The 57,671-nt window shown below is 54.9% G+C and carries 59 protein-coding genes and 1 pseudogene (1 of these 60 running past the window's edge); 11 read left to right on the forward strand and 49 right to left on the reverse strand.

The genetic code is table 11. The annotated features are described in order from the left end of the window. The coding region (locus FHS18_RS35470) for a helix-turn-helix domain-containing protein (protein WP_183603759.1) at positions 1–49 on the reverse strand (49 nt) is incomplete at its 3' end. A gap of 229 nt (positions 50–278) precedes the next feature. On the opposite strand from FHS18_RS35470, the gene FHS18_RS27765 reads away from it, so the two are divergent. From FHS18_RS27765 to FHS18_RS34085, 3 genes are all read left to right on the forward strand, one after another. Then, on the forward strand, positions 279–458 hold the full coding sequence (locus tag FHS18_RS27765) for a hypothetical protein (RefSeq protein WP_183603655.1): 180 nt from the start codon (positions 279–281) through the stop codon (positions 456–458). A 103-nt stretch (positions 459–561) separates the two neighbouring features. Beyond that, on the forward strand, positions 562–1,686 hold the full coding sequence (locus FHS18_RS27770; protein ID WP_343060706.1) for an AI-2E family transporter: 1,125 nt from the start codon (positions 562–564) through the stop codon (positions 1,684–1,686). 263 nt (positions 1,687–1,949) lie between these two features. After that, on the forward strand, positions 1,950–2,090 hold the full coding sequence (locus FHS18_RS34085) for a DUF6254 family protein (protein WP_221401496.1): 141 nt from the start codon (positions 1,950–1,952) through the stop codon (positions 2,088–2,090). An 82-nt stretch (positions 2,091–2,172) separates the two neighbouring features. On the opposite strand, the gene FHS18_RS27775 is transcribed toward FHS18_RS34085, so the two are convergent. Then, on the reverse strand, positions 2,173–3,276 hold the full coding sequence (locus FHS18_RS27775) for a GGDEF domain-containing protein (RefSeq protein WP_183603656.1): 1,104 nt from the start codon (positions 3,274–3,276) through the stop codon (positions 2,173–2,175). A 148-nt stretch (positions 3,277–3,424) separates the two neighbouring features. Continuing rightward, positions 3,425–4,504 carry a Gfo/Idh/MocA family protein gene (locus tag FHS18_RS27780; RefSeq protein WP_183603657.1) on the reverse strand — a complete coding sequence of 360 codons (1,080 nt, stop codon included), beginning with the start codon at positions 4,502–4,504 and terminating at the stop codon, positions 3,425–3,427. Positions 4,505–4,709: 205 nt separating this feature from the next. On the opposite strand from FHS18_RS27780, the gene FHS18_RS27785 reads away from it, so the two are divergent. Both FHS18_RS27785 and FHS18_RS27790 read left to right on the forward strand, forming a co-directional pair. Then, a complete protein-coding gene (locus tag FHS18_RS27785) occupies positions 4,710–5,540 on the forward strand; it encodes an AraC family transcriptional regulator (RefSeq protein ID WP_246427958.1) in 831 nt (276 codons plus the stop codon). 475 nt (positions 5,541–6,015) lie between these two features. Then, entirely contained in the window at positions 6,016–6,378 is a 363-nt protein-coding gene (locus FHS18_RS27790; RefSeq protein WP_183603659.1) for a DUF1304 domain-containing protein, read from the forward strand. 182 nt (positions 6,379–6,560) lie between these two features. On the opposite strand, the gene FHS18_RS27795 is transcribed toward FHS18_RS27790, so the two are convergent. The 4 genes from FHS18_RS27795 to FHS18_RS27810 form a co-directional block, all read right to left on the reverse strand. Then, complete coding sequence (locus tag FHS18_RS27795; RefSeq protein ID WP_183603660.1) at positions 6,561–7,277, reverse strand: response regulator transcription factor; 717 nt, start codon at positions 7,275–7,277, stop codon at positions 6,561–6,563. A gap of 123 nt (positions 7,278–7,400) precedes the next feature. Then, on the reverse strand, positions 7,401–9,206 hold the full coding sequence (gene pnpS / locus FHS18_RS27800; RefSeq protein ID WP_183603661.1) for a two-component system histidine kinase PnpS: 1,806 nt from the start codon (positions 9,204–9,206) through the stop codon (positions 7,401–7,403). A gap of 43 nt (positions 9,207–9,249) precedes the next feature. Further along, positions 9,250–10,062, reverse strand: coding sequence for a bile acid:sodium symporter family protein (locus FHS18_RS27805; protein WP_246427959.1), 813 nt, complete (start codon positions 10,060–10,062; stop codon positions 9,250–9,252). A 192-nt stretch (positions 10,063–10,254) separates the two neighbouring features. Next, positions 10,255–11,799, reverse strand: coding sequence for a fumarate hydratase (locus FHS18_RS27810; RefSeq protein ID WP_183603662.1), 1,545 nt, complete (start codon positions 11,797–11,799; stop codon positions 10,255–10,257). 116 nt (positions 11,800–11,915) lie between these two features. Between FHS18_RS27810 and yfbR the strand changes: the two genes are divergently transcribed. Then, positions 11,916–12,539: a 5'-deoxynucleotidase gene (gene yfbR, locus FHS18_RS27815; RefSeq protein ID WP_183603663.1), complete on the forward strand. Its 624-nt coding sequence runs from the start codon at positions 11,916–11,918 to the stop codon at positions 12,537–12,539. A 98-nt stretch (positions 12,540–12,637) separates the two neighbouring features. Here yfbR and FHS18_RS27820 read toward each other — a convergent pair whose 3' ends face one another. From FHS18_RS27820 to FHS18_RS27870, 11 genes are all read right to left on the reverse strand, one after another. Continuing rightward, entirely contained in the window at positions 12,638–13,249 is a 612-nt protein-coding gene (locus FHS18_RS27820; RefSeq protein ID WP_183603664.1) for a flavin reductase family protein, read from the reverse strand. Continuing rightward, positions 13,246–13,863, reverse strand: coding sequence for an alpha/beta hydrolase (locus FHS18_RS27825; RefSeq protein ID WP_183603665.1), 618 nt, complete (start codon positions 13,861–13,863; stop codon positions 13,246–13,248). The genes FHS18_RS27820 and FHS18_RS27825 overlap by 4 nt, the downstream gene beginning before the upstream one ends. Continuing rightward, complete coding sequence (locus tag FHS18_RS27830; protein WP_183603762.1) at positions 13,863–14,810, reverse strand: ring-cleaving dioxygenase; 948 nt, start codon at positions 14,808–14,810, stop codon at positions 13,863–13,865. The genes FHS18_RS27825 and FHS18_RS27830 overlap by 1 nt, the downstream gene beginning before the upstream one ends. Positions 14,811–14,873: 63 nt before the next feature. Continuing rightward, positions 14,874–15,497 carry a nitroreductase family protein gene (locus tag FHS18_RS27835; protein ID WP_183603666.1) on the reverse strand — a complete coding sequence of 208 codons (624 nt, stop codon included), beginning with the start codon at positions 15,495–15,497 and terminating at the stop codon, positions 14,874–14,876. Between the two features lie 115 nt (positions 15,498–15,612). After that, positions 15,613–16,062 carry a MarR family winged helix-turn-helix transcriptional regulator gene (locus tag FHS18_RS27840; RefSeq protein WP_183603667.1) on the reverse strand — a complete coding sequence of 150 codons (450 nt, stop codon included), beginning with the start codon at positions 16,060–16,062 and terminating at the stop codon, positions 15,613–15,615. 251 nt (positions 16,063–16,313) lie between these two features. Continuing rightward, positions 16,314–17,912, reverse strand: coding sequence for a glycoside hydrolase family 3 protein (locus tag FHS18_RS27845; RefSeq protein WP_183603668.1), 1,599 nt, complete (start codon positions 17,910–17,912; stop codon positions 16,314–16,316). 47 nt (positions 17,913–17,959) lie between these two features. Beyond that, complete coding sequence (locus FHS18_RS27850) at positions 17,960–19,600, reverse strand: response regulator (RefSeq protein WP_246427960.1); 1,641 nt, start codon at positions 19,598–19,600, stop codon at positions 17,960–17,962. Next, positions 19,597–21,417 (reverse strand): cache domain-containing sensor histidine kinase, encoded by a 1,821-nt coding sequence (locus FHS18_RS27855; protein WP_183603669.1) that lies wholly within the window; start codon positions 21,415–21,417, stop codon positions 19,597–19,599. Before FHS18_RS27855 ends, FHS18_RS27850 begins: the two co-directional genes overlap by 4 nt. Before the next feature lie 26 nt (positions 21,418–21,443). After that, a complete protein-coding gene (locus tag FHS18_RS27860; RefSeq protein ID WP_183603670.1) occupies positions 21,444–22,784 on the reverse strand; it encodes an ABC transporter substrate-binding protein in 1,341 nt (446 codons plus the stop codon). Between the two features lie 323 nt (positions 22,785–23,107). Next, positions 23,108–23,749: an FMN-dependent NADH-azoreductase gene (locus tag FHS18_RS27865; protein WP_183603671.1), complete on the reverse strand. Its 642-nt coding sequence runs from the start codon at positions 23,747–23,749 to the stop codon at positions 23,108–23,110. Positions 23,750–23,932: 183 nt separating this feature from the next. Further along, on the reverse strand, positions 23,933–24,910 hold the full coding sequence (locus tag FHS18_RS27870; protein ID WP_183603672.1) for an aldo/keto reductase: 978 nt from the start codon (positions 24,908–24,910) through the stop codon (positions 23,933–23,935). A gap of 249 nt (positions 24,911–25,159) precedes the next feature. On the opposite strand from FHS18_RS27870, the gene FHS18_RS35040 reads away from it, so the two are divergent. After that, complete coding sequence (locus FHS18_RS35040; protein ID WP_281378879.1) at positions 25,160–25,282, forward strand: hypothetical protein; 123 nt, start codon at positions 25,160–25,162, stop codon at positions 25,280–25,282. A gap of 105 nt (positions 25,283–25,387) precedes the next feature. Here the strand turns inward: FHS18_RS35040 and FHS18_RS27875 are convergent, their stop codons facing one another. From FHS18_RS27875 to FHS18_RS27895, 5 genes are all read right to left on the reverse strand, one after another. Beyond that, entirely contained in the window at positions 25,388–25,588 is a 201-nt protein-coding gene (locus FHS18_RS27875; RefSeq protein ID WP_183603673.1) for a hypothetical protein, read from the reverse strand. 41 nt (positions 25,589–25,629) lie between these two features. Then, on the reverse strand, positions 25,630–28,593 hold the full coding sequence (locus FHS18_RS27880; protein WP_183603674.1) for a DEAD/DEAH box helicase: 2,964 nt from the start codon (positions 28,591–28,593) through the stop codon (positions 25,630–25,632). After that, positions 28,590–30,182, reverse strand: coding sequence for an SWIM zinc finger family protein (locus FHS18_RS27885; RefSeq protein WP_183603675.1), 1,593 nt, complete (start codon positions 30,180–30,182; stop codon positions 28,590–28,592). Before FHS18_RS27885 ends, FHS18_RS27880 begins: the two co-directional genes overlap by 4 nt. Before the next feature lie 136 nt (positions 30,183–30,318). Continuing rightward, the gene (locus FHS18_RS27890) at positions 30,319–32,064 is read right to left on the reverse strand and encodes a sensor histidine kinase (RefSeq protein WP_183603676.1); all 1,746 of its coding nucleotides are present in this window, start codon (positions 32,062–32,064) and stop codon (positions 30,319–30,321) included. Positions 32,065–32,245: 181 nt separating this feature from the next. Further along, positions 32,246–32,920: a tetratricopeptide repeat protein gene (locus tag FHS18_RS27895; RefSeq protein ID WP_183603677.1), complete on the reverse strand. Its 675-nt coding sequence runs from the start codon at positions 32,918–32,920 to the stop codon at positions 32,246–32,248. A 165-nt stretch (positions 32,921–33,085) separates the two neighbouring features. On the opposite strand from FHS18_RS27895, the gene glsA reads away from it, so the two are divergent. Then, on the forward strand, positions 33,086–34,021 hold the full coding sequence (gene glsA, locus FHS18_RS27900) for a glutaminase A (protein WP_183603678.1): 936 nt from the start codon (positions 33,086–33,088) through the stop codon (positions 34,019–34,021). Positions 34,022–34,105: 84 nt separating this feature from the next. Here glsA and FHS18_RS34665 read toward each other — a convergent pair. The 13 genes and pseudogenes from FHS18_RS34665 to FHS18_RS27960 form a co-directional block, all read right to left on the reverse strand. Then, positions 34,106–34,204: pseudogene (locus tag FHS18_RS34665) on the reverse strand (helix-turn-helix domain-containing protein); the annotation flags it as partial. Positions 34,205–34,213: 9 nt separating this feature from the next. After that, a complete protein-coding gene (locus tag FHS18_RS27905) occupies positions 34,214–35,794 on the reverse strand; it encodes a recombinase family protein (RefSeq protein ID WP_183603679.1) in 1,581 nt (526 codons plus the stop codon). Continuing rightward, a complete protein-coding gene (locus FHS18_RS27910) occupies positions 35,791–35,985 on the reverse strand; it encodes a hypothetical protein (RefSeq protein ID WP_183603680.1) in 195 nt (64 codons plus the stop codon). The genes FHS18_RS27905 and FHS18_RS27910 overlap by 4 nt, the downstream gene beginning before the upstream one ends. A 101-nt stretch (positions 35,986–36,086) precedes the next feature. Beyond that, complete coding sequence (locus tag FHS18_RS27915) at positions 36,087–37,286, reverse strand: site-specific DNA-methyltransferase (protein ID WP_183603681.1); 1,200 nt, start codon at positions 37,284–37,286, stop codon at positions 36,087–36,089. Between the two features lie 18 nt (positions 37,287–37,304). Next, positions 37,305–37,532: a helix-turn-helix domain-containing protein gene (locus FHS18_RS27920; RefSeq protein WP_409348591.1), complete on the reverse strand. Its 228-nt coding sequence runs from the start codon at positions 37,530–37,532 to the stop codon at positions 37,305–37,307. Positions 37,533–37,743: 211 nt separating this feature from the next. After that, positions 37,744–37,950 (reverse strand): helix-turn-helix domain-containing protein, encoded by a 207-nt coding sequence (locus tag FHS18_RS27925; protein WP_183603682.1) that lies wholly within the window; start codon positions 37,948–37,950, stop codon positions 37,744–37,746. 121 nt (positions 37,951–38,071) lie between these two features. Then, positions 38,072–38,449, reverse strand: coding sequence for a hypothetical protein (locus FHS18_RS27930; protein ID WP_183603683.1), 378 nt, complete (start codon positions 38,447–38,449; stop codon positions 38,072–38,074). A 15-nt stretch (positions 38,450–38,464) separates the two neighbouring features. Beyond that, a complete protein-coding gene (locus tag FHS18_RS27935; protein ID WP_183603684.1) occupies positions 38,465–38,584 on the reverse strand; it encodes a cyclic lactone autoinducer peptide in 120 nt (39 codons plus the stop codon). After that, positions 38,581–39,123, reverse strand: a complete 543-nt coding sequence (locus FHS18_RS27940; protein WP_183603685.1) for an accessory gene regulator ArgB-like protein — start codon at positions 39,121–39,123, stop codon at positions 38,581–38,583. Before FHS18_RS27940 ends, FHS18_RS27935 begins: the two co-directional genes overlap by 4 nt. Before the next feature lies 1 nt (position 39,124). Beyond that, positions 39,125–39,751 carry a hypothetical protein gene (locus FHS18_RS27945; protein ID WP_183603686.1) on the reverse strand — a complete coding sequence of 209 codons (627 nt, stop codon included), beginning with the start codon at positions 39,749–39,751 and terminating at the stop codon, positions 39,125–39,127. 34 nt (positions 39,752–39,785) lie between these two features. Further along, positions 39,786–39,974: a helix-turn-helix domain-containing protein gene (locus FHS18_RS27950; RefSeq protein ID WP_183603687.1), complete on the reverse strand. Its 189-nt coding sequence runs from the start codon at positions 39,972–39,974 to the stop codon at positions 39,786–39,788. A 78-nt stretch (positions 39,975–40,052) separates the two neighbouring features. After that, positions 40,053–41,180: a site-specific integrase gene (locus FHS18_RS27955; RefSeq protein ID WP_183603688.1), complete on the reverse strand. Its 1,128-nt coding sequence runs from the start codon at positions 41,178–41,180 to the stop codon at positions 40,053–40,055. Positions 41,181–41,566: 386 nt separating this feature from the next. Next, complete coding sequence (locus FHS18_RS27960; RefSeq protein WP_183603689.1) at positions 41,567–42,682, reverse strand: YhcN/YlaJ family sporulation lipoprotein; 1,116 nt, start codon at positions 42,680–42,682, stop codon at positions 41,567–41,569. Positions 42,683–42,908: 226 nt separating this feature from the next. On the opposite strand from FHS18_RS27960, the gene FHS18_RS27965 reads away from it, so the two are divergent. Next, positions 42,909–43,901: a ketoacyl-ACP synthase III gene (locus FHS18_RS27965; protein WP_281378880.1), complete on the forward strand. Its 993-nt coding sequence runs from the start codon at positions 42,909–42,911 to the stop codon at positions 43,899–43,901. An 89-nt stretch (positions 43,902–43,990) separates the two neighbouring features. Here FHS18_RS27965 and FHS18_RS27970 read toward each other — a convergent pair whose 3' ends face one another. Beyond that, positions 43,991–45,127 (reverse strand): iron-containing alcohol dehydrogenase, encoded by a 1,137-nt coding sequence (locus FHS18_RS27970; protein ID WP_183603690.1) that lies wholly within the window; start codon positions 45,125–45,127, stop codon positions 43,991–43,993. Between the two features lie 177 nt (positions 45,128–45,304). On the opposite strand from FHS18_RS27970, the gene FHS18_RS27975 reads away from it, so the two are divergent. After that, positions 45,305–46,387 (forward strand): glycosyltransferase family 4 protein, encoded by a 1,083-nt coding sequence (locus FHS18_RS27975; protein ID WP_183603691.1) that lies wholly within the window; start codon positions 45,305–45,307, stop codon positions 46,385–46,387. Positions 46,388–46,430: 43 nt separating this feature from the next. Further along, on the forward strand, positions 46,431–47,147 hold the full coding sequence (locus FHS18_RS27980; RefSeq protein WP_183603692.1) for a glycosyltransferase family 2 protein: 717 nt from the start codon (positions 46,431–46,433) through the stop codon (positions 47,145–47,147). A gap of 151 nt (positions 47,148–47,298) precedes the next feature. Here the strand turns inward: FHS18_RS27980 and FHS18_RS27985 are convergent, their stop codons facing one another. The 12 genes from FHS18_RS27985 to FHS18_RS28040 form a co-directional block, all read right to left on the reverse strand. Beyond that, positions 47,299–48,054 (reverse strand): glycosyltransferase family 2 protein, encoded by a 756-nt coding sequence (locus FHS18_RS27985; protein WP_183603693.1) that lies wholly within the window; start codon positions 48,052–48,054, stop codon positions 47,299–47,301. A 104-nt stretch (positions 48,055–48,158) separates the two neighbouring features. After that, positions 48,159–49,169 (reverse strand): NAD-dependent epimerase/dehydratase family protein, encoded by a 1,011-nt coding sequence (locus tag FHS18_RS27990; protein WP_183603694.1) that lies wholly within the window; start codon positions 49,167–49,169, stop codon positions 48,159–48,161. After that, complete coding sequence (locus tag FHS18_RS27995; RefSeq protein WP_183603695.1) at positions 49,166–49,996, reverse strand: dTDP-4-dehydrorhamnose reductase family protein; 831 nt, start codon at positions 49,994–49,996, stop codon at positions 49,166–49,168. Before FHS18_RS27995 ends, FHS18_RS27990 begins: the two co-directional genes overlap by 4 nt. Beyond that, on the reverse strand, positions 49,993–50,976 hold the full coding sequence (locus FHS18_RS28000; protein ID WP_183603696.1) for a polysaccharide biosynthesis protein: 984 nt from the start codon (positions 50,974–50,976) through the stop codon (positions 49,993–49,995). The genes FHS18_RS27995 and FHS18_RS28000 overlap by 4 nt, the downstream gene beginning before the upstream one ends. Beyond that, positions 50,966–52,063 (reverse strand): non-hydrolyzing UDP-N-acetylglucosamine 2-epimerase, encoded by a 1,098-nt coding sequence (gene wecB, locus FHS18_RS28005; RefSeq protein WP_183603697.1) that lies wholly within the window; start codon positions 52,061–52,063, stop codon positions 50,966–50,968. The genes FHS18_RS28000 and wecB overlap by 11 nt, the downstream gene beginning before the upstream one ends. Positions 52,064–52,105: 42 nt before the next feature. Then, on the reverse strand, positions 52,106–53,683 hold the full coding sequence (locus FHS18_RS28010; RefSeq protein ID WP_183603698.1) for a glycosyltransferase family 4 protein: 1,578 nt from the start codon (positions 53,681–53,683) through the stop codon (positions 52,106–52,108). A gap of 281 nt (positions 53,684–53,964) precedes the next feature. Then, entirely contained in the window at positions 53,965–55,095 is a 1,131-nt protein-coding gene (locus tag FHS18_RS28015; RefSeq protein WP_343060710.1) for a CgeB family protein, read from the reverse strand. A 31-nt stretch (positions 55,096–55,126) separates the two neighbouring features. Then, positions 55,127–56,233, reverse strand: a complete 1,107-nt coding sequence (locus tag FHS18_RS28020) for a CgeB family protein (RefSeq protein WP_183603700.1) — start codon at positions 56,231–56,233, stop codon at positions 55,127–55,129. Positions 56,234–56,584: 351 nt separating this feature from the next. After that, the gene (locus FHS18_RS28025) at positions 56,585–56,881 is read right to left on the reverse strand and encodes a hypothetical protein (RefSeq protein ID WP_183603701.1); all 297 of its coding nucleotides are present in this window, start codon (positions 56,879–56,881) and stop codon (positions 56,585–56,587) included. Then, on the reverse strand, positions 56,878–57,222 hold the full coding sequence (locus tag FHS18_RS28030) for a hypothetical protein (protein WP_183603702.1): 345 nt from the start codon (positions 57,220–57,222) through the stop codon (positions 56,878–56,880). Before FHS18_RS28030 ends, FHS18_RS28025 begins: the two co-directional genes overlap by 4 nt. Continuing rightward, on the reverse strand, positions 57,219–57,548 hold the full coding sequence (locus FHS18_RS28035; protein ID WP_183603703.1) for an alpha-helical endospore appendage domain-containing protein: 330 nt from the start codon (positions 57,546–57,548) through the stop codon (positions 57,219–57,221). Before FHS18_RS28035 ends, FHS18_RS28030 begins: the two co-directional genes overlap by 4 nt. A 31-nt stretch (positions 57,549–57,579) precedes the next feature. Then, on the reverse strand, positions 57,580–57,671 hold the 3' portion of the coding sequence (locus FHS18_RS28040) for a nucleoside-diphosphate sugar epimerase (protein ID WP_183603704.1). It continues 202 nt past the right edge of the window; 92 of the gene's 294 nt are visible here — the last part of the coding sequence; its start codon lies beyond the right edge, outside the window — the gene reads right to left on this strand; its stop codon occupies positions 57,580–57,582.

Raw genomic sequence — 57,671 nt, forward strand, 5'->3', positions numbered from 1 at the left:
GTTCATCGTTAGGGTAGATGCGATACTTGTACGCCTTTTTCACCAACATGCCTAAACCTCCTTGCTAAGGATGGATAGGAATATTATAGCACATATGTTCGCATTATGGACAAAAAAGAACGCGATTCATCCCCCGCTTAGCAAGTGCTTGAAGTGGGGGTATTCTCGCTAGGGCTAGATAAAAGGGGAAAGGGGAAGCGAAACTCTTACACTTTTTATCCCTTTTAATCTGTTGGCATAATGGAAGCAATCCATATGCGAATTTATTAGGAGGCAGCATGATGAATCTGGAAATATATATGATCGAACAACTGCAGCGATACGAAATGGCGGCATTGGAGCAGCTGGCACGCAATGGGCATATAGGCCAAAATGATGACACGAAGCTATTCCCGATGCGTAGAAGAACACATACATTCTTGATCCTGCTGCTGAAGGCCGTCAGGCTTGACCGTTAGACTGGTTTGACAAACCTGTGCCGCTTTGATAGCATGGGCTCGAGTTTGACGGCTGCCAGATTTGGGCAACCTGCATGATTAGGGGCTATTTACGAAGACCGGGGTGATCGTACTGCCAAAGTCAAAGTTTTTTCGAGTCGGATATGGCATTCTGCTCATTTTTCTGATCATATGGGTCGGAGTCCATATCAAGTTTGTGTTTCACCCGATCGTGGTAATGTGCCAGACCTTATTCATTCCACTGTTAATCTCGGGCGTTCTGTATTACCTGCTAAGGCCGCTCGTCCAATTCCTCGTTAGCCGCAAAATACCTAGGAGCGCCGCAATTCTCATTCTTTACTTGTTGGTCATCTGTCTGTTCACGCTGCTCATTATTTATGTGGCGCCGATGATTCAGCGGCAGTTCGTGGAACTAGGGAACAATTTGCCTAACTATGTGCGCAATGCTGTCGAGAAAGTGTACGAGTTGACGGACAATGAGTCGGTCAACCAGTTCCTGACCAGCTTCAGCCTGGATTTCAACACGTTGCAGACGAAAGCGACCGACTATGCCTACGTCGTCGTGAATTGGATCAGTACGAATATTACCGCTGTCGTCAGCTTCGTCGCTAACGTGGTGCTGCTCGCCGTTGTCGTGCCATTCGTTCTCTACTATTTCCTTAAGGATGGAGAAAAGATGAGCGCAGGGGTTATCAAAGTGATTCCGAAGAAGAATCAAACGCTGGCGCGCAAGCTGCTCACGGAGATGGATCAGACCATCAGCACCTATATCCGCGGTCAAATTACGGTCGCGGTCTGCGTGGGTGTCCTGCTGTTAATCGGTTATTTTATTATCGGTATCGAGTATGCGGTGCTGCTCGCGCTCGCTGCGATGCTCACGAACGTCATCCCGTACGTCGGAGCATTCATCTCCGCAGTGCCGGCTGTGCTCGTCGCGGCGGTTGATTCGCCGATGATGGTCGTGAAAGTGCTGATCGTTACGCTTGTCGCCCAACAGATCGAAGGTAATCTGATCTCGCCGCAAATCATGGGCAAACAGCTGGAGATCCATCCGCTGACGATTATTCTGCTCTTGTTGGTAGCCGGTACGCTCGTCGGGCCGCTCGGCCTCTTGCTCGCCGTCCCCTTCTATGCGATCGCGAAGATTATCGTCGTGCAGATCTACCGCTTCATCAAGCTGCGGACCGAACCCGATATCGTGCCGCCGGATCCGCCCCTTACCGAATAACATGCAAGCTGCTTGGCATTGGCCAGGCGGCTTGTTTGTTTTTAACTGCAGCCGTTATTCCGGCAACACGACTACATGGGAATTCGTATTCTCGGTCAAGAAGAAAGCTTAATACCTGACGCTTTTTGGTCGCCGTGCAGAGCGCATATCTCCAAGCCGGCCGTGTGACAATATAACCGGGCTCAAGCGGTAATGGTTTTGTGCCTGTCGCTTATTTGCCTCAAGCACTCATGATTCCTCAATCACGAAAGGAGCAATCATCTATGTCCACTTCTCAAGGCCGTCGTGAAAGCGCATGGAAAAGCCGCAAGCAGAACCAAAGGCCGCACGGTAAGGTCAAGAGCTTAGCTGAGCTGTCAGATGAAAGTTCCTCGGGTGAAGCCGGATTCCGCAATCATGAGTAGAACCTAGCAAGCGAAGAAAAGCTGCGTTCCTTCGGTCCGCCCTGCGATATGTCGCAGATGGATCGAAGGGTGCAGCTTTTCTTCAGATTATGACGGTTCGATTCTTCCCCGTTTTTTTTGCTTCATACAGCGCGGCATCGGCTTTGCGGAAGAACGCTTCTTTGTCTTCATTGGCCTGGAAATCATGAAGACCGACGCTGATCGTCACGCGGCCTTGATTTAATTCCTCGAAGATGACCTCTGCAACGGCCTTACGGATCGTCTCGACGACCATTAAAGATTGCTCCATCGTCTTGCTCGTTAGCAGGATAATAAATTCCTCTCCGCCGTACCGTGCGGCGAAATCGTCGGCTTCCATATGCGCTCGGATAATCTCGGCTACCCGCCGGAGCACGATATCCCCGACCCAATGGCCATACGTATCGTTCACCTTTTTGAAATTGTCGACATCCATCATCGCTACCTGCAGCGGGAACTCGCTTCTCTGCTGCTGCTCAATCAGACGTTCGATGTACTCGTGATACGTCTTGTGGTTGTATAGTTCCGTGAGCGCGTCGGTCTTGTTCGTCCGATCCATCATCGCATTCTTGACCAGCAACTCCTGCACCGACTTATGCGACTTGTCGATGTCATGGAACAGTTCCAGGCCGCGTGTAATAACGCCGCTGCCGGTCATGGCCGTTGCGACCAATACGAACGCGACGATAATCATTTCGCAGATGGAAGCGACGTTCTGACGTTCCGGTATCGCGATAAAGAGGAGAATCAAATAAAAGTAACTGACGCTTAGACAGATGTAGATATACGATTTCTTAAGCATAAGCATCGAGGATAACAGTGGCAGGATCAAGATAATGAGTGCGCCAGGGAGTCGCGGGCTAATGAAGAGCGTCATGCAAATGGCGAACAGCAAGCCAGTGACGAAGATAGCCCTCTCCCGGTACTCCGGGATCTTACGTGTTATGGCTTCAAGCCCGACTAAGATAACCGTGATGGCGATATCGGGAACAAGCATGTATTGCACGATATATGCTAGCGGCTCGAACTCGGCCGTCATCTGCTGGCCAACGAAAAAAATGACGACTTGTCCAAGCACGATGAGCCCCAGCGTCATCCAATACCAGTTCACAACCAGCCTGCTCCATCGATCCTTCGTCATGGTGATGGAGGGATGTACTTCTGCCATTGATTCATGATCCCCCATTTGTAGTAACCGCTTCATTCGACAAGATTCCCGAGGAACTGCCTCTTTATCCCTAGCCTATCAAAAGTAAAGGACATCCATCAAGGGGCTAAAAGTCCCCATGTTTGGATGTCCTTAAGGTCTAACCTACTTATTCAAAGTAAATGGCTTTGCCCGTACGCGACGATTCGTAGATTGCTTCGAGAATCTCCGATACGACCAGCGCCTGCTCCGGCAAGACGACCGGATCTTTGTCATTCAGCACGGCATCGATCCATGCGCGAGCTTCCAGCTCAGCCGGATCTTCGCTTGCGCCGTCGTAGAACGCCACGCCGCCGCTGTTCAGCTCAATGTCTTTGACGTAGAGGCGGCTGTTCTCTTCGCCATTGATCCGAAGGCCCTTCTTCATATCCGCGCCGGCTTTCGTGCCGCACAGCGTCACTTTCGCCTCATCGACTTCAAGCGAGTTAATCGCCCAGCTGGACTCGAGCACGATGGAAGCGCCGTTCTCCATCGTAATCATCGCGAATGCGGAATCCTCGACCGTGAATTGGGCAGGATCCCATGGTCCCCAAGCGTTCGCCGCATTCTCGGTCTGGGACAGCTTGTGGTATGCACGTCCAAGCACGACTTTCGGCTTGTAGTTATCCATCATCCACAGGACGAGGTCAAGCGCGTGGGTACCGATATCGATGAGCGGACCGCCGCCTTGTTTCTCCTCGTCGAGGAACACGCCCCAAGTTGGAACTGCGCGTCTGCGGATCGCGTGCGCTTTGGCAAAATAAATCTCGCCCAGCTCGTCTTGGCTGCAAACTTCCTTCAAATAACGGGAGTCCGCGCGGAAGCGGTTGTTGTAACCGATCGACAGCTTCTTGCCTGTGCGCTTCGCTGCTTCGAGCATCAGACGTGCATCTGCTGCTGTCTTCGCCATCGGCTTCTCGCACAGAACATGCTTGCCGGCTTCCAGTGCTGCTATAGAAATCTCCGCATGGGAGTCATTCGGCGTACAAACATGGATGACATCGATCGTCTCATCCTTGAGCAGCTCTTGGTAGTCGCTGTAGACTACGGACTCACTCGTGCCGTACTTCTCTTTCGCTTGCTCGGCACGCTCTAGAACGATGTCGCAGAACGCCACGATTTGGGCTTCCTTTACTTTTGCCAGGGAAGGCATATGTTTACCGTTCGCAATCCCGCCGCAGCCGATGATACCGATTCGAACATTCGCCATTGTTGTGAACCTCCGCGATCAATTTTAGTGATGTCGTCGTAATTTTGCGTTGTACCTTATAACCTAGATGAACTAGAATAAGTATAGTCCAATTCCGGTCTGTATAAAAAGCTTCGGAATTGGGTTCGTCTTATGTCATTTTGCTTTTTTGTGGGGTGATCATGTGGAGTTTTACAACGAGAAGGTTATTTATGAAAACCCTCTTTTGTCTCTCAAAATATTCCAGTCCGAGCGTACGCACGACTTCTTCATCAACTGGCACTATCATCGCGAGCTCGAGCTGCTGCTCGTCACCGACGGTGTGTTGGACGTCTATATTGACGACGACTGCATCCGTCTGGAAGCTGGCGATGTCGCGATTATCGGCGCCAAGCAGCTGCACCGTGACCGCAGCCTCGGCGTTCCGATGCATTATATTGTGCTGCAGTTCGATCTGGAGCAATTCTTCGATCATAGCTCGATGCCGTATATGCGTTTTTTTGCGGAGACGAAGAATCCGCTCAGCCAAGCGAACTACATATTCCGCGAGAACGCCAAGGCCAAAGAAGAAGCGGCCGACTGTATCCGAGCCATCCTGCACGAGGTGACAACCAAGCAGACCGGGTATGAGCTGGCTGTCAGCATGCTCATTAAGAAGCTGCTCCTGCTGCTCATCCGCAGCGACTCCAAGAAGGTGCTCGCGGAGAGCGAGGACTTCGATCGCGCGCGGCTGCGCTCCGTGCTCGATTATGTGGAGGCGCATCTGAACGACCGCATCCAGGTGGAGGAAGTATGTAAGCTGGCGAATATGAGCTACTACTACTTTGTGAAGTTTTTCAAGAAGGCGATCGGCTTGTCCTTCACCGAATATGTCAATTACCGCAAAATCAAATGGGCGGAGCGTATTCTGCTGACCAAGGACATGAGCGTATCGGAGGTCGGCGACCGGATCGGCATGCCGAATATGGCGCACTTCTATAAGATGTTCAAGAAGTATAATGATTGCTCACCCAAGCAGTTTCAGAAGAAGATGTTGGCGTGGAACGGGACGAAATAAGGGCGACTGCCCTTGGACCCGTTGGGATAAAAAAGGGGCTTCGCCCCTTGGAACCCCTTGGTTTATCCTCGCCCCTTCCTGCCAATTCACCTCGCCCCTTCCCCCTCCATTGGAGGGGAACCAGAGGGCTATCACCCTCTGGACACCGATAATTGGCCCGTCTCGTTACGCGGCCGTCTTCGAGAAATTGTTCGGCGTTGGCCCGCTCTTCTCCCTTGGAGAAAGCTCTGGTTGTTCGTTTCTTACATAACTTTGATGCCTCGACTCGTGCTCAGAGTATGGTTGGTTATTTTAACGATGCTTTCGCAAATGTACGCCGCTTTTGTCCTTTGGACAAAGCTTAGGGTTGAAGATTTTTAAAAGCCAGTAAGCTCCTTCAGGACTTACTGGCTTTTTGGCGTTGTGCAATTCTCTTTCCTATAGTAGACTTGGAAGATTATGATTACTGATGGAATGAATGGGAAGGTGAATAACGATGGTCGCCGTTTACATAGGGGCTGGTTTGATCGGATTGCTGCATGTGTATATTTTAGTCTTGGAGATGTTCCTCTGGACGACGCCGCGAGGGCTTAAGGCGTTCGGCCTGACGCAAGAATTCGCGAACGCTACTCGTTCGCTGGCTGGTAATCAAGGCTTGTATAACGGATTCCTGGCCGCAGGTTTTTTCTGGGGTCTGCTGTATCCCGACCAGACGGTCGGCAAGCATATCTTGATCTTCTTCCTGCTGTGCGTACTGGTAGCCGGTCTATACGGAAGCGTGACGGCCAAACGTTCGATTTTGTTCGTGCAGTCGGTTCCGGCGCTCGTGGTTCTGCTTCTTGTATGGTTCGTCATGTAGGGCAGCAACAGAATTAATCAAATTATGGCCCGCAGTCGGATAGCAGCTGCGGGCCATTGTTCGTTTAAAAACTAAAAAAAAGCATGGATATATGTTCCAAGCTTTTCAGTGGGTTGTGCACCTGCGTGGAGGCAAGCTCCCCAGGGCACAACGTAACGAATGAAGATGCTAACGGGTATCGACTACCGCGCAATCTTTTTCGGCATGACCAGTTTATAACCAACGCCGCGAATCGATTCGATTTGCACGGATTCCTGGCCCAGCTCCAGCTTCTTGCGCAACGAGCTGACGTGAACGTCAACCGTGCGTTGACCGCCGATATAGTCGAAGCCCCAGACGACGTTCATCAAGTCGTCGCGGGTAATGACCATGCCTGGCCGCTGAACGAGATAGAGCAGCACTTCGAATTCCTTCGGTCGAAGCGGTACCGTCTCGCCATTGAGAATGACTTCATACCGTTCCGGGAATATAGCCAGCTCCCCGACGGTGATGACTTTGTCCGTCGAATCGGGCACCTTGCCATCTTGCTCCGGCATCGTCCTGCGTAGGACAGCGGATACACGAGCGAGCAGTTCAGCGACGCCGAATGGCTTCGTAATGTAGTCGTCGGCCCCGCGTTTAAGACCTTGTACAACTTCTTCTTCTGCATTGCGCGCCGTCAGTACGATGACAGGTGTGCTATTCCCCGATTGGCGCAGCCTCGATAGAATTTCGAACCCATTCATACCAGGCAGCATAATATCCAGAATAATAAGATCAAACGACCGTTGCAACGCTGCCTGCAACCCTTCCGCTCCATGTTCAATGACAGTCGTGTCATAACCTTCTTGCGTCAGGTTGTAGGAGAGCAGTCTCGCAAGCGTCGGTTCGTCTTCGATAACCAGCACTTTTTGCGACATGAGGACCCCCAAGTTACGCATTTACTTACAATACGATTTACGATCGATTTACGATCTTTACATGCCAATCATATCATTCTATGAAGAGCGGGTAAACCTCTAAATGCCTACCCGCTCGATAGATTACTGCAAGACCGGCAATTCGATAATGAACGTCGATCCTGCGCCGACACGGCTGTCTACCCAGATGGATCCTTTATGCAGCTCGACGAGATGCTTTACGATGGACAAGCCGAGGCCGGTTCCGCCTGAACTGCGGGAACGCGCTTTGTCGACCCGGTAGAAGCGCTCGAAGATCCGAGGCAAGTCTTTCTTCGGAATGCCGATACCCGTATCCGCAATGCTGATCCGGATATGATCATAGTCCGCGTCTTCATCGGTCACGGGGACGCCATGCTGGATCGCTTCAACCTTCACCGATACCTTGCCGCCCTCAGGCGTATAGTTGATCCCGTTGGAGAGCAGATTCATGATAATCTGGCGCAGCCGATCCTCGTCCGCTTCCACGTAGAGTCCTTGTTCGGCTTGCAAGTTAAGCGTGATGTGCTTACGTGTTGCCTCCGACTTCATCAGATCGACGGTCTTGCCGACGAAACTCGTCAGTTCGACCGGCGAGAATTGGAGCGGCACACGGCGCGATTCGATCTTCGATAACTCCAGAATATCGCCGATCAGCCGATTCAGCCTTTCGCTTTCGTCAAAAATAATTTGCAGGAACGACCGGGATATCTCCGGATCATTCACCGCGCCGCCGAGCAGCGTCTCCGCGAAGCCTTTGACCGCCGCAATCGGCGTCTTGAGCTCATGCGAGACGTTGGCGACGAATTCGCTGCGCATCCGCTCCAGCCGCCGGATCGCGGATACGTCTTGCAGCACGAGCAGCACGCCATCGAACTCGTTGTCATCCTCCATAATCGGCACGAGATTCAGATCGAGGAGCCGCTCTTCCGGGAAGTAGAACGTAATTTCCTCGCGCACATGCTCGCGGGACTCCAGGCCGTCTTGAATGATTTGGGCAAGCTCATACTGCTGCTTCGCTTCCGTATAGTGACGACCGACCATCTCTCCAGCCGAGAAGCCGAGTACTTCTTCGGCGCGGCGGTTGATAAGCAACATGCGGCCTGTCCGGTCGATCATGACGATCCCGTTGATCATGTTATCCAGAACGCTCTGCAGCTGATTCTCGTTCTGATGGATGCGAGTCATCTGAACCTGCAAGCTCTCCGCCATGGCGTTAATGGCACTGCCGAGTTCGCCGATCTCGTCATTATTCTTCACCTTGACACGGGACTGATAGTCCATGTTTTTGATTCGTTTGGCAACCTTCGTAATCTGTTCCAGCGGACGCGTGAGACCGAGCGCGATGCGATAGCTCACGATCGCGGACACGACGAACAGAATCAATAATCCGATGATGAGTACGCTCCACAGATGCTTAATGCTGGCATCGATCGAGGCGAGACTTAATGCCAGACGGATAATATCGGAATTCGCTTCTCCAGGGTGCAGCTGCATGGCCACATAGAGCAAATTCTGGTCGATCGTGTCCGAGAACCGAATGGCTCGACCGATGCCGGTTTTCTGGGCTTCGACGATTTCGACGCGATCGCTGTGGTTATCCATCGTTTCGGGCGCATGGTCGGAATCGCCCAGCACGACGCCATCCGCGCGTATGAAGGTGACTCGCGCATCGGTAGCTACCTTAAGTTCCTTAGCCTCGGCCGTAAAATAATCGTAAAGCTCTTCCGGCTCGCCTTGGCGCCAGTCCATGCTTCCCAAGATGATCCGCATCTCCCGAACCATGCTTTCCTCGAGGGCACTAATATGGTTCTCCTTGTAAGTCTTCCCCATTAGAATCCCGGCCGCCAGCACCGAAATCCCGATCATGGCAACCATGATAAATGTTAAGCGAAATCGAAAACTGTTCATTGCCGCTCGTCCTCCACTTTTTCTTCGCCCCTAATCGTACCTGTCACGGACTTTGCGCGCCAGTCTTTCGATTGTAAAGTTTTTGTAAAACAAGGTGATGAACCGTTGCTAGCGGCTGCTGAATCAGAATCGACAGCACGACGGGGACCGCCGCGAGCGGGCTGAAATAACCGAGCGCCAGCACGATTCCGAGCGAAATATTCCGCATGCCCGAAGCGTAGGACACGGTCGTCACCGTCGCACGGTTGCGATAAGGCAGCGCGCCGAAGAATCCAATCGCGTAACAGAGGCCAACCATGAGCACCGCAAGCGGCACGAGCGTCAGCAGGTCGTCCTTGAGCGCCGCGGCTGACGGCGCGATCGCTGCGGCATTCAGCATCACGACAAGGACGAAGCAGATTTTGGACAGCGGCGCTGCGTAAGGCTTCACGGCCGGTAGGATCCGCCCTTTGGTCAGATCATGCAGCAGCACGCCAATCACGGTCGGGACGACGATGATCGTCAGCAGATCGATAATCATGTCTGCCGTATTCGTCTCGACGGAAGCTTGGAACAGCAGATGGATCCCTGCCGGGACGACGAACGGGCTAAGCGCGGAGTCAATGACGACCATCGCCAGAATTAGCGGAATGCTGCCTCCCGACAAGCCGACCCACAGCACCGTCGAGACGCCGAGCGGAATAATGGTGAACAATACCAGGCCCACGACATAGGGAGAATCCGGGCCGAATATGAGCGCGCCCAGCCCGTAAGCCATAAGCGGCGACAGCACATGCGTGAGCACGAACGTCCACACCATAACGCCAGGCCGGCGAAGTACTTCCAACAGCTGCTTGTGACCGCATCCGATCGCCATCACCAGCGTTACGTAAGCGAACAGATAAGGGACGGACGGGACTAGGGCCCGCAGCTGCGACGAAAAAAGAAAGCCCAGGATTAGGGATCCTGGGGTGATAAGAAATAGCCACTTCTCAACTTGTTCGTTAAAGGCTAATCCGAAGCTGCGCGTAACGCATCCCTCATTCGTATCTAATATGGATGAAACATGTTAGTTGAATACCGGCTCCTTGAACTGGGCCAGCTTCGCGAACGAATCCTGTTCGACATCGGCGTGCAGGCTGTTGCCATGCGCGTCCATCGTGACAATAGCGGCGAATCCTTCCGTCTTGAGATGCCACATCGCCTCCGGAATGCCGAACTCCATGAAGTCGACGCCGTTCACGTTCTTGAAGCATTCCGCATAGTACTGCGCCGCACCGCCGATGGCATTCAAATATACCGCGCCATGCTCCTGCAGCGCCGCGAGCGTCTTGGGTCCCATGCCGCCTTTACCGATAACGGCGCGAATACCGAACTTCTTGATGATATGGCCTTGGTAAGGCTCCTCGCGCGCACTGGTCGTTGGGCCAGCCGCCTTCACGTGCCAGCCTTCTTCGTCCTTGAGCATGACCGGTCCGCAGTGATAAATAACGGAGCCGTTCAGGTCGATCGGCGCGTCATGGTCCATCAAATACTTGTGCAGCGCGTCGCGGCCTGTATGCATCTCGCCATTAATGATGACAATATCACCGACCTTAAGGCTGCGCACTTGCTCCTCGGTAATTGGAGTGTTGAGGACCACTTCACGGCGCTCCGCATTCGCCGAGACCGCTTCAGCCGCCGCATCCGCTGCTGCGGATTTCATCGGCGTGTCCGTTCCCGACGGGTAAATCCAAGATTTGATCTCGCCTGTTGCCGCATCGAGCAGCATGCCTTGACGGCGGTAAGCCCAGCAATTGTACGCGACCGAGACGAAGAAGCTCGCCGGGAGGCGGTTCATGACGCCGACCTTGCAGCCGAGCAGCGTGACGTTGCCGCCGAAGCCCATCGTGCCGATGCCTAGCTTATTGGCGTTCTCAAGCACATAGTCTTCGAGTTGAGCCAACTCAGGAATATCGTTCGTATCGTCCACGCGGCGGAACAATTGCTGCTTGGCCAGCTCATAGCCTGTCGTGCGGTCGCCGCCGATGCCGACGCCGATGAAGCCCGCGCTGCAGCCTTGCCCTTGCGCTTGGTACACCGCATGCATGATGCATTTGCGAATGCCGTCCAGATCGCGACCTGCTTTGCCTAGCCCCTCGAGCTCGGTCGGCAGACTGTATTGGACGTTCTTGTTCTCGCAGCCGCCGCCCTTCAGAATCAGGCGCACGTCAATATCGTCCTTCTCCCATTGCTCGAAGTGAATGACCGGCGTACCTGGGCCGAGATTATCTCCCGTATTCGCGCCGGTCAGCGAGTCGACCGAGTTCGTCCGCAGCTTGCCATCCTTTGTAGCGCGGGCGATCGCACTGCGTATTTGCTGCTTCATCACAATCTGATTGGCGCCGACGGGCGTATGTACGACGAAGGTCGGCATACCGGTATCCTGACAGATCGGCGATACGTTGCATTCCGCCATCTCGATATTCGTCGCGATGGTCGACAAGGAAAGGCCCGCGCGCGTGGCGCGATCCTCTGCTTCTTGGGCTGCCTGAATCGCTTTGCGGACATCGCCCGGGAGATTCGTGGATGTTTCTACGATGAGATTATATACGCTTTGTTCAAAGTGCTGCATAATGGAAGATGAGCCCCTCTCTGCTGTTCGTAAAACTAGTTTAATTCTATACTAATTCTATCATAGCATAGACCTCATTCTGAGGAGAACCATAAGTAGCAAGGAGAGAAAGTTTCTTGGATAACCATTTTATCGCGTATATGTACAGGCTGCGCTACATTAAACGCTGGAGCCTGATGCGCAATACGACCCGCGAGAATGTCGCGGAGCATTCCTATCATGTCGCGCTCCTGTCTCATTTGCTGTGCGAGATTGGCAATCAGGTGTTCGGCCGCTCGCTTAACGCCGATCGTGCCGCAGCTATTGCCCTGTTCCACGATGCAACCGAGGTCTTCACCGGAGACATCCCAACGCCGGTCAAGCACCATAATCCCCGTATGCTATCGAACTTCCGGGAACTTGAAGCGATGGCTGCCGACCGGCTCGTCAATATGGTCCCCGAGCCGCTCAAGGACGTGTATGAGCCGCTTCTGCGCGAGCACGCAATGCCCGGGGAGTCCCTTACGCAACTTAGCGAAGAGGAACGCGAGCTGCGCCGGATGGTAAAAGCTGCCGATTTGCTCGATGCTTATATCAAGTGCCTCTCCGAGCTCTCGTCAGGCAACCGCGAATTCGCCGTTGCCAAGGGACAGATCGAGCAATCGCTCGCCAAGCTGAACCTGCCCGAGACCGAATGGTTCCTTCACCATATGGCGTCCGCCTTCAGCAAGACGCTCGACGAACTGTCCGTGGACGAATAAGCCACTGCAATGTCACGCATGAACGAAGAACCTCTGTTAGAGCCTTGGCGGCTGCAACAGAGGTTCTTTATGATGCTTATAGCCCGAAACATGTGTGTTCAAGAAGGCCGGTCAATGCTGAACGTGCCGCCAAGCCGCGAATAATCGTTGCCGGCCATCCGGCTGACCGGCTTTAGTTGATTGGCAAGGATACGGCCTTTCTCATATACACGCTCGTCGACATGGAATCGGACCACGCGCGCCAAGATCAGATCAGCCGCAATCTTTCCGTCAGTCTCCCCTACAGGGACGATCTGCTCGATAACGCACTCCATTCTCACTTTCGCTTCCGCAATGCCGGGAACGGCGATAGACTCGCTCGCTACGGGCGTCAAGCCGGCCAGCGCCACCTCGCTTACGTCCGAAGGTAAATTCGCCGCCGTTTCATTCGCTAGCGAGACGTTATCTTCGTCGACGATGTGAATGACGAGCTCCCCGCGGGCCGCGGCATGCCGGGCCGTATCCTTCTGCTCGCCGTTCTTCCGTTGCACCGCGACGGACAGTACCGGCGGCTGATTCGATACGATGTTGAAGAAGCTGAAGGGCGCGGCATTGAGCACGCCCTCCTGCGATAACGTCGTGACCAGCGCGATCGGCCTTGGGACTACGCTGCCGATGAGCAGCTTATAGGTATCATGCGCGCTCTGGACTGCGGGATCGAGCGTAATCATTCCGAAGCTCCGAACGCGCCTTTGAACCAGGCCGCCGCCGCTTCTGCTTCCGTCCGCGTCAATTGGTGGCCTGCTTGCTCCCAATGCACCTCGACCGAGGCCCCGGCATCGTTTAGCAGCTGCACCAGCTCGTCGGTCTCCTGCGGGGAGCAGATCGGGTCATTCTTCCCGGCGCCTACGAATACCGGCGTTCCATTCAACGCTGGCAGCTGTACGCCTCTGCGCGGCACCATCGGGTGATGTAGAATCGCCCCGCGAAGCGCGCCTTCGTAATGGAACATCAGGCTGCCTGCGATGTTCGCGCCATTGGAGTAACCGACGGCCACGATATTGTTCCGGTCGAATCCGTATTGCCCGGCTGCCTCATCCAGGAAATTTTGAAGCTCTTCCGTGCGGAAGATCAGGTCCTCGATATCGAATACGCCTTCGGCCAGTCGTCTGAAGAAGCGGGGCATCCCATTCTCCAGCACATTGCCTCTTACGCTGAGCAGCGAGGAGGAGGGCGCGATCATGCGCCCAAGTCCCAGAAGGTCCCGCTCCGTACCGCCTGTGCCATGCAGCAGCAGCAGGGTTGGTGCCTTCGGATCCGTTCCTTGCTCGAATAGATGTCTCATTATTGGTCACCCTCCAATACGCGTACTTCGATCGGAAGCAGATTCCCTTCGATGATCGCTCTTTTTGGTTCAAACCATTCCGGCAGCATGACTTTCTCGCCAAGTGCCTCCGGCGCTTCGTCACGTGCGAAACCTGGAGGATCCGTTGCGATCTCGAACAGGATCCCGCCGCCTTCGCGGAAATAAACGGCGTTGAAGTACTGACGGTCGACGATCGGCGTCGGGCTCAGGCCATTGTCACCGACCAGTTTGCGCCATGCCTCATGCTCGATATCGTCTTTGGCGCGCCATGCGATATGGTGCACGGTGCCAGCGCCGCCTACGCCCCACTCCATGTTGGCAAGTTTCAGGTCGATGATGTTCCCGATATCGCCTTCCGCTTCGAAGCGAGCATAGCCGCCTTCCTCGCTCACTTTCGTCAAGCCCATTACGCTGACCAGCACTTCAGCGGTATGTGCCGCATGAACGCTGTACAGGATAGCGCCGCCGAAACCTTTGATCGCTTTGTCCGCCGGAACGCCGCCGAACGACCACTGGCTTGGCGCGCCAGCCGCACGCTCGACCAGCTCAAGTTGCAGGCCTTCATTGTCCGTGAATTGAAGGAACGTCTCGTTGAAGCGCTCTTCTTTGTTCACCGCGATGCCGAATTTGGCCAGACGTTCTTCCCAGAAGCTGAGCGTACCCGCCGGCACTACATACGTAGTCGTGCCGACTTGGCCGCCGCCGATCCGGCCTCTGCGCGAGTTCGGCCAAGGGAAGAACGTGATGATCGTCCCCGGGCTGCCGTTTTCATTGCCGAAGTACAGATGGTACACTTCCGGCGCGTCGAAGTTGATCGTTTTTTTCACGAGGCGAAGACCTAATACACCAGCGTAAAAATCTACATTTGCCTGTGGATCGCGAGCGAAAGCGGTAATGTGGTGGATACCTGTCGTTTTGAGTGTCATCATAAATCTCTCCTTTAAGTTATTTGGTTTATACTTCCAATTCTTACAATGAGAATCACATCATCATTTTATCGTTACGAACTCACCGACCGGCTTGCGGTATCCGCGGGGACGCTGGCTGCTGACGTCTTCCTGGCCGATCGTAATCAGGAGGGCCGGCACATAGCGGTCTGGAATATCGAGCGCTCGGCGCATGGCCTCCGCATCGAATCCGATCATCGGGCACGTGTCCCATCCTTTATCCTTGGCGATCAGCATGAACTGCATCGCGGATAAGCTCGCATTGCGAATCGCTTCATCCCGCTTGAACGTCTCTCCTCCCTGCTCGTAGAATTGGGTCACCGAATCGACCGTCATGTCGTACTCTTGCTTGCTGATGACGCCGAGATTGAGCAGGCCTTCGTTAATCGGACCGACCTGGCGGTAGGCTTCCAGATCGCCAAGGACAAGAATCGCCGCCGAAGCTGTCTTCACTTTGAACTGCTTGCCCGTCGCCTCGTACACCGGTCCATTCTTCAAGTCTTCATTCTGAACGACGATGTAATGCGCATGCTGAAGGTTAAAAGCCGATGGCGTATAGCGGACCAGGCTGAATATCTCTTGTAGTTCCTCGTGCGGAATGGTCACATCTGGCTTGAATTTGGTCGCTGACCGTCTTTCTTTGACGATATCGATTAAGCTGCTCATGGGTGAGTCCTTCTTTCTTAGTATGTCCGTTTTTAATTTCATTATCTTTAATTTAAGATATAGGGCCAAAGGAAGCCGTTCCCTCTCGCGAGAACGTTAGGACCGTCAGCCATTGCTACCCGACTGCAATTCCTTTGCCCAGCTTCTTCAAAAGCTCTGTCGCCGCCTGCTTCTCTTCATCGGTCAGGCCGCTTGTAATCGTATGGATAACGTCGGCATGTTCGGGAAAAATACGATCGAACAGCTCGCTGCCTTCTTCCGTAATCTCGGCGAAAATGACTCTGCGGTCATCCGTGCACGGTACCCGTCTCAGTAGGCCCCGATTCTCCAACTTGTCGATATTGTACGTGACGCTTCCGCTGGTGACGAGAATCTTGCTGCCGATCTGTTGGAGCGGGATCCGTCCTTTATTGTAGAGCACCTCGAGAATGGTGAATTCCGATGGCGACAATCCGTGCTGCTTCATATCCTTGACCGCGTGGTCCATCACCGTCTTATAAGCCTTGGACAGAACGACGAACAATTTCAGCGACGCAGCCTTCTGCTCATCTAGTTGGAATGACATCTCGTGCACACCTCCTGCTCACGTTGCTTGCGTATTTCTTTGTGTTAATTATCTTGAATTAAAGATATCGTAATTTAAGGAGAATGTCAACACCTGCCGCCAAACTTTTTTCAATCGTTCTTCTTATCAAAAGGAAGAACCTCGTCGGACTGCCGGGCAGACAGCATCAACGTGATTCTTCCTCGACATTCATACCTATTTACAGCCATCAGGACAGATAGCGCAGCGTAAAATTGCGCCTCAAGCCGATCCTACTTCCAGCTCCAACCTAGCGGATATTGCTCCGAGATGCCGACCGGCAGTTTCCCGCTTGGCGCAACCTCGCCTGTCAGCACCTTCGCCGCAGCCTCGAGCGCGAGCGGGCGGCTCTCATACGTAGCAAGGAATGTACCTACCTGAGGGTACACGAGCAAATCCATCGGATTGCGCACCGATACGGCCACAGTCTTCTCCTGCGCTATTTGCATTAAACGCTCGGCGACAGCACGCTCGGCGGGCAGCTTCGCGGCATCGTAACTGACGAATACGATCTGCTCGAATGCCTCAAGATTATGGAGCGCATCGGGTTCGTTCATGCGACGTTCGGTCAAATCCCCGATCCGGGAAGCCAAACGCGCGCCGAGGGTCCCGTCGCCATCCATCATTTCATCCGCTTCGGACACCGCGACGATCTCCGGCCACAGCACCAGCGTCTTCGCATCGCTGCGCAGCGGCAGCAAGCCCGCCTCATCCTTAACCAGCGTGACGGACGATTCGCTCCACTGGCGAACCTTCTCCCGCTGATCCTTCGTATCGAGCTGCTGCTCCACCTGCTCCCACGGCGCAAGCGGTTCATCGATCCCCCGCGCGGCTTTGGCTCGGAGAATCCGTCCGACCGACTCGTCGATCCGCGATTCGCTTAGTTTACCCTGCTCCACGGCGCGGACGACGGCTTCGACCGCTGCTAGCTGCTTCGCAGGCGTATGGCAGATGAGCACCATATCCGCCCCGGCTTGCAGCGCCATGACCGCCCCTTTCTCCGGACCATAGAACTTGTCGATCGCGTTCATCTCCAGACAATCCGTTATGATGATGCCTCCGAAGCCGATCTCCTCTCGCAGCAGACCTGTCAGCACAGGCTGCGACAACGTGGAAGGCACGCCCGTCGGATCGAGAGCCGGGAGACACACATGGGCCGTCATAATGAAGTCGGTATCGCCCGCCGACTGCCGGAAAGGCACGAGCTCGATCGCTTCCAGACGTTCGCGGTCATGCGGGAGCAGCGGCAAATCCCGATGCGAGTCCACATTCGTATCCCCGTGTCCCGGAAAATGCTTCACCGTCGCCGATACGCCGGCTTCCTGATAGCCGCGGACGGCGGCAAGCCCGAATTCACTGACGAACTTGGCATTGTCCCCGTACGAGCGGACATTGATGACCGGATTATCCGGATTGTTGTTCACGTCGATACAAGGAGCGAAGTTCAGATTAATGCCGACCGCGCGCAGCTGCTCCCCGCTGATGCGAGCCGTTTCTCTCGCCGCTTCCGGCGACCCGGTCGCGCCTAGCGCCATATTGCCGGGGATCAACGTTACGCCCTTAACCAGGCGGGCAACCATGCCGCCCTCCTGATCGACCGCGAGGAACATTGGCGGACGGCCAGCCGCCGATGCGGTCTGCGCCAGGCTTGCGGACAAGCCGTGCACCTGCTTCGCGTCAACAATATTGCGCGTGAAATAGACGAGTCCGCCCACTCCGAATCGTTGAATCATATCCACGATTTCTGCGGAAGGCGCATAACCGTGGAAGCCGAACACGAACAGCTGCCCCACCTTTTCCCGCAAGCTCCAATGCTTCCATTGCTCTGTCATCTACCCATCTCTCCCCTTATGCATGATGATCCGTTCTAATCGGCCTCTTACTCCTCTGGCTCCCGAACGTGGTCTGCGCCTTCCTGCAGCGCCGATCGATACTCGGTCGGATTCTGCCCGGTGTACTTCATGAACACTTTGGTGAAATACCGCCGTTCGGCGTAGCCGACTTCCTTCGCAATCTGAGATACGCTCCAATTGGACTCTACGAGCAGTGCCTTCGCTTTCTCCATCCGTTGGCGCGTGACGTATTCGATGAATGTCTCGCCGAAGGTCTGCTTGAACAGCAGGCTGAAGTGCGAGGTGCTTAAGCCTACATGGGACGCAGCCTCCTCGACGCTAATATCCCGGAACAGATTGCGGTCGACATAGCTCTTCGCCTCGCTCATCTGGCGGGCGGAATGCTTCCTCTTGTCCGTCGACCGCGCAACGCCGACGCTGGTCGCCTGACGGATCGCGGCGAACAGATCCTTGATGCCGAAGCGTCCGTCGAGCTTGCGCCATAAGCTCTCTTCCTGCTCCCGCGGCAGCAATCCTGCCTCCTTCAACTCCCGCATGAGATGCACCGCGACAAAATGAAGCATCGCGCGCAGCCGCGTCGTGCCGCCGATCGCCTGCTGCAGCTGCTCGGCCAGACGGGCGAGCTCGGCGTCTACGTCATCGGCATCGCCTCGCTTCAAGCCGCTGATCAGCCGCTCGGCCGTCTCCCACATGACGTGCTCGGGCTCCACAGCCCCGCTTAACTCTCCGCTATAGCAGGTCAGTTGATCCGCGGAGACGGATAACTGCATGCCTCGCTGCACCGTCTTGTAAGCGTCTGACAGCCCGGTCAAAGCGACCCGGTTCGTGAAGAGGCCTGCCCGCAGCTTCAGCGACTTCTCGTTCTTGATGACGCCAAGGAGCTGCTGTGCCCAGCGGGAAGCCAGTTCCGGTTCGTGCGTCTGACCGCTCTCGCTCTGAATCAGCACGCACCATTCCCCGTCGCGCGTCTGGATGACCGCGTGCGGCTGTCCGGCGGCTTGAAGCGTATGGCGAAGGACTCCGCACAGCGATGAATTCCATGATTTGCGCTCCTTCACCGTCCAGTCCCTCCAATCGTGCGCCGATTCGGATTCGACATCCAGATCGAGCACGATGACGGTATACTGCGGCTCGCGAAGCTGCTGCTCGACACCCGCCAGGAGCAGGTTATTCGGCGATATTTCCGTATAATCCATCAAGACGTCGTATAGAATTTTCTCGCTCGCAAGATCGATCATCTGCCCGATCTTGCGCTCTTCCTCCTTCGCCTTGCGCCGTCTCGTCCGCTGCTCGGACATGACGCGGGCAATGACGCCCGTTAGCTCGTCATAGGGGATCGGTTTCAAGACATAATCCTTGACGCCGAACTGGATCGCGGCTCGCGTGTACGTGAAGTCCTGGTAGCCCGACAGCATGATCACGTCCAGATCGATACCTTGCTCCCGGATCCGGCGGACCAGCTCGAGGCCGTCCATGACCGGCATCCGGATATCGCAGAGAATGAGATCCGCCGTCTGCTGCGCCAGGTAGTCGAGCGCTTCCACGCCGTTCTTCGCCGTACCGGCGACCGTAAGTCCAAGCATTTCCCACGGAATGACCTTCTCCAGGTTCCGCGTAATGTGCTGCTCATCGTCGACCAGCAGCACTTTACTGTGCGATTGCATCATCCTATTCGCTCCCCCCGGATTCGCGGTATCGTAATACGGATCACCGTTCCAAAGCCTGGGCTGCTGCAGACCTTCATGCCATAAGCCGGCCCGTAATGGATACGCAGCCGGTCCGCTACATTGCGAAGTCCAAGACCGTTATGTTCGCCGAAGGCCGATGTCGGATCTGGCTGTCTTCTTGCCGCCTCAGGTTCGAACCCGTTCAACCGTTTCAATGCTTGCTCGTTCATCCCGATGCCATTGTCGCGGATCATGAATACGACCGCACCGTTAATCACTTCCGCCGAAATATGAATAATGCCGAGCTCCGTTAAGCCTTCGAATCCGTGCTGGATGCTGTTCTCGACCAAAGGCTGGAGCGTCAGCTTCAGAATGGTGTATTCGAACGCCGCCTCCGGAATGTTCAGCTCGAAGCTGAACATGCCTTCGAACCGATAATCTTGAATTTCCAGATAACTGTGCACATGCTCGATCTCCTGCCTGACCGTAATGACCTCGGCTTGATGCATGCTGGTGCGCAGCAGATTGCTGAGGCGTCTGACCATCAGCATCACTTTGCGCCCGTCGTTCTGGGCAGCGAGCGCGTTGATGGACTCCAGCGTGTTGAATAAAAAATGCGGCTTGATCTGCGCCTGCATCAGCATCATCTCGGCCCGTTGCTTGCGTTCCTGCTCGACCCTGACTTCCCGGAGCAGGCGGCCGATCGTCTCCACCATGCTGTTGAACGACTTGGCTAGCAGCACCGTCTCGTCGCGGCCCGATGCCGTCACCCTGGTATCGAGCAGCCCTTGCTCGACAAGGCGCATTTTGCGCACGACGCGAATGATGGCCTTGGCGACCCGGTTGACGAACAACATGTTGAACAGAACCGCGGACAGCAGACAGAGCAGCGTAATGCCGCCGATCCATTGGACGAAGCGGATATTCTCGCTCGTGAGCGACTGCCACGATTTTACCGAGACGAGCACCCAGCCGTTACGGTCGAGATTATAGGCCGACAGGAGCGCATCCTCTTTGCCAAAAGGCGCTCTAAGGCTCGTATAGCGCGTCGTCGCATTCAACTGCTCGCGCGTCTGCGAGCTGAGCGACTGTCCCTCCAGATGGTGCTCGCTGTCGATCATGACTAAGCCGTCCCGGTTGACGATCAAATACCGGGTTTCCGTATGATCCGTGCCGGACAGCGTAAAATCCTGCAGCATGCGGTCCACTTCATCGGTCTTGTACTGCGTGACCATCATCCCGATGTCGTTGAACGATTCCACATCCTTCACAAGGCGCATCTGCGTGAACAGCGGCAGATCGTCGCCGGTGAGCCCCTGCTCCTCGTAAGGACCGATCCAGACGGGAAGTCCGTTATTCTCGAGCACCTGCGCATAGATCGAATGCACCTTCAGCCGCTCGTAGCTGATCGGCCGAAACGTCGTAGGGTCGTTACGGGAAGCGACGAATTGCGTGCCCTCCCGGGAATACAGCACCACGATGCTGATCGCCGGATGCTGGAACAGGATGCGGGTAAGCGACTTCTCCGCTTGGGCTCTGGCAATGAGCGCGCTGGCGTCGTTCTTGGTCATGCCAAGTCCGCTCTTGAGCGGATCTTGAACCGGGCTGCTCGTAATGCTGGCATCCGTAATTTGATCAAGCTCCTTGAAGAAATACCGAATATTGCCGCCGACCGCCTTCAGCGTAATCTCCGTCTGCTCGCTGTACTTCTTCTCGAGCAGATGCTCCGAATTCAAGAAGGATACGATCCCGAGGCAAATTAATGGAATGACGATCAGTCCGATAAAAGCGGCGAACAGCTTTAATCTTAGATTCATGTATGAACGGCTCCTTCTATCGGACCTTACTTCTCCCTGCTGGCCAGATTGGCCTTCTCTTGCTTTTCCTGAATATGCTCTGCGACTTCATGCGGCGTCTTCACCTTGCCGATCAGCTCCTGAAGACCGACGCCAAGATCGGCGCCGACCGTCGGCTGCACGATCGAGTCGAAGGCGCGCCACGACGAAGTCGCATTGGCCATCGCCCGCTGCACCTCGGACATGAGCGGGTCCACGCCGGAGAGGTCGGACAGACGCATCGACGGCAATACCTTGTCTTCGAGCAGCGTGCGCTTCTGCACCTTTTCCGTATAGAAATTATGGATGAAGGCTATCACCATCGCCTTCTTGTCGTCGCTCAGCTTGGAGGAGAAGCCGAAGCCGTTCGAGTAGCTCGCATTGATCGACGTCTGGTCGCCGAGTCCTCCCGGGACGGAAGGGAAATTGAAGAAGCCGATCTTGCCGTCGAGTCCGCCTGCTTCGGAACCGACGAACCGATTCGCGTCCCATGTGCCGGTGAACACCATCGCCGCCTCGCCATTGAGCAGCTGCCCGCCTTGTTCCGCATAGGGCAGCCCCAAGGCGCCTTTGGTGAAATAGTCGCGATTCACGAGTTCCGCATAGGCTTCGAACGATTGGATGAAGCCGGGATCAGTCCACTTGGTTTCGCCTGTCAGCAGCTTGTAAAACGCATCGATGCCGACATAGCGCTCCGCGATCGTGTTCCAGAGCATGCCGTTCACCCAGGCGTCCTTGGCCGCAAGCCCGAACGGCACGATCCCGTTATCGCGAATCGTATCCGCCGTCTTCAAGAGCTCTTCCCATGTGGCCGGGACCGCCAGGCCGAGCTTGGCGAATATCTCTTTATTGTAGAAGAAGCCTTCGCTGTAACCGCCGAAAGGGAGGCCGTAAATTTTGCCGTCGACCGTAAATTCGTCCAGACTTGCGAACTTGTCCTTCAAGCCGAGCAGCTCGATGATCGGGGTCAGCTCCATCATCCGGCCGGCCTTCACGTATAGCTTCAAGTCCGACCCGCCGAACACTTCGAAGATCTCGGGAGGATTGCCTGCCGCCATCTCCGCCTTCAGCTTCTGGTCGCGGTTGACGACTTCGTCGATGCCTTCCATCTCAATCTTCAGCCCCGGATACTCGCTTTCCGTCTGCGCCACGACATCCTGGAGAATCCTCAGCCGCACTTGGCTCGATTCCTTAATCTGCGTATGGCGCAACGTCAGCTTCACGTCCTTATAGACATTGCCCTCTGCATTCGATCCATTGGCCTCATTCAACTGATCCGACCCGCAGCTGGTCATGATGAGCGATACGGTTATCACAGCCGCGGCCAACAAGGAAAAACCTCTGCTCATGAATGAGACCCCCTTTATCTATACGCTGTCTATCTGCAATGCCGCCGGCGGATGTGCCGTCAGCAGCTTGTGTGCTAAACATGTCATCGCGATGCATACAAGACGCATACGCTTCCATTTCCATTTTAATTATAGTTCTCCATAAGGGGAAGCAGGAGGTCGAAAAAACAACGGACAGGGGAAACAATTCTACGGTTGGCTGGGGGCTGCTTCACCAGTTCCGCACAAAAAACCATCCCTTTGCAAGGATGGTCCATACACTTTTGTTGCCAGCTTCGAGATGCCCGCCGATTCCGGCATTGCGTTCGAACAGCGCAATACGATTATTTTATCGCAAGTTTAGATGCGGCTTCCTCAGCCTCCTGGTAGCCTTTCTGTAAGATATCCTCTTTATCCCGTATGGATGTTCCTTGCACGCGAAGGAGTTCGAAATCCTCAATCCCAAGGAAATTGAACATGGACTTCAAATACTTTGGCGCATAGTCCACTTCGGTATACCAGTCGTTATTGGTGTAGACCGCCCCGCTTCCTTGGATGACAAGCATGCTTCTTCCATCTTTAAGCAGGCCGACCGATCCCGTTTCGGTATACTTGAACGTTTCCCTGGCGATCAGAATATTGTCCATGTAATCTTTCAACTTGGACGGGATATTGAAATTATGCAAGGGATAGGCGATTACGTATTTGGTTGCACGCTTGAATTGTTGCAATACCTCGTTCATTCGCCCGGTTACTTCCAGCTCTTCCTCGGTTAATTCATCGCCGTTGCGCTGTTTCCCCCATGCCCGTAAGACGGTTTGATCGATCATCGGTATGACGTCCCGGTACAGATCGATGTATTCGATGGTCTCGTCACTAGACTGAAGCTCCTTGTATCGGTTCAAGAAGTATCCTAGAACACGGAGACTGTAGGAAGCGGTTGAATCCACTTCGGGATGCGCGTTAATAACAAGCAGCTTGCTCATCGGCTTTAGTTCCTCCACTATGCGTTTTCTTCGTTCATCGAATAAGACTGATGAAGGAACGTATTTGTGACAAAGGACGGCGAAGTTCTGGCATCATAGTCCGCATGCAAAAGAAAAGAGGCATCAAAAAGGAGGTTACCCCTTTTCGATGCCTCTTACTGATCTTCAGCGATCGTTATCGCCTTACCACGCGTACGCGCGCGGCGCATCGCCGCCCGGTCCCGGGAAAATCTCGTCAATCCGCTTCAGCGTGCCTTCGTCCAGCCCCAGCTCGACAGCGCGCAGGGAGCGCTCGAATTGCTCCAGCGTCCGAACGCCGATGATCGGCGCCGTAACAGCCGGATTCGCGAGCAGCCATGCCAATGCGACCGTATCTTCGCGCTCGCCAAGCTCGTCGCACAGGGCGCCGAACGCTTCCAGCTGCGGCAGATGCTTCTCATAGCGCTCCGAACGGGCGCTGCGTTTGCCGGCGCCGCCGCGCGATGCATTGCCTGCGAGCAAGCCGCCGTCGAGCGGGCTCCATGGAATGACGCCGATGCCAAGGCCTTGTGCTGCTGGCAGCACCTCAAGCTCTGGCAGACGGCACAGCAGATTGTATTTGTGCTGCTCGGATACGAGGCCGAGGAAGCCGCGCGCCTTGGCTTCTCCCTGCGCAACCGCCAGGTCCCAGCCGGCGAAGTTGCTGGAGCCGACATAGCCGATCTTCCCTTGCGTAACCGCGGTCTCGAAACCGCCCCACAGTTCCGCCCAGCTTACGTTGCGGTCGACGTGGTGCATTTGGTACAGTTCGATATGATCGGTCTGCAATCTGCGCAAGGAGCCTTCGAGATGGCGGCGAAGCTTGTACGACGACAAGCCTCCGTCCCGGTTCGGGCCATCGGCAGGATCGCTCATATCGCCGTAGAATTTGGTCGCCAGCACCGTCTTCTCGCGGCGGCCGCCGCCTTGAGCGAACCAGCGTCCGATAATCTCTTCCGTGCGGCCGGCGTTCTCGCCCCAGCCATATATGTTGGCGGTGTCAAAGAAATTAATGCCCGCGTCAAGTGCTGCATCCATAATCCGGAAGGCTTCCTGCTCGTCCGTATCTACGCCGAAATTCATCGTGCCGAGGCATAGACGGCTTACCTTCAATCCCGATCGTCCCAAATAGGTGTAATTCACGTTTCTACCGCTCCTTTTATGGATGAATGATGATGGATTGGCTTGAGCGGCCGTTGGGCCGATCAGCATTCCATTGTGCAATCTTCCCCATCATAACGAATCTTTTTCCAACTCGTAAAGTACGCACTTTATGTTCAGTAGGTTACCTAGAGTTTAGTAAGGGACAATCCATATACCGGCTGACATATCGCATGAAGGTTGCATGAAAGTCGCTTTACCCGTTCATGTTATGGGATGGAGGTGATCAACATGTCCGGAAGAAACAGTAAGCCGAAGAACAACGGTCCTGCGTCCCATCCGTCCCGTCTGGAGCAATTCGGGGATAAGCTCTCCGATGATACGGCGATCCAGAAGCCAGTAAGCAAGGAATAACCAGAATAGCCAGCGAATAAGCAGACGCACAAAAGGAGCACGGTGATGATCGCCTGATCGTTCACCCTGCTCCTTCTTATCTGCTGCCGGCCAAGCCGGCGATTATTAATCGCGTATACCAGCCACCGCATCGCGGATGGACCGATAGAAGGATTGCCAATGCGGAGCCATGCCTTCCGCAAGCTCATCGATCTTGTGGATCACCGCCGCATCAGGCTGCGCTTCGCCGTTCCGCTTCGCTGCCTCCGCAATAATCGCCTCGCGCTCCTGCAGCGTACGCTTGCCCTTGTTCGGTTCCTCAGCCATTCATCCGCCTCCTTCATCGCAAGTTCGTTCCTCCCCGCGGGCTAACCTTTCAGCCGCTGCTTGCGCAGCGTGAACAGCTCGCGAAGCTCATCGGTCGACATCTCGGTAATCCAGTTCTCGGATTGTCCGACGACTTGCTCGTTGAGCAGCTGTTTGCGGGATATCATATCGTCGATCCGCTCTTCCAGCGTACCGAGCGTTACATACTTGTGCACCTGAACGCTGCGCGTCTGTCCGATTCGGAACGCGCGGTCCGTCGCCTGATTCTCGACCGCGGGATTCCACCACCGGTCGAAATGGATGACGTGATTCGCCGCCGTCAGGTTGAGACCGGTTCCTCCGGCCTTCAAAGAGAGCACGAACGCGCAGCCCGGCACCTGTTCATTCTGGAAGTTCGCGATCATCGCATCGCGGTTCGCCTTCGGAACGCCCCCATGGAGATAAGGAGTAGGAATGCCGATCCGCTCATCGATCAGCCGTTTCAGCGCATGGCCCATCTCGATATATTGAGTGAAGATCAGGCAGCGCTCTCCTTCGGCCGCGATCTCTTCGATCATCTCCAGCAAGCGGAGCACCTTATTGGAACGCTCCGGCTCCCAAGCTGCCGGGTTCGTGCTCAGATCTTCATTCAGCAACAGACTCGGGTGGTCGCACACCTGCTTAAGCCGCGTCAGCATCGACAGAATTAAGCCGCGGCGCTGCATCGCGCCGGCTGATTCCAGCTGGCGCAGCAGATCCGATACGAGATTCTCGTAGATGGTTCCCTGCTCGACCGTCAAGGATAGATAGGTCTGCATCTCGTTCTTCTCCGGCAGCGACAACTGAATCGATGGATCCTTCTTGACCCTCCGCAGCATGAACGGCTTCACCCAGCGCTGGAGCTCAGCGATCAGATTCTCGTCGCGCTCCCGCTCGATCGGCTGCACGACAGCCCGTCTGAAGTCGCCGAGGCTGCCGAGATACCCCGGATTAATAAAATCATATATGGACCACAGCTCGGTAAGCCGGTTCTCCATCGGGGTTCCTGTCAGCGCGATCCGGTGACGGGCGGGAAACGCCCTGATCGCTGTCGATTGTTTCGTATAGTAGTTCTTGATATTCTGCGCTTCATCGAGGCATACAACATCCCACTGCGTGTCGCCGAGCTCTTCCTCGTCCAGCGGCGTGAGCGCATAAGAGGTAATCACGAGATCGACCTCTTCAACTGCAGCCGCGAATAAAGGACCTCTCGCCCGCTTCGGTCCGTAGTGGACATGCACGCGCAGCGATGGCGCGAACTTCTCGAGTTCTTTCTCCCAGTTGCCAATGACCGAAGTTGGGCAAATGAGCAGTGATGGACCCAGCTTCACGTTGCCGCTCTTCTCGATCACATGCTGCAGATAAGCTGTGAACTGGATCGTCTTCCCGAGACCCATATCGTCAGCCAAGCAGCCGCCGATGCCGAATTGGCGCAGGAAAGCGAGCCATGATACGCCCTGCAGCTGATACGGCCGCAGCTCGCCGAGGAAGCCTTCCGGCTTCGTGATGAGGGGCAACTCGCTCGTCTCGCTCAGCTTGCCGATCCAGGCAGCCAGATGCTCGCTGAGCTCAACCTCCGCCTCGAGCGCTTCCTGATCTTCGCGTTCCGGTTCGAGCTCTGCCGAACCCCGCAAATGCATCTCGAGCACATCGCGCATCGTAAAGCCGTGCTTGCCGCCGTTCTTCTTCAGCCACCGGCGAATGCGGTCTACATCATCAGGATCCAGATGCACCCACTCTCCGCCGATCTGCGTCAGGCGGCGATTCTCCTCCGCTAGCCGGAGAAACTCGGTTTCGCTCATGTTGACGTTGCCGACAGCCAGCTTCCAGTCGAAATCGACGATCTGCTGCAGACCGAAGGTCGACTGTTCAGCCGAACCGGCGCCGATCGACGATTTGACCTTTGCCTTCAGGCGCAATCTGCGGTTGCGGACTGCCTCCCACCAGCCTGGGAGCAGCACCGGAGCGCCTGCAGCCAACAGTTTGCCGCTAGCTTCTTCGAGGAACGCGAACGCTTCGGCATCGGTTAGTTCCGTCTTCAGCATCGGTTCATCCGAATTGTTGCTTTCGCTGCTTGATAACGTCCAATCAGGAAGCGCAGAAGCCCATTTGGCTTCTTCCTTGCGCATCCGCAGATCAAAATAAGTCACCCATGCTTCCGGAACGCCGTTAGGCAGCAGCCAGCGAAGTGCAGCAAGACTGCTGCCGGATGTGTCGCCCTCACTAGATTGCCGAGCCGAAACCGGCACAAGCCGATGCCATGGACCTCCAGCCTCGCGATCCTGAACCGCAGGCCGCAAACGCCAGCCCGAAGAATCGTCCGGCTCGATCAATTGAAGCGCCATACGGAACGGCACGTCATCTTGTTTGAGGCCGATGGCGACCAACCAGTCATCCTCATCGGCAGCTTTCATTGCCAATACGGATTCGCCTGCCGCCTTCGCCGTCTCGCTCCATACGCCGGCCACAGAAGGATTGTCGGCGACCAGCTGTTCGACAATATAGCTGATCCAGCGTTCAACGCCGCCATCGCCTGACTCTGCAAGCGCGGCCTTAAGCTCTCGCGCTTCGGCCGCCTCCGGTTCAAGCGCAGGAATATCCAGCTTCCAGGCACGCAATTCTTCTGACCAATGCGCCCAGTCCGGGATGAACCAGCCGCTCATCAATGCCTTGCGCAGCAGTTGCGCGTACCGCATCAATTGCTCGGCGCGGTCGCTCCATTCGATGCGCAGCAGCCGGACAGGCGTTGGATCAGCCAAGTAATCCATGGCCAGAAGCGGCGGAATGATGAGCTCGACGACGCCGGTACGTTCATCTGTGCGGCTCTCGATCTCTGAGCCATACCAGGATGGCGCATGCCAGGCAAACAACAGCGTGCGCAGCCGCTGCGTCAATCCCGCATCGTGCTTCACCTGCAGCACGATGCCTTCTCCATCTTTCCAAAATCCGTCGATGTGTAATGTTTCCGCTCCCGTATAGCCTCTCATGTGATGATTTTTCCCCTCCACAGCTCTTCCTGCAACGCGCGCAGCCGCTGATGCCTATGGGCGATCTCATTGACGAAGCGATTCCACGCTTCCTGCTTCTTCTCTGCTTTGTACAGCTTCTCCAGCTTCTTCATCTGCTTGACCGCATTCCGGTACCCTTGCCGGTTGCGTGAGCGGATCCCGGTGTCGATCGCTTGATGGTACATCGGAATGAGCACGTGCGGCGCGCTCTTGGTTATCTCGCGGACGGCCTGCAAATCCAGCTCGTCGGGGTCGATCCCGATATACATCTGCAGATCCGCCCACTGCTCGTATCGCTGCTGCTCGATCCAATGATCGGAGAGCGCCGAATAAGAGAAAGGAAGGAAAGCGATCAGATGTTTCTCCCAGACCGGATTATCGGGCTGCCGCTCGTCGGCGATCCGGCACATCGATAGGAACGGTCCGAACGCGCGGGATTTCCGCTCAAACTGAAGACCGCCATAGATATAATCCATCCAAATCTCCAGCTTCTCCCACTTCGCGTCCTCAAGCCGGTCAAGCGCGCAATCGCAAGCAAGCAGCGCGGTGCGGTTGAATTCGGTATCGGTGAGCAGATGGACCGCTCTCGTATCCTCTCCATCGACGAATGCCAGGAAGGCGAGCGCCATCGGGTAGAAGGATGGCCGTTTGCCCGCTTGCTTCATCTGTTCGAATTCATCGGACAGCCACCGTTCTTCTTCTCCGCGCCACTGTACGTCATCGACAAGTCTGCCGAGCAGGGAAAAGTAAAGCGTTTCCCAGCGATGGAGCTGCTGCTCCCGGTCCATTTCACGCCGATGGAAGAACGAAGCCAAGCTCTGGATCGCTTCCCGCTCCGCACCCGTGAGCCCGGCCTCGAGCGTCTCGCCGCCAAGCTCGGTGTACTGATTAATCCAGGGCTCCGTCATCCGTGCGAAGGCCATCTCATAATAATAGCGGGAATAGCTGTCGGTAGCGGAATAAGCGCGCTCGGCTTGATCCGCCACGAACAGGACCGCATGCATCCAGTGCAGCTTCTTCAGCCGGTCCGGCCACGCCTTCGATTGCCCTTTAAGCGCCGTCAGCACGGATTGCAGCGGATGAAGGGAATGCCTGCACTGCCGCCAGGTGTCCCCGTACCTGCGTTCCATGTCTTCGAACCACTCTGCGGGGGTTACGGCCAGACCCTGGCCTTGCGCTTCTAATCCCGCCTTGGGCTGCGCATCCGCGGCATCGAGCTTCACCAGCCCTTGACCGCCGTAGAGCAGCCGGTTGTAAGCTTCATCGGGACTGTCGCCGACATAATTGCAATACGCAAAATAAACGGCTGCCATATGCTTGCAATAGCCGTTGTACGGACAGGTACAGGTGCTGAACGTAATCTCTTCCGCATCAATTGTCACGGCATAGACCTTCGTGCCGTTCACGGAGCCGTAGATGCTGGTGCCGTTCATTACTTCTACCGCACGAACCTTCTCTCTCCGGTAATAGTCCCAGCCGCGCTCTTGCATCTCCGCAGGCATGACCTCTGCTAGCTGCGATTCCAATTTCTCATCAAGGCCGTCGTCCAATCGAAAACGAGTGTGCAACCGTTCGTCCCTCCCGTTCAAGTTAAGCCATTCTTTCCATTATACCAAACAAAGACAAGAAATGCTCTTGCACAAAGGAGAAAAATACGTTCCTTCACACAAGAGCATCTCGATACGATGTAAGCTATTCGGTTCATTAATGCGGAATTCGTACGATGAAGGCGATCTTGCTGATGGTTTCCGTGTTCACCTGAACGGAACCTTTATAACTCTCTACGATGGACTTGACAATAGATAGGCCGAGCCCGGAATGCCCTTCTCCTTTGGTGCTGAAGCCGGATTTAAAGATCGGATTGTTCTGGACGAAGGATAAATCGCTGCACGAATTGCTTACCGTAAATTCCAAGTAGCCGTTCACAAGCGTACCTCCGACCGTTACGTTGCGTTCCTCTTCCGGCAGGAGCATAACCTCATCGAATGCGTTATCGATCAGATTGCCGAGCACTCTCGTCAGATCGAGCGACTTGACGCCTAACGCCAGTTTGTTCATGTCTTCCAAGCGGATGGTCAGCTCAATCTTGAGCGCTTCCGCCTGGGACATCTTGGATCGGATGAGCGCCGCGATTGCCGGATTGCCGATGTTGATCATATCGTTCATTTGTCTAATCTCGCCTGTAAGCTCCGCGGAGTATGCCTTCAGGTCATCGATCTTACCGAGCTGCGCGAGCGAATGGATCGTCTGCACGTGGTTCATGAAATCATGGCGCTGCGCCCTGATGGCCTGGAACAAGCCGTTAATCTCGTCGACATACGTTTCCTGCGCCGCTCTGGCCAATTTGTCCTGCGACTTCCGGTAAGAGGTCACGACAAGGAACGCTACAATGAGACTAATGATCGTTACGACAATCATAATAAGCGCAATGCTAAAAAATTGATGATCCAGCGCATCCTGAATGGACTGGTAGTCTGCCGTGAGCGTCAACACGTAACGGGTAAGCGGGTCGCCATTCTCATCTACGATGCTCGCGGAGCCTTGCATCGAGACGGGGAGGTACATTTTGAGCACATGCTTGCCGTTGATGGTCGTATTAACGGTCTGCAGTTCATTGCTCTTACTGACCTTGGCGATCAGATCCATGTCCTCGCTGTAGGCGTACTCGTATGCGCCGTAGATAATAGGCTGCTGTGTCCGGTGCTCCAGCTGGTCACCGGCTTCGGTCGTCGTAATCTGCGGACCAAGCGGGAACGTGCTTGGGTTAATGACCGCGATCTCGAGGAGCGTCTCATTATTCTCGAGCGTCTTGCTTATGAGTCCGTCCACGCCGGTCTTCTGATCGTACTCGAGCTGGCGGTCGTTATAACGAATGAACGGATCGATTATATAGTTCGTCGTGCCGTCGTTATAATAGCCCCACTTATTGATCTGGCTCGTGTCGGAGGTCGCAAGTTCGAACGGTCCCGTCCAGAAGTTCGGCAGGGACTGGCCCCAAGGAATCGTTACGTTGTGTACGCTAAGCAGCTGTTGGAACGCCATGTACCATGGATTCCAGGTGCTGGTCTTCACCCCGATCTCGTGTGGATCGGATGACTTATAGAGGACGATGTTGTCCGGCGTCTTCTTCATTAACGTAATGTGGGCGATACCGAGCTTCTCGCTCAGTTCCTTCAGCTGTTCGTTCGTCACGTTCTCAATGTCCGGATCGAGCGCATATTGCGCCGCAATCGCTGCCGCCCTTAATTCCCGTCCGATCTGCTGCTGATACGCTTCGGCGCCGATCCGAGACAGCTCGATCGATAATTCGATCTGCTTCGCGGTCGATTCGAGTTCGGATTCCAACTGGGATTCCAACGTGTTTTTTGTCGTAAAATAGTAAATCGTGTTGTTGGCGCCAAGCAGAACAGCAACCAAAATTATTGCAATCAGCCATATTTTGCCGCGCATTCACGAATCTCCCCTAGTTGCTCATCGTTGCCCAAATACACTGGTGTCTATGATGCCATTATGACGCATTTCCTTCATGCGAACAATGCTTATTTCCTATCTTCGCTATCTCTTATACCTATTAAAAAGAAAGGCGAGATATGCCGACTTCCGTCGATATATCTCGCCTTATTCATAATCATCAACCCTTCATCCGCCGCATCCAGGCAAGCAGCGCCCACTTTCGCTCTTGACGCTTCTTGTACTTCGGCAGCGCCTTATAGATATTGCTGCAAGCGGCCAGCGATTGCGCGGCTTCTTCCTTGCGCCCGAGTTCGGCATAGATTTGCGCCAGCCGGTAATAGGCTTCGCACGATGAGGTGTGTATGGTCTTGAATTCGTCCAGCGCGGCAATGGCGGCCTGCGGATTCGTCTTGGCGTGCAGCGCCGCCAGACGCAGGTAAGGCGTGCCGTATTTGACGCGGGGATTAATCGACAAGGCATTGCGAATCGCGGCTTCCGCGGACGCCTGTTCGCCTAATGCCGCCAACGATGTACCCAGATCATCCCAATATTCAGCCGAATGGTCGAGCGCGTCTTGCAGCGGCATCAGGAGTTCCTTGGCGGCGGCATATTTCTTCCGTTCGATGAGCAGTCTGGCAAGCTCATGCTTGGCAGGAATATCGTTCGGATTCATCAGCACTTGCTGACGCAAGCGGCGAATGGCCGCACCTCTGCGGAAAGGACGGATGATGCTTGGCGTAAGTCCGATGAATCTCCGGTCCACCAAATACAGCACCAGCAGCAGAACAAGAATAGCGAGCAGCGGATTGCCCAAAAGCTGCCAAAGAATCACAAATAAAATAAACTTACCCATAACTTCCCCCTAATACAACCGTGAAATAATTGCAATTATCCACCATATTGTACATGATCAGACAAGATTCGTGTAGATCGAACCATTCGGACCATTCGCGCTTGCGGCGAATTCACTCTACCACGTAAACTTAAAGTCAACAGCCATAAGGAGGCGAGCTTTCGCATGTTTGACCAATTACGCGCACAGCTTCCAGGGTGGGTACAGGATAGCCGTGCCCTGGCGAATCAAGGCAAGGTCGCCGCTTACATCCCCGAGCTCGCCAAAGCGCCTCAGCATGTACTGGGCATTACGGTAACCGGCCGCGGCGGCGAATCGGTCTCGGTCGGCGAGACCGATTTCAAATTTACGATGCAGAGCATATCGAAGGTGTTCACGCTGCTGCTCGCATTCATGGACCACGGCGAAGAAGGCGTATTCGCCAAGGTCGGCATGGAGCCGACGGGCGACGATTTCAACTCGATGCTGAAGCTGGAGCTCGTAGAGCCCGGCAAGCCGTTCAATCCGCTCATCAACGCCGGGGCGATCGCGGTGACGTCCTTGATTAAGGGCGACACGCCAGCCATCAAGACCGAGCGGATCCTCCGGTTCTTTAAGGAAGCGTCTGGAGGCGCGAATCTGGCCGTTAACTCAGCTGTCGCCAAGTCCGAATCCGCGACGGCGCACCGTAACCGCTCCCTTGCCTACTTCCTCAAAGACAACGAGGTGCTCGGCGAGGAGGTCGATGTCGAGGAAGTGCTGCAGGTTTATTTTGACCATTGCGCCGTTGAAGTGGATTGTCCGCAGCTGGCCCGCATGGCGCTGGTGCTGGCTCATGGAGGCGTCGACCCGATCACGGGCAGAGAGCTCGTGCCAAGACGTTACGTCCAGATAGCCAAGTCGTTCATGGTGACGTGCGGCATGTACAACGCCTCGGGCGAATTTGCCATCAAGGCGGGCATACCGGCCAAGAGCGGCGTATCCGGCGGTATTCTCGCTCTCGTCCCGGGCCAGTACGGGATCGGGATCGTAGGTCCTGCGCTCGGCGCCAAAGGCAACAGCACGGCAGGCGTCCATCTGCTCGAGCAGATGAGTACCGCCTTTGACTGGAGTTTATTCTAACGCCTTGCCATCTCATGTCAAAAAGCCTTCTTTACCACTCATACAAGTGGCGAAGAAGGCTTAAGCAAGGTTACGATGAACATGTCAAATTTTTAACTCCCCAAGCTTGATAAGCTCGACAACCGCTTGCGAACGACCTTTTACGTTTAATTTCTGCATGACGTTCGTCATAGGGTTTGAAACGCATGCTGCTCATGCGAAAGCGGTGCGGATATGCACCGTTCCATCACGGCTGACGGTGATCCTCGCTATGAGCCGTTTGAGCGTTAACCGGAGCGCTTCGAACTCTCCCTCCTCGAACTCCAAGGCCAGCAGCTTGCCTATGGCGCCTTGAATATAGGCCATCAGCCGTTCGCGGTCCATCTGTCTGTCCGTTTCCTGATGCAATTCGCGAAGCCGCCGCTCGTAGTGAGACAGCTCCTGCTCGCAGCTCGCCCGTTCATATTCGTATTGCCGCTCATCGATCGTCCCTTGCGCTCGTTCTTTGCGAAGCGCCAGCAATAAGGAACGGCTTCGCTCGATCTGCTTGAGCAGACTCTGTTCCTGCCTGTCAGCTGCGGAAGTATCGGGCATTATGCTGTCTTTGTACCGGTCGTAGAACGACTCGCTAGACCCTGCTGCACGTAATTGTTCCGAAAGCGCGGTAAGTACATCCTCCTTGAATGGGAGGTAGGGCAAATGGAAGCTGTTCAGGCAACCGAGATCCCCCTGCCTGCGACGTTTGGAGCAGATGAGGTAGCGATATTCTTGATCCGCGTGGCGGCCTTGCGATTTCATCGAGACCATCGACGAGCCGCAGTGCGCGCAATGGATGAAGCCGGCGAACACATTCTTCTTGTGGCGCGCGCCGCCCTGCTTTCCCCCGCTCCGCTGCGCCCGGATCTTTTGCGCCAAATCGAATAGATGATCGTCAATAATGGCTTCATGCGTGTTCGGCTCATGCGCCCGCTCCCATTTGTGCTTCTCGCGCTGAATGAGCTTTTTGGAGCGGTTGGTTAGATCATCCTCGTCATGATACACCAGCGTGGTCTCATATTTGTTGAATACATTCCTGCCCGTATACGCCTCGTTCTGCAGAATGCGCTGCACCGAACTGATGCCCCACAACCCGCCTTTGGGCGATGGGATACGCAATTGCTCGTTCAAGCGCTTGACGATCTCCTTCTCCCCCAACTGGTCGGCGGTATACAGCTTGAAGATAAGCTCGATAACCGATCGCGTCTCCTCATCCGGGACCAGCGATTTGCGCTCCCCGATGACGGCCTTCCTGTAACCGTATGGAGCGATGCTGCCTGTGAAATTTCCCTTGAGCGCCGATTGGCGGATGCCCCGGCGGGAACTGAAGCTGATCTGCTGGCTGAGCGTCTGGTTCACCGCAGAGATGATCTGGAATTTCAGCTCGTCGTGATTGTGAAGCGAATCGAAGCCTTCCTCGAGCGAGATTAAGCGGATGCCCAGCATATCGACGAGTTTCTTTTTCAAGGATAAGGAGTCCAGGGCATCCCGGGAGAAACGGGACAATGCCGCGAAGATGACCACATCGAAGGCGCGGCGCTTCGCATCTTGAAGAAGTTGTTGAATCGCCGGCCGGCTGATGATGTTCGTACCGGTGTCGCGGTCCTCATAGACAAAACCTTCGAGAATGTCCAGATCCAGCTGGCGCGCTTTCTCGCGGCAATTCGCCTCCTGATGCTCCGGACTGTCCTTCTGGCTTTCCTTCGTCGTGCTGACCCGGACATAGATGGCTGTGCGTCGACCTGCCGCCGGCATCATGGGCGTTTCCCGTTGTCTGCCGTGGAATTCGACCGCTGTTCCTTGCGTTTGGCCTGATGCTGCATATTGGCCCAACTGCCGGCGTGCTTATGAACCGTCTGTCGAACCAGATCCTCCACGATTTCCGTAAGGCTTCCCTCTCCCGCTTCAAAGATCAGGCTGTAGGCTTTGGAAGGTTTGCTTATGCTCATCCGGATGCTCTCCTTTCCACCGCTTGCTGGTAAAAAGGTATTCCGCCTCCATCTTGTACTATCACAAAAAAGCCGCTGCAGCCCCTCGGGCAACAACGGCTTCAAGCCATATAGATATCGGGGTGCGCGTGCTCGGCATGTGCGGATGCCAGCTCATATCCGCGGAACCCGCCGCCGCCCTGCCAATCCAGCTGTGTAGAGATCCCTTGCCGGCAGCTCCCGTCCACGACCCTTTTAAGGCGAGGCAGCGCAAAATCATGAATGTGGGTGCCGCTCTCGATGCCGATCCACCGCCGGTTCATCTTGTGTGCGGCCGCGGCTGTCGTGCCGGTGCCGAGATAAGCATCCAACACCCAGTCGCCTTCGTCGGTCAGCCAATGGAGGATTCGGAACAGCAGCGCCTCGTGCTTCTCATGCGGAAAACGGGTAATCGACCCGCTCATGGGGATATCGAGCCACAGATCGCTTAAGATGCGGTACGATCTTGGCGGCACGTAGTGCTCCGGCTTGCCGGTGCGGCTGAGCCGAACGAAGTTCAAGGCGATGCCTTCGGTCTGCAGCTTGGACAAATAATAATCGTCGATGCTCATCTGTCCGCCAGTCTCGGCCAGATACTGTTCATGATTGCGCATTGCGCCGCGCGTGCGCTCCTCCGACCACCGCCATTGGCCGCTTTCCGGCCGAATGCCGAAAATTTCGTACCGCATCGTCGGGCGGTTCGTCCCGCGCCAATGATTGTTCCATGTGCCCGGCTGAGGCTTGTCCAGCTGGCTCATGCAATGCCGAAACCGCGTATCCGGCGAGTTGGCATATAACAGAATCGAGTCATGACCGGAAGCGAGCGCATCGATCGTATCGAACTGATGCTGCACGTTTTTGGTGCCGCGTTTGACGATAATTTCATTGCGGAACTGCCGGTCGAACACTTCGTCGAGCAGCAGCTTCAGCCTCGCCGCTTCGCGATAGTCGATCTGCACCGCAATGACGCCGTCCGGACGCAACAACCGGCGCATCAGCTTCAGCCGCTGCCGCATCTGCGACAACCAAACGTCCGAATCCGCGCCGTCATCATAATGCTCGAACATCGAGCCGGTATTGTACGGCGGATCAATGAAGATGCACTTGATGCTCGCGGCACAACGCGCTTCCAGCAGTTGCAGCGCAGCAAGGTTATCGCCGTATATGAGCATATTCGCAGCATCCGGGGCGCCGTATGACAGGCTGCGGTTCTCCGTCAGCTGCCAGTCTTCAACTTCACTTCCGGCGCACGCGGGCGCAAGCTTTATTTTTCCTCGTGCCATGCTTGTTCGCTCCTTCTCTCACGCCTGCCCAGCCTTAGGCGCAAGTGTTTCAAACCCGATCACATTCGAGATATGATTACGTACCGTCTTCTCGCTGATAAACAGCTGTTGAGCGATGTCCCTAGTCGTTTTGTCCTGGACAAGAAGCTCGAAAACCTCGCGCTCACGATGGGTCAATAAAAATTTGCTCTTCTGGTCGTTTTCCCTCAATGTGTGGGGTACCGATGTATCACCCTTTATGCCCATTTATCGCGCGTTAATTCCTCTGATCGCTTACAGCGTGACGAATCTTGTCCATTCAGCTCGTCTTTGCTCTCCCATTATCGCTAGGACTCTTCGTTAATCGTCCGTATGCCGCCAAAGTTGCCACCACACTAGCTTGTCTTGGTAATTATTTGCGCAATCCGTTTTGTTGGCACAAAAAAAAGAGCAGCGGATTCGAGATCCGGCTGCCCATTTACGATTTGCCTTCTAACCAGTCAAAAAACACGTCGCGGGAGATTTTGATCCTCCTCCCGACCTTCACCACATGGAATTGCTTCGAATGAACAAGCTCATACGCCTGAACTTGCCCGATGTTCATGATCCGCTTAATATCCGCGACATCCAGCGTCTCGGGGTATTTGTCTCGGACGCTTGAAGTTGAAGGTACCGCTTCTTCCATGTTGTCACCACCCGTAACTATCTTAGTCGGGGGCGGGATTGTCTTATGCTAATCAATTGTTCAATTTTCACAATAGAAAAACAAAGGGACATCCACTAGATTCATGGACATCCATTATAAACTACACATATTCAAATCGCCTGTTTAATTTTTCTAATGCTCTTATAACCTCTTTGAAGTTAGCAACTGCAATGCTACAGCCCTTATCCCTTCGAATGACTGATTCAAAGTAGGCATAATTATGTTTCCTATCTAGTAGTTCAACTTTATGTAAATTCATTGCTGTTGCCCTATCAAAAGTCTCAATATGAATATCGGAATTCGCTAAGAAGCTTATCCAAAATTCGAGTGAACCAGGCAGAAACCCTTCTTGCTCGAGCGAATGAAACCAAACGCCTTTATGTTTACGATCGTACTGAATAAAAATAATGTCTTGAACATTAAGTTCGAATGGTTTTGTGCCGAGGGGATCTGCTGATACAGCTAATTTTTCTAACATAGGACCTTCACCGCCTTACAGCAGTTCTTCAGGTGTATCACCCTGATAGATGTACCATGTGCTAGCTGTTGACACAAACAAAATTGCAATTAAGCCCAGAAGGGTAGCAATCCGATACAAAACTTTTTTGGTCATTTTACCACCCCCTTCCTCTCCCTTATTGGAAGTTTAATAAGCGTGAGGCATTGCACCAAGAATGTTGATGCAAGGACAGGAGAACCGATTGCAAAATTAATTGCTACTAGCATTGTAGATGATAGCTTTAAAAATGGAAAATACTTTTTTTTGATGCGTGACTGTTTCTCAATATCAGAAGGTGAAAAAACAATCGCTAGAATTACGTTAATGACATTTAGAATGAAAACAAACTCTGCTCCTAAATCGCCCGTTAATGAAAGCGCTAAAACTCCAACTGTTGATACAACAATGCATGCAACCCCAGACTTCAGGTGATAGCCGCCTGATAGCTGTCGAAGGATTGCGAAGGATACCAATACTGTTATGGCCTCAATAAATGTATCCGTCACTAATGAGCCGATCAACGAAAAAAGGATGATTGTTAGGCCATTAATTAAAGCAGCTATTGCAAATTTCAATACATTTACAGATGCAGGATGTTCCGGGACTTTCGCTTTAATACCAACAGCAATCTTCAGTGACAAGGTATCGATCAACTTATTTGCTCAACTCCTTCTTCAGTAGAATGACAATGAAAAATACCATTGCCACAGCTACGACGATGAGATCGAGAATTACTTGCTGTCTAATAAGCAGAATACCGAATGTCAAAGTAGCAACCACAATAACAACAGCCACAACTATAGGCTCATATTTAAAACGTTTTTTAAACTTAGTCCCATATCCCCAACCGCGACTATAGCAGTAGTGGCAGATTAGAAAAGCAAGCATAGAAACGATTACCTGAAAGATATAACCTTTGATAGGACTGGCTTTAATATCTTCTATTGAGATCGAGAATACTGCAGTAGAAACTTCTGCTGAGATGGCTTGAAACAATATGTAAGCAAAATAGCCACCGAATGAACCAATGAAAGACCAATGAATAGGGACCTGCAAGAGAACTGTTAGCAGTAAAGCTAGCAGAAGCACATTCACAAATGGGACCAGATTAGCAAAGAAAAGTTCTTCTCTGAGCGTGAAACTTTGCAAACTCATAACTGCGGCAATTAATAAGGATGGCCACAAACAATCGGATAATTTAAAACGATAGAGAGTTAGAACTACTACAATTAAAGCAAGACTATCAAGCATCGAAAAAGTAACAAAAGGAATAAATTCCACCAGACATGACACCACCCGTTATTATATAAGTAAGCTAATTTTCTCTTTTCTTACGATGCTCCTCATATTCAATTACACTGCTTTTCAATATGAGGAAATAGCCACCTGATGCTTCTCTGAAAATTAATTTATTGCTTTGGCATAATCTGGTTATTTGTCTTCTTGTCACCTTCAGATGATCAGCAGCTTCTCCCGCAGTTAAAACCTCATCCAAGGGATTCAAATCTACCACTCCTAACATTTCTTCCATAAGACTTTTGTATCAAATATACTGCGTCTCACTTGAGACGTCAATGATGTCTTAAATGCCAAACAACAACTCATCCAACCCCCTCGCCGCTTCGCTCTGCATGTTCGGCAGCAAGTGCGAATAGCGGTTCAATGTCATCGATACGGTGGAATGGCCAAGACGCTCGGAGACGACTTTAATATGGACACCTTGCCGGAGAAGGAGACTGGCATGCGTATGGCGCAAATCGTGGAAGGTAATGGGCGGGGCTTGGTGCTCTTGCAATAGTTTATACCAGACCTTCATGATCGCACGCCCGGAAGTCGGCGTTCCGCGGGATGTGCAGACGACCAGGTCGTGATGCTGATAAGACGCATCGCCGGCCGCTCGCTCTTGATCGATCAGTTGCCGGTGTTCCTGCAGCATCTGAATGGTTGCTGGCGATATCGTGACCGAACGGATACTGCCTGCCGTTTTGGCGCCGGCGATCAGCTGCTTGCCATCGTGGCTCAACGTCTGCTGAATACGGATGATGCCTCCGTTTAATTCGATGTCCGACCAGCGCAACCCTAATATTTCTCCCTGGCGCATGCCTGTCATAACGGCAAGGTAGAACGCGATGGAATAACGGGACCTGCCTTTAATATGGGTCAGGAATTGCCCTACATATTCAGGGTCCCATACTTGCAGTTCACGGTGAGGAACACGCGGCTTCTCGATTCCCCGGGCGACATTCTTCTGGACAAGGTCGAGCCGCTCGGCTGCATTTAGTGAGGTATGCACGACGGATAGTATGCGATGGATCGTCTCGGGCGCCAGCTGTTTATCGCGGATAAGATGGGAGACGAAAGATTCAATGTGATAAGGAGTGAGCTGAGCAATAGGGACACTGCCCAGTTTGGGGAGGATGTGTAGCTTAATATAGACTTGATACGTTCGTTCCGTATGAAGGCTTATGCTGCTTCTCTTCTTCTCTAACCATTCTTGCAAAAAATCGCCATAGTGGACCCGGCTAATGTCCAGCGGCCTTCCGCCCTGATTGATCTGATGCTGCAATTCGACCATGGCGCGTTCCGCTTCTTTCTTGGTCCGGAACCCGCGCTGCTTTTTCCTCACCCGCTTTCCTTCCAGATTCTTGCCTAGCTCCACTTCAAACCACCATTTATTTTTCTTCAACTTTTTATCTTCATATACCGGCATGCTATCGAGCCCCTTTCGCTGCAACGCGTCGATGTCAACATCACGTATGTTTCAATGTATGCCGACTCAAGCCCCGCTAAGCACAGTTTTGCCGCCAGAATGCCGCCAATTCATGTTTTGATCCACCTGAAGTTGCTGTATTTCATGTGATCGCCTCATGAGTACATTACCCCTCAATGTGTGTCACCCCTCCTTGCTCGGGTTTTTGTGGTTTAACAAGGTTAAGGGATACAGTCAAAATATAGTATGAAAAGGCGAATAGAGTGGTGCGATTGTGCATAAAAATAGGCGCTTATACTGATAAGTCAAGACGTATATCCCCCACTACCGTTGGTTAAAACAAAACCGGATACCCCTTACTCTGGCATCCGGTCGGTCGGCCTTCATTATCTGCGATTGACCGCTTGCGGAGGGAAGATGCGCTCCACCATAGCGTTGAATTCGGCGATGTAGGCTTGAATCGGATGACCCAACCGTACATCCTCCATGTAGGCGCTCATACGGTCGACGAAATCGTTATCCGATGAAACGTATACATGCTCGACGGATGGATCCAGCTGCTTCACTTCGGCTGCGATCCGTTCCTTGAGATCAGCGGTCAGCATCATTGTATGCTGAGGCGTCGTGCCGAGTGCGGAATACGGACGGACAGGCTGGTTGCCGCTGCCATACATATCGTATTCCTTGCTCGTGCGGTAGCCTTTGGTCTGCCAGCGATTCTCGCCCACGCCATACGTGGTCATGTTCATTTTCTCATTGCCGGAGCGCATTGGGGCCGGATTGGTGAAGTTCGTCTCGTTGCGCAACTGGTTCATGTTGTAGTTGAAGCGGCTTGCATTCTGATTGCCGGAGAACGTGTCGTTCGTGCCTGGCAGCGATTTAGCTTGCAGACGTCCTGTCGATGTCGTCGATTTGGCTTGCAGACGTCCCGTCTTCGTGCTGTCGTAGCTCTTTGTCGAATCGAAACGGCCTCGCGCGTCCATATGGCGGCTTTCCATCATCATTTCATAATTCGACCGCCCCATGGTATCCCTCATGCTGCTGCGGGAATCCAAATGAGAGCCTGGTGGAAGGTAAGCCATGTCGGTACGGGACAACGGACGAACAGAGTCGGATACGGATTTGGCGGACAAACCTCCGCGGCCCAAATCTTTGCCCGATAACGCAACATAAGCATTATTGTCGGTGAGCATGACATAAGCTTGGCCGATGCCGCTCATATTCGAGATCTCTTCCGACAATTTCGGACTCATCTCCAACTGATAATTGCGATGGGAACCAATAATATTATTGCTGTTCAGGCGCCGCCCGTTCATTCGGTTGCGATCGTTCATTTGGTCGCTTGCAAAACGGTTCTTCAAAACCATATTGCCGTTGCCGTCTTCACGCACCTCGTACTGGCGAATATTGCGATTGCCCAGCTCACCGTGATTTTCAGAACAGCCGGCAATCAACGTGCCGAGCATTGCACCAGCTGCAAGCAGTAGCCATTTGCGCTGCATGAACCATCCTCCATTCACTTTTGGTCGAGCGTTAATGCCCCGACTATAGCGTTAGCGAAAGGAGGTGGGGCTATGCTGGCAGTTTATCGGTCGTCGAGCCAATCACTTCGTCCGTATGAAAAACAACAAAGGCCGCCTGCGCGCTCGTTGACAGCATTCCTCGTTTAAGGTAAAGTGTAGGTATTAGAACCTGGTACTAATACTAGATACTAAGGAGCTGGTCCGATTGTCTATCCCTGGATTTATCTCACAAGCCACCATCACTGCTTTTGGCTGTTATACACCTGAACGCGTTATGACCAATACGGAGATGGAATCGATCGTCGACACGAATGACGAATGGATCGTCCAACGTACTGGCATCCGTGAGCGCCGCATTGCCGGCGAAGACGAATTCACCTCGGATCTATGTTTCGCCGCGGTACGCAATCTGATGGAGCGCTATCCGGTAACCATCGACGATGTCGATTATATTCTTGTCGCTACATCGACGCCGGACACGATATTCCCGAGCATGGCGGCACGAATCCAAGCGGAGTTCGGCATCGAATCGTGCGGGTCGGCCGATATTCAAGCGGCTTGCGCCGGCTTCGTCAGCGCCCTGCAGCTCGCCAATGGCCTTATCCTAACAGGCGTTCATCGCAAAATTCTGGTTGTTGGCGCCGAGACGCTGACCAAAGCAACGGATTACACCGATCGCGCGACGTGTATCTTATTCGGCGACGGCGCGGGTGCCATGCTGCTGGAGCGCAGCGACACCGGCAGTTTCCTCGGCGCTTATGTATCGACTACGGGAGACGACAAAGGCGCCCTATACCGTTCAAGTCTATCCTCTGCTATCGCGGGCAACCCCATTCATACGAATGGCAAAATCGTACAGAACGGCCGCGAAGTCTACAAATGGGCGGTTACGAATGTGGCCAAAGGCGTCGGCACCATTCTTGAACGGTATGGCTATAGCGTCTCCGACCTCGATTGGTTCGTACCCCACAGCGCGAATCTGCGTATCATTGAATCGGTCTGCGAACGGACGGGGATCGAGCTCGGCAAAGCGCTCGCAAGCGTCAAATGGAACGGCAACACGTCGGCCGCTTCGATCCCGCTCGCACTCGATGCGGCCATCAAGGATGGCCGGCTGAAGGAAGGCGATCTGACCTTGCTCTATGGCTTTGGCGGCGGATTGACCGAATCGGCACTGCTGCTGCGCTGGTCGTTATAATGGGAAGAGGGAAGTCCATCTCATGCGGACTTCCCTCTTTGCGTCATGTGCTTTTCTTGCCTCAGGAAAATAAGTAAGATGCCCTCGCCTTAAACTCCGCCGTTCAACACCAGATGCTTTAGGCCTGTGTATCGGTCACGCAGCTTGTACGCCTCGCGAAGCGCCTCTTCAATGAGCGTCTCCGACAGCCCGATATCTGACGGGTCAGATGGGCCGCCGGCGCGAATGAGCCACTCCCGCAGCTGTCTTGCTGCCGGCAAGGTGCCATAGATCGACGGGTATTCTTCTGCCAGCCGTTCACGGTAGATCCCGGCCAGCAGCGCCGAGGCCACGCCAACCTTTGCCCCGTGCAGCAGCTGCCGGCGTCCTTCCGATATGTAGGCCATCTCCCAATGATGGGAGAGATGATGCTCGCCGCCCGAAGCCGGTCTGGAGTGGCCGATGAGCAGCATCGACCAGCCGGATAGCAGCAGCCCTTCCATCAACACTTCCACTCCCCGCGGGGAGCCTGTAGCGATCTCATCCACAGCTTCGACGCAGCCCAGCAGCGCACGCTCCGTCAGCTCATAGGCTAGCGGACAGAATGGCTCCCCGGCTTGCTCAGCTGAGAATTTCCAATCTGCCAGTGAAGTGAACTTGCCGAGCATGTCCGCGAATCCGGCAGCCGTCATCTTCTGCGGCGCTTGAACTAGTACATCGGTATCGGCGAATACGGCGACCGGACCGACGGCGGGCACGGTCTGTTTGACACCGGATATGATAAGCGGAGCGCCTACCGAGGTGAATCCGTCGACTGAAGCCGCGGTCGGCACCGAAATAAAGTCGCATCCCCGCTGAAAGCAGACGAAGCGGACGATGTCATGTATCGTTCCGGAACCCACAGCTAGAATGGCTTGGGCTTTCAATGGCGTCTCGAGCATAACTTGTACGACCGAACGCTCATCGGCAATGACATCGCCTTGCGCATCCGGCTGAATCGTGCAGAGCGTATAGGCAATCGCGGCTTCCGTCAGCTTGGCGGCGAGCGCTGCGCCGGCAGCTTCCCAGGTCTTCTCATCGACTACCAATCCGACGGCTCCATAAGAACGGCTCAGCAAATAAGGCGCGACTTGATTCAAGGCGCCTGATGCCAGCTCCCCCTCCATCTGAATCGGCGCATACAGCACGCCTTCAGGCTTCACGGCAGCTTCGCGGTTAACGGCTTCAACGGCAGAACGGATATTCACGGCTGTTCACTCTCTCCTCTGCTTTTTTCCTTTAATTGTAACACAACATGCTTGCAGCCGTCTCTTGCTCAGGCAGAGAGCAACCCATAGGTCAGGTATCCAATCGGGCACAGTCTATCGCCGCATAGTATAGATAGCAGCGTTAGTATCCTTGCGAGAGGGAGAGTCGATCATCCTATGAGACTGCTCTTCACCTACTTTCTGCCAAGCGGCGGCATTGAAACGCTAAACCGTCTGCGATGCCGCGCCCTTGCGCAAGCTGGAATTGAAGCGCATCTGCTTTACTTGCGGGATGGCGCAGGCAAGCAGAATATATCCGGTATCCCCTATTTCATCACCGATTCCGATGCCGACATCGGGGCCATCATCCAAGCGGGCAACTATGACGCGATCATCGCTTGCTGCGATCATCTCATGCTTCCTCGTCTGCGGGCGCTCGGGTATACGGGCAAGCTCCTTTATGAGGCGCAAGGTCTGGGCGAGCTAGATCAGGCTAAGGATACGATCGAATGGGCTGCGCCTTATATCCGTCTCTACGCACAAGGAATCTTAAGCCCGATCACGGCGCACTTAATGGAGCTGTTTAATCTTTATTTGCCTGATGTCCATCGCTTCTACCTGCATAACATGGTCGATACGCAAACTTTCAATTATCGCGCTTCGTCCTGGCTTAATCCCGCCAATCAACCAATTCTCGCCTGGATCGGCAGACTCGAGCCGAATAAGAACTGGTCGTTGTTCTTGCACATCGCGGCCATGGTGGCGCAGCATAAGCCGGATCTGACCTTGTGGATGTTCGAAGATGCGAATATCACCACGCCCGGAGAACGCGAACGGTTCACGGAGATGTTGGCCGCACTTCAACTGCAGCATCGCGTGGTATTGCGCTCCAACGTGCCGCACAGCGAGATGCCCTATTATATGTCGGCCGTAGGAGACTCCGGCGGGATGCTAGTATCGACTTCGAATGTCGAAGGTTTCGGCTATGCCGTCGCCGAGGCGATGAGCTGCTGCTGCCCGGTGCTGACCACGGATTCCGACGGCGTACGCGTCTTCATCAACCATAATCAGACCGGCAAATACTTCTATGGCCGCTCTGCCGAAGCAGGGATGTACGAAGCGCTCGATCTGATGAACAACCGACAATTGGCCGAACAGATCCGCCATAACGCGCTGGCTCATATTCAGACGCATTTCTCCGAGACCAAGTACATCGCGGATATGATCAATATACTGGGTACCTTGGGCTTGTACCGCTAGCATCGCGGTGGACCACAAATCGTATAGATGAGGTGAACGAAGGTTGTTACCGAGAGTATCCGTCATTATCCCGTTCTACAATGACCCTTACGTCGGGCAGGCTATTGCGAGTGTCCTGGCCCAGAGCTATCCGAACATCGAGATTATCGTCGTGGACGATGGCTCCACGCAGCATCAGGACGTGCTTGCTCCGTTTATGTCGAGGATCAATTATCTGGGCAAGGCCAATGGCGGCACCGCAAGCGCCTTGAATCACGGCATCCGTAACGCGAGCGGCAAATATGTCGCATGGCTCAGCTCCGACGATCAATTCGAGCCGGGGAAAATATTGGGCCAGGTGGCCTACATGGAGGAACGCCGCGCGCAGATCAGCCATACGGACTTCAACTACATGGATGAACACGGCGTCATCTATGCCCGCTCGGTTGCGATCAAGTATCCAACGGCCAAAGCCTTCATCTCCGCCATGCGGTCAGGCTGCCCGGTTAACGGCTGTACCGTGATGATGACCAAGCATCTTGTCGAAGCGCTCGGTTACTTTAACGAAGCTCTCACGTATACGCACGACTATGAGATGTGGATCAGGGTGCTGCTGAACCGGGTCGACTTCTATTACTTGAATGAACCGTTAACGATCTATCGGCGGCACTCCCAGATGGGCACCGTCCGGCATTTCGATACGATCATGCGGGAGGCTGGAAGCGTATCTGACCACTATGCCCATCAGCTTAATGCCCTGCTGGCTCAGCTGCCCGGTTAACCGCCGGCACGCTGGGCTTTTTACATATTCCGCAGCAACTCAGCGTATTAGCAAGCTCTAGACTCTATGTCCGGGCTTGTCCGATCATCCGCGTATAGCAAAAGGAGATTCGCATCATCGCCATCCATACGAATCTCCCAAGCGGAAGCAACTAGATTCGCCCCCGCGTCTTGCGGTCGCTCTGCGTAAGACCCAGCACGGCCAGAAAGGATTGATAGCGGCTCGCATAATTGTCGTTCGTCGCCGCGATCTCTTTTTGAATCGCCAGGCGATGCCGGACCGAGCCCATCTCCGAATGTCTGCGGTAAGCCGTCAGCGCTTCAGGCAGCAGCAGAAACGGGAAACCTGCCAGGATGACCCTGAACCAATAGTCGAGATCATGGGTATACAGCAGTTTTTCATCGAATGGTCCAATATGCCGATATAACTGTTTGCTCATCATCACGGTACAGCCATTCACCGGGTTGCTGTTTAGGAATCCGCGGTAGAACGGCGCCATTTCCCGCCCCGGCGGAATAATCCCTTTCACGGTGACTAACCCGGTCTCATCGATCAGATCGAAGCCGGTATGGCTGATCATCCTGCCATGACGCTCCATCGCTTCCACCTGAAGCGCGATCTTCTCGGGATGAAAATAGTCATCCGAACTTAGCCAGGCAATGTATTCGCCGCTTGCTAACCGGAAACCGTGATTCAAGGCGCTTGCCGTCCCGCCGTTGGCCTTGCCCAGATAATGAATGCGGCCCGCATAAGGAGCAAGCAGCTTCGCATGCTTCGTCGAGCCATCGTCCACGACGATAATTTCGATATTCGGATACGTCTGGGCCAGTGCGCTGTCGACCGCTTGCGTAATATAAGGATCATTGAAAAAAGGAATCACAATCGTCACTTTCGGCTGTGCGCCCATCGTTCCACAGTCCTCCCTTCTGCTATGGCATGAAGTGGGCATGCAGCTACTAGCTTCTGCGGGTGTATGTGCTCGCTGCATGCTCACTTTGTTCACCTTTCGCGTCAAGCTTCCCGCACCTTAAGCCTCATCTGTTCCAACGTATCCGTCAGCGATTGAACGAGCGGAATGGCCGGCGACCAGCCTAAGCGTGCAAGTTTCGATACATCGGCCGGAGCCGGAGAGGAAGCAGCCGATTGGCCGACCTCCCATGCAAGAGGGGTACGGGCGAGCGAGGTGACGGTATCCGCCAGTTCTCCGAGCGTCCGCATCCGGCCCGAGGCCAGCGGGTATACTTCTCCGCTTACCCCCTGCTGCAGGAGCAGCTCATAGGCGCGAATCGCATCGCGCACATCTATCACGTCCCGCACTTCTGTTCTGGAGGACAGCTTGAAAGGTGCCGCAGCATTGCGGCCTTGCTCGGCAGCGAGCTCTGCCTTAGCGGCATACTCGGCCATGAGCGTACAGATTCCCTTCGATCGGCCCGGGCCAATCAGATTGGAAGGCTCCGCGATGATCACATCCATCCCATATAAGGGCACCCAACTGCGTGCGGCTAGTACCTGCAACGTCTTGCTGAAGCTGTAAGGATGAGGCGGAGAAGGCGGCGAGCCATCTGCCGGCAGGTTGAAGCGAAGCATGGAGCCTGCGATAACGATACGGCAAGCTCCTCCTTCCCCGCTCTCCTTGCGAATCGCTTCCAGCAGCCGAACGGTCCCCATCAGATTGCTCTCAAGCGCGGCAGCCGGATCCGTCCATGAAGGTCCAACCGCGTTCATGCCCGCAAAATGAAGGACATAGTCGGGCTTCGCCGCCATGACCAGCGCCTCAATGTCGTTCTTCATGGTCAGATCGCACCAGGCATACTGTACCGATGAATCTTCTTCATCCGCGGACGGTGAAGTACCGCTAGACATCATTGACGCGGCTGAATCATGTGCGACCGTTGTTCCTTGCAACTCCGGCCGGGAACGGAGCACGCCTGTTACCGCATAGCCCCGCCCGGCAAAATACGCGCATGCATGCTCGCCGCAAAAACCGCCGGCCCCTGTAATCAAGAGGCGCGGCCGGTTCATGGCACCGCCATCCACTGCGCGAGCTGCTGCAGCATGACGTCATAACTGGACGTCTCGAACTGCCAATCCGTCCGCGTGGCGACGAGTGTACGGTCCAAGAAAATTTGGTCGTCCGGCACGATCGTCAGGTCCTCGCGGTCAAAATGCTGCTGGAACAAGCGCAGAAGCTCCAACTTGCTGACCGTCTCAGCCGCCGTCAGATGGACGAGACCGCCAATCTGCGGGTTCGCGATGGCGTATTCGATGGCACGCGCCAGCTCCAGCGTCGTCACGCCGTTCCACATGACGCGCGCATAGCCGTTCACCGTTCCCTTTTGCTTCAAGAACCAATGTAGAAGCCCGATGCCATGCTCGCGAACCTCCGGACCGATAATGGAGGTGCGAATCGTCAGATGGCCGGCATCCTTCACTTCGCCAAGCGCCTTGCTCCGCGCGTAGACGGTTACGCCTTCCGGCTGGTCCTGCTCGGTGTATGCGCCCCGTTTGCCAGTGAAGACGCAGTCCGAACTGACATGGATCAGCCTGGCGGAGACGGCCTCCGCCTGATGGCGAAGCCAGTGCGGCAGCAGGCCATTGACCTGATACGCCAAGAGCGGATGCTGCTCGGCATCCTGATTCAGCACGCCGACCGCATTGATAATGACATCCGGGCGGACAGACGCGACAAGCGAAGCCACGGCTTCGCTGTCGGTCACCTCGAGCATCAGACCTTCCGTGTCCTTCGCGCTGCGCGTCGTGTAGACAACGTCATAGCCTTCCAGGCCGCGGAAATACCGGACCAGCAAATGTCCGGCCATTCCGCTCCCGCCGACGATCAGCAATTTCATACCAGGAACCCCCCGCGGATGAGCATGGCTTTGATCTCTTCTTTGGACATGAGGTTATCCTTGGAGCTGAAGCTGTCGAAGTCGACGTTCTTATGCGCGCTGTAGTGCTGGCGCAGCCCGGGAATATCGAGCGGCGGGAGAATAACCAGATACGCGTCGTCGTACACGACCGTCGTCGTGCTTTCGAACTCGGTCAGCAGAATTTCATGCAGTTTCTCCCCGGGACGCGTACCGGTCTCGATCATCTCTGCTTCGATGCCCATCGACTCCATCAGCACCTCGGCCAGATCGGTGATCCGGCAAGTCGGCATCGTCATGACGAAGATTTCCCCGCCGACGCTCTCCGTCGAAGCTTTGAACAGCAGCGTGATCGCATCCTGCAGCGTCAGGAAGAACCGCGTCATGTTCATATCGGTAATCCGTACCTGCTGCTTGGTCTTGATCTGATTCATGAACAGATGGACGACGCTGCCGTTCGTACCCAGCACGTTGCCTCCGCGGACGCAGACGAATTTCGTATCCGAACGAAGCAGGTTCGCGTAGACGATCAATTTCTCGCCGATCGCCTTGGTCATCCCGTAGAAGTTCGATGGATTGGCCGCTTTATCCGTGGAGATGTAGATGACGCGCTTCACTTTGTTCGCGATCGCGGCCTCGATAACGTTCTGCGTACCGATCACGTTCGTTTTCAGCGCCTCGTAAGGCTGGTCTTCGCACACCGGAACATGCTTGAGGGCCGCAAGATGGAAGACGTAGTCCACCTCTTCGCAAGCCTTCATCAGCGCCTCTTTATCCCGGATATCGCCGATGCAGAAGCTTAACGCCGGATGCTCGAACGCGCGGCTCATCGACACTTGGCTCGATTCGTTCCGCGAATAGACGATGATTTCCTTCGGCTGCTGCGGCAACAGTTGACGGATGAGCTCATAGCCCCATGACCCCGTTCCACCTGTGACGAGGATCCGTTGATTAGTAAACATTCCATTTCCCTCCAAGCACAAATTTTACGACTTTATCCGAAACATCCTTCGCCAGATAGCCATCCGGACTTTCCCAGTCCGCCGGCAGCGCAGTCATGACCACTGCGGCATTCTCGATGTCCTTGGCTGCAAGCCCGCTGACCACATTGCTGCCGCAGTCGACCGTCTCCGGCCGCTCGGTCGTCGTCCGGATCGTAACCGTCGGCACGCCGAAGATGCAGCATTCCTCCTGCACGGTACCGCTGTCGGATATCGCGCATTTGGCGAACCGCTCCAGCGTGACGAAGTCGAAGAACCCGAACGGTTCATGGAAAGTGACGCGCGGATCCATCGCGACCTGCACCGAGCCGCTTTCGATCCGAGAGCGCGTACGCGGGTGAATGCTGCATACAAGCTGAATATCGAACCGCCTTGCGATCCCGTTCAAGCCTTCAAGAATGCCCGCGAGCCGCTCGGGGTGATCCACATTCTCCGCACGATGCGCCGTCACGATCATATAGCCGCCCGGCGTAAGGCCGAGCCGGCCCAGGATATCGCTGGCCTCGATCTGCGGCATATAATGCGTAATCACCTCATGAATGGGATTGCCGGTCTGCACGATCCGATTGCTCGGGAAGCCTTCGCGCAGCAAGTTGCCCTTGCTGTAACTCGTATAAGGCATGTTGATCGTCGAGATGGCGTCGATGACTCTGCGATTCTTCTCCTCCGGTACCGCCAGATCGAAGCAGCGGTTGCCAGCCTCCATATGGACGACCGGAATTCCCATCCGCTCGGCCACGATAGCGCACAGCGCGCTGTTGGTGTCGCCGAGCAGCAGCACGACATGCGGCCGGTGCTGATTCAGAATCCGCTCGATCCCGCCGAACATAACCGACAGCTGCCCGCCCAGCGTCTGCATCCCTTGACCCAGCATATAGTCCGGCTGCCGAAGACCTAGCTCCTGGAAGAATATGTCGCTAAGCGAATTGGAGAAATTCTGCCCCGTATGCACAAGCACATGCTCTTCCGCTAGCAGGTCCAGCTTCGGGATGATCCGGCTGAGCCGAATAATTTCCGGGCGTGTTCCCAAGATCGTTACCACACGCATGAACGTCAAATCCCTCCCTTGAATGAACGTTACTTCAGCTTCTTAACGCCTTGCGCTGCGACGGCGGCGCGATCGGCCGCTCTTGATGCTTCTTCGCCTCAGCGTGCCTCGTCTTCTCCGCCGCAACAGGCCTCCAATGTTTCGCCTGCGGCGGCGTGCGCGGATTACGCGCTTGGTCGATCTGCGCAAGCGGCGGCCTTTGCGCAAGCGACGATGCCGGAGGCGCGAAGCGCGCGCTTTGCGCGCACGCGCAGGCCTACTGCCGATCGGCGGCCCTTTGGGAAGCGATACGATCAGCGAGTCCGGCACTTCTCTTACTTCTTCTAAGGTGTAGCCTGCCGCATGCAGCGCCTCCAGAGAGCGGAACGGGCGCAGGATGCCTTGCTCATACAGATAAACGGTGCTGCCGCTGCCTTTCACCAGACGCAAGGGCACGAAACCCCGCATCGCGAGCGTCTGCACGAAAGTTTTCAGCTTACGGCGGTATTCGGTAATCCCGTAGACCGCTCTCGCGGCGTTCCAGTTATGCAGCCCTGCTGCCTGCCGGCGCTTGAAATCGCCGAGCAAGCCGCATACGCGCGTGAACAGGCCATCCGGATCGCCGGTTCGGGCGACATACATGTCGTTGCCGGTCGCCTGCGCAATTTCCGCCAGGCCTCCCGCCCCGTACACGACGATCGGCTTGCCGAATACCATGGCCTCCAGCGCGGTCATGCCGAAGCCTTCGGCCGCCATGCTTGGGATGACGACCACATCCATCGCGGGATAGAGGGTCTCGATCCGTTCCTCGAACCTCACCCAGCGGAACCGGTCCATGAGCCCTGCATTGCGGGCGACATTCAGGCATTGCTCGAAATAGTCGGAGTCGACGGGGTTGCCCACCAGCAGGTACATCGCCTGCGGGAAACGCTCCGCGACATCTACGGCCATTCGCATAAATTGGTCGAGCCCTTTGGCATCGAAGATCGAGGCGGCAATGAACCCGACCACCAGATGCTCGTCGCTTAGGCCGAGCTGGCTGCGGCGCTGCTCCCGGAACGTGGGCCACATCTCCGGCGTCATTTCGTCCGGGTTCCACGAAGGAGGCAGAAGGAGCGATCTTGGCAGCAGAGAAGGCGTCCGCAGCGGTGCGAGCGTCGCTTCGGAGATGCCGAGGACGACATCGGCGAACTGCTCTATGAGGGCTGCTGACCGGTAGGTGTCCGGCGTGAACCGGATCGCCTCCATGGCAGACCATACCACAGGAATGCCGAGCATCTTCGCCGCCATGGCAGGCAGCGGATGGACCGTCGTATTCACGAGCACGATATTCGGCTGCTCTTGATGGATCAGCGTGATCAGCGAAGCCCAAGCCGGAGTCCTCTGGTACATCTCGATCTCATCGTTCAGGTGCGGCAACGCGAGATACAGCGGGACAACGAGGGGAACGTCCTGCAGCACAACCGGGAATCCTAGCTCTCTCGCCTGCTGCGCGATAACGCCCTCCGTCGGCACAACAAGCGTACAGTTGAAATAAGGCTGCAGCTCCCGCATCATGAAGAGCAGCAATTTCTCTGCCCCTGTCACATACTGGGGACTGCAAATATGGGAGAAAACGAGCATTTTCGGCTTTGCCTGCATGAATGGCTCGCGATACCCGCGCGTAAGGCACGGGTATGCATCCACCTCCTTTGTCTGTAAGCTGACTTCGCCTTGCCTGACGAATCTTGTGCGGAATCTCCTAGCTTAGAAGTTTGTTGTCTACCGATAGCAGCAACCGGTATTACAATATATGGGAGAGGCGCTTGATTCGGCACGACACTTGCTCCCCTCCCATTCGCACAAAATCCGTGGCACTCACCTTTCCACAGCTGACATGCCGAGATACTAGATTAGCAATTGCAAATCTTGCAGCCTATTAACTAGCCGAATAGGATCGTCAGCATCTGCTCCAGACGCTTGGCGTAGGTATGCTCGCTCATCGCCCGTTGCATGCCGCGGATCGCGATCGCTCTGCGCTCCTCTTCGTGCGTCAGGTAATATTCGATCTTCTCGATCATCTCCTGCGGCGAAGCGTACGTCACGATATCGACGCCCGGCGTGAAGAAGCTGGACAGATCGTCGCGAATATCGGTCAGCTGCAGCGTGGCGCAGGCGGCGATCTCGAACGTTCTCGGATTCAAGGAAACCGCCGGTATGCCCGCGCTGTTGTTGTTGAAAGTCTGGTCGTCGTAAGCGCGGTGCATGTTGATGACGATCTTCGAACCGTTGTAGACCGCCGCCGTCTCTTGCGGGCCCATCCAGCGGCCGCTTGAGATTTTATCCGCAAGCAGCGGGAAGTTGGCCAGACGCTCCCACCAGATCCCGGAGATGAGCGTATCCTTCGTGGCCAGGTAGCCGGCGACCTGGTCGAAGAATGCCGCCCGTTTCCAATATGCCGATCCGACGAAGCTGACCTCGTGACGCTGGTCGCGTGCAGGGTTGCGCGGCCGGAAGTCGACCGGATGGAAGCCGAGCGGTAAATAATGGACTCTTGCGGCACCAAGAGATTGGTAATGCGCCACGCAAGTCAGCTCAAGCGTGAATACATCGTCGTAATGCAGCGCGATCCATGACGTCATGTCGCTGTAATAAGGATCGTCCGTGAACCATACCGCCGTTCGTATGCCCATCTGACGGATCCGGTCGATCTGCTCGACCGGCAAATTGAGTCCATCCAGTACGATCACGACATCCGGCCGCATTTGCTGCGCCAGATCCGCCACCTGCGCGTTGGCGTCGGTAACCGTCACCCGTGCGGTCAAGCCGGTGAATGTCTCGGCCAGTGCGGCGTCAATCGGGGAATAGGGATAACCCTTGCTCGTCATGACGAACATCACGTGCACCGGCCATACCCTACCTGGCCCAATCGTCTTCTGCAAGACCGCCTCGCACTGGCCGTACCAATTGCCATGGTCAAAGCCGATGCGGAATCCTGCGGCTGCGCCGAGCGCAGCTTGCTTGCGGATCAGTTGGTTTCGGTTCGTGCGGCTTTTGCGTGATGGTGCTGCCACTTTGATCTCCACTCCTTTCTCTCTATGCGCCTCACGGCTGGACTTTCTGCCAGCCGAGCATATCGGCAATCTGATCAAGCCTTCTTGCGAACGTGTGGTCCGTAATCGTCCTGCGCAGTCCGCGAAGCGCGATCTGCCGACGCTCATCTTCATGCGAAAGGTAGTAATCGATCTTAGCCAGCAGCTCTTCCGCATCGTTGTAGGTATCCAGCTCCCACCCCGGACGGTAGTAGTTCGGCAGATCCTCCCGCACATCCGTCAGCTGCAGCGTGCCGCAGGCATTGATCTCATACGTGCGGGGATTGATCGAGCGCGCCGGCAGCTGATGCGCGTTGCGGTTATCCGGACCCGGCTTCGACCCGCGGTGCAGATTGATGACGATACGGGCCCCGTTGTAATAATTGATCGATTCGTCGACTGGCAGCCAGCCATGCCGGATTGCCGGTTCGAGCAGCTTATAATTGCGCATTCGATCCCACAAGCCGCCGGCGATAAATACTTTCCGGCCAGCCAATCTGGCCGCTGCGGCATCGAACAACTCCACGCGATTCCAGAACGCCTGCCCGATGAAGCAGACATCGCTGAAATATTGGCTCGGCACGGCCCGAGGCTTGAATCGCTCCTGATTAACGGCAAGCGGCATATTGTATACCTGCTTGCAGCCAAGCGCTTGATAGAACGGGATGATTCCCAGTTCATGCGTGAAGACGACATCGTAATGGGGGGCGATATCCTTCGTGTCCTCGCTCACGTATGGATCGTCGGCGAACCAGATCGCCGTCTGGGTACCCAAGGCGCGTATGGCGTCAATCTGCGCCAGATGGTCATCCGGGAACACATGCAGGCCATTCATGACGAGCAGCCAATCCGGCCGCAGCAAGCCGGCCATCTCCGCCATTCGGGTCGGGTGCGCGATGAACAGTTCGCTTACCATCGCCGTTAGCGCCGCCGTGATGCCTTCGTCTATAGCGTCGAAGCCTTGCGGTACGAAGAGCACGCGGACCTGCCGTCTGACCGGAGGGGGCTGAATGACGCTTTGGACAACCGCTTGGCAGGCACCATCCCGCATCCCGTGCTTGAACCCTTCCTCATAGCCTACTCTCGCAGCTTGCGCAATGGTCTCTTTCAAAGGATGCATGGCTCACACCTCAACCTTGATAGTCTTTCTGTCTACATATATATGCGTAAGAGAAGCATTCGCATATGGTCACTTGTCCGCCGAGGCGCCAAAATTGGCGTAAACCCAAGGTGAAACGGCTGACGCCGTCTTCGATGGCGCAGCGCGTTTCATTCCGGAGAAATACAAGATGATTGATAGAAGATTTGCGGGCGGATGCTACTCTAGCATTTGGGCCCCTGACAGATTTGATCGTCCCCAAAAAAGAGCTGCAAGCCGCCTCTTCCGCAATGATGGCGGTTGGCCCAAACAAAAAGGATGCCCTCTGCCATCATCCGAAGCGATGATGAAGCGTGAGGACATCCCGTCATGTTATGGTTGCTGCTCATAGGCAAGCTGATGGCCGTTCTCGAAACCTTGGGCAAAACCGACATTATAGCCTTCGTTGTAGGATTGATTGAAACTTTCGTTGTAGGCGGCCGCCGCGGTCTGCTTCCTGACCGGAGCGCGTCTGCGCCTAACGTTTGTCTTCCTGCGGCGGAGCGCAGATGCGCCCCGGCGCTTTTTCCCCTTCGATAGGGCGCCTTTTCTTACAAGTCCGCGTTTCTTGCCTACGGCAGAAGGACGCGTACGCTTCCGGCTTTTTTTCGTCCGAGCGGGTACACTCACCCTTGATTCCTCCCTTGTTCGTTGCTGGCTATGGCAGGCAATGAGCGGGCAGAGTAATCGGCCAAGACCTTCGCCGGCGCATAGACGCCATGCCGCAGCAGCGGCTGGGCTGGCCGGCCAAGCCGGGTCCGCTTCAGCCGGACGCCCGTGACGGTCTCCGCCATCGACAACTGCAGCGCGTTAAGCGACTGAATATTGTCCCGAATCGATTTGGCCAGATGCGGCGAATGCTCTGCAACATCCGCAATGCTGCCCAAAATACGGGCCATGGCTTCCTGGCTATGCGCAATCGAACGGATCAGCGCGATGCGCGCCTCCCATTCTTGGACGACGAGACTCATTCGTCACGGTCCCCGAGACTGAAGCCGCCGCCGTAGTAACCGCCGCCGCGCTCCTGATCATGTCGGAGCGCAGCCCGAAGAACGCTCGTCATCCCCTGATTCAGCTTGGTTAGTCCTTCGATGACTTCGATGACCTGGTCATGTACGATGAGCGAATCCTTCAGTTGATCCTGCTGCACGCCGTAAGCATCCGTCGAGACGTGGTTGCAAAGCCAGCTACGCACCTTCTCCGCCTCCAATGCCTTCGCATCCAGTATCAATGCAATATTCCACTGGAGCTTGGCGGAAGCATCCAGCATTCTTGCATAAGCCGTCTCCCGACTCATGGCGAACCCCATCCCCCTTTACTGTCAAACCCTACTCTTCTTCCTGCTCGCCGCTGTCCATCTCTTTCATGATCGACCCGATCGTGACGGCGAGCGTCTCCTGGAGCTCCGCGAGCGTGTTCA

This window comes from Paenibacillus phyllosphaerae (assembly GCF_014192105.1).
Classification (GTDB): domain Bacteria; phylum Bacillota; class Bacilli; order Paenibacillales; family Paenibacillaceae; genus Paenibacillus_Z; species Paenibacillus_Z phyllosphaerae.

Coding starts and splice junctions, on each gene's coding strand:
- FHS18_RS27985 (WP_183603693.1), bottom strand. CDS start 48,054: ATGGGCGCACAGCCGAAAGTGACGATTGTGATTCCTTTTTTCAATGAT.
- FHS18_RS27975 (WP_183603691.1), top strand. CDS start 45,305: ATGAGACTGCTCTTCACCTACTTTCTGCCAAGCGGCGGCATTGAAACG.
- FHS18_RS27790 (WP_183603659.1), top strand. CDS start 6,016: ATGGTCGCCGTTTACATAGGGGCTGGTTTGATCGGATTGCTGCATGTG.
- FHS18_RS27925 (WP_183603682.1), bottom strand. CDS start 37,950: ATGGAAGAAGCGGTACCTTCAACTTCAAGCGTCCGAGACAAATACCCC.
- FHS18_RS27850 (WP_246427960.1), bottom strand. CDS start 19,600: ATGATGCAATCGCACAGTAAAGTGCTGCTGGTCGACGATGAGCAGCAC.
- glsA (WP_183603678.1), top strand. CDS start 33,086: ATGTTTGACCAATTACGCGCACAGCTTCCAGGGTGGGTACAGGATAGC.
- FHS18_RS27875 (WP_183603673.1), bottom strand. CDS start 25,588: ATGGCTGAGGAACCGAACAAGGGCAAGCGTACGCTGCAGGAGCGCGAG.
- FHS18_RS27840 (WP_183603667.1), bottom strand. CDS start 16,062: ATGTCATTCCAACTAGATGAGCAGAAGGCTGCGTCGCTGAAATTGTTC.
- FHS18_RS27780 (WP_183603657.1), bottom strand. CDS start 4,504: ATGGCGAATGTTCGAATCGGTATCATCGGCTGCGGCGGGATTGCGAAC.
- FHS18_RS27890 (WP_183603676.1), bottom strand. CDS start 32,064: ATGCGCGGCAAAATATGGCTGATTGCAATAATTTTGGTTGCTGTTCTG.
- FHS18_RS27955 (WP_183603688.1), bottom strand. CDS start 41,180: ATGCCGGTATATGAAGATAAAAAGTTGAAGAAAAATAAATGGTGGTTT.
- FHS18_RS28000 (WP_183603696.1), bottom strand. CDS start 50,976: ATGTTTACTAATCAACGGATCCTCGTCACAGGTGGAACGGGGTCATGG.
- FHS18_RS28010 (WP_183603698.1), bottom strand. CDS start 53,683: ATGCAGGCAAAGCCGAAAATGCTCGTTTTCTCCCATATTTGCAGTCCC.
- FHS18_RS28030 (WP_183603702.1), bottom strand. CDS start 57,222: ATGAGTCTCGTCGTCCAAGAATGGGAGGCGCGCATCGCGCTGATCCGT.
- FHS18_RS27905 (WP_183603679.1), bottom strand. CDS start 35,794: ATGATGCCGGCGGCAGGTCGACGCACAGCCATCTATGTCCGGGTCAGC.
- FHS18_RS28020 (WP_183603700.1), bottom strand. CDS start 56,233: ATGCATCCTTTGAAAGAGACCATTGCGCAAGCTGCGAGAGTAGGCTAT.
- FHS18_RS27895 (WP_183603677.1), bottom strand. CDS start 32,920: ATGGGTAAGTTTATTTTATTTGTGATTCTTTGGCAGCTTTTGGGCAAT.
- FHS18_RS27825 (WP_183603665.1), bottom strand. CDS start 13,863: ATGAGACATCTATTCGAGCAAGGAACGGATCCGAAGGCACCAACCCTG.
- FHS18_RS35040 (WP_281378879.1), top strand. CDS start 25,160: ATGTCCGGAAGAAACAGTAAGCCGAAGAACAACGGTCCTGCGTCCCAT.
- FHS18_RS28035 (WP_183603703.1), bottom strand. CDS start 57,548: ATGAGTCGGGAGACGGCTTATGCAAGAATGCTGGATGCTTCCGCCAAG.
- FHS18_RS27805 (WP_246427959.1), bottom strand. CDS start 10,062: ATGGCGATCGGATGCGGTCACAAGCAGCTGTTGGAAGTACTTCGCCGG.
- FHS18_RS27995 (WP_183603695.1), bottom strand. CDS start 49,996: ATGAAATTGCTGATCGTCGGCGGGAGCGGAATGGCCGGACATTTGCTG.
- FHS18_RS27990 (WP_183603694.1), bottom strand. CDS start 49,169: ATGAACCGGCCGCGCCTCTTGATTACAGGGGCCGGCGGTTTTTGCGGC.
- FHS18_RS27830 (WP_183603762.1), bottom strand. CDS start 14,810: ATGACACTCAAAACGACAGGTATCCACCACATTACCGCTTTCGCTCGC.
- FHS18_RS34085 (WP_221401496.1), top strand. CDS start 1,950: ATGTCCACTTCTCAAGGCCGTCGTGAAAGCGCATGGAAAAGCCGCAAG.
- FHS18_RS27960 (WP_183603689.1), bottom strand. CDS start 42,682: ATGCAGCGCAAATGGCTACTGCTTGCAGCTGGTGCAATGCTCGGCACG.
- FHS18_RS27810 (WP_183603662.1), bottom strand. CDS start 11,799: ATGCAGCACTTTGAACAAAGCGTATATAATCTCATCGTAGAAACATCC.
- FHS18_RS27935 (WP_183603684.1), bottom strand. CDS start 38,584: ATGACCAAAAAAGTTTTGTATCGGATTGCTACCCTTCTGGGCTTAATT.
- FHS18_RS27835 (WP_183603666.1), bottom strand. CDS start 15,497: ATGAGCAGCTTAATCGATATCGTCAAAGAAAGACGGTCAGCGACCAAA.
- FHS18_RS27765 (WP_183603655.1), top strand. CDS start 279: ATGATGAATCTGGAAATATATATGATCGAACAACTGCAGCGATACGAA.
- FHS18_RS27820 (WP_183603664.1), bottom strand. CDS start 13,249: ATGATTACGCTCGATCCCGCAGTCCAGAGCGCGCATGATACCTATAAG.
- FHS18_RS27910 (WP_183603680.1), bottom strand. CDS start 35,985: ATGAGCATAAGCAAACCTTCCAAAGCCTACAGCCTGATCTTTGAAGCG.
- FHS18_RS27915 (WP_183603681.1), bottom strand. CDS start 37,286: ATGGCACGAGGAAAAATAAAGCTTGCGCCCGCGTGCGCCGGAAGTGAA.
- FHS18_RS27865 (WP_183603671.1), bottom strand. CDS start 23,749: ATGAGCAAGCTGCTTGTTATTAACGCGCATCCCGAAGTGGATTCAACC.
- FHS18_RS27880 (WP_183603674.1), bottom strand. CDS start 28,593: ATGAGAGGCTATACGGGAGCGGAAACATTACACATCGACGGATTTTGG.
- FHS18_RS27855 (WP_183603669.1), bottom strand. CDS start 21,417: ATGAATCTAAGATTAAAGCTGTTCGCCGCTTTTATCGGACTGATCGTC.
- pnpS (WP_183603661.1), bottom strand. CDS start 9,206: ATGAACAGTTTTCGATTTCGCTTAACATTTATCATGGTTGCCATGATC.
- FHS18_RS27795 (WP_183603660.1), bottom strand. CDS start 7,277: ATGTCGCAAAAAGTGCTGGTTATCGAAGACGAACCGACGCTTGCGAGA.
- FHS18_RS27845 (WP_183603668.1), bottom strand. CDS start 17,912: ATGACAGAGCAATGGAAGCATTGGAGCTTGCGGGAAAAGGTGGGGCAG.
- FHS18_RS27920 (WP_409348591.1), bottom strand. CDS start 37,532: ATGGGCATAAAGGGTGATACATCGGTACCCCACACATTGAGGGAAAAC.
- FHS18_RS27775 (WP_183603656.1), bottom strand. CDS start 3,276: ATGGCAGAAGTACATCCCTCCATCACCATGACGAAGGATCGATGGAGC.
- wecB (WP_183603697.1), bottom strand. CDS start 52,063: ATGCGTGTGGTAACGATCTTGGGAACACGCCCGGAAATTATTCGGCTC.
- FHS18_RS27860 (WP_183603670.1), bottom strand. CDS start 22,784: ATGAGCAGAGGTTTTTCCTTGTTGGCCGCGGCTGTGATAACCGTATCG.
- FHS18_RS27930 (WP_183603683.1), bottom strand. CDS start 38,449: ATGTTAGAAAAATTAGCTGTATCAGCAGATCCCCTCGGCACAAAACCA.